At 63.0% G+C, this 57,671-nt stretch carries 47 protein-coding genes (1 of these 47 running past the window's edge); 28 read left to right on the top strand and 19 right to left on the bottom strand.

Annotation, left to right across the window (positions count from 1 at the left end):
* Positions 1–2,350, top strand: partial view of an aminotransferase class I/II-fold pyridoxal phosphate-dependent enzyme gene (locus ACIQTZ_RS21140; RefSeq protein ID WP_402983729.1) — the 3' portion only. Its footprint begins 371 nt before the window's first position; only the last 2,350 of its 2,721 coding nucleotides appear in the window; its start codon lies beyond the left edge, outside the window; it ends in the stop codon at positions 2,348–2,350.
* Positions 2,351–2,428: 78 nt separating this feature from the next.
* On the opposite strand, the gene ACIQTZ_RS21135 is transcribed toward ACIQTZ_RS21140, so the two are convergent.
* The 3 genes from ACIQTZ_RS21135 to ACIQTZ_RS21125 form a co-directional block, all read right to left on the bottom strand.
* Positions 2,429–3,772, bottom strand: coding sequence for an MFS transporter (locus ACIQTZ_RS21135; RefSeq protein WP_402983726.1), 1,344 nt, complete (start codon positions 3,770–3,772; stop codon positions 2,429–2,431).
* Between the two features lie 327 nt (positions 3,773–4,099).
* Entirely contained in the window at positions 4,100–5,242 is a 1,143-nt protein-coding gene (locus tag ACIQTZ_RS21130) for a proline racemase family protein (RefSeq protein WP_402950684.1), read from the bottom strand.
* Between the two features lie 37 nt (positions 5,243–5,279).
* Positions 5,280–6,296 carry an Ldh family oxidoreductase gene (locus ACIQTZ_RS21125; RefSeq protein WP_402983723.1) on the bottom strand — a complete coding sequence of 339 codons (1,017 nt, stop codon included), beginning with the start codon at positions 6,294–6,296 and terminating at the stop codon, positions 5,280–5,282.
* Between the two features lie 244 nt (positions 6,297–6,540).
* Between ACIQTZ_RS21125 and ACIQTZ_RS21120 the strand changes: the two genes are divergently transcribed.
* From ACIQTZ_RS21120 to ACIQTZ_RS21090, 7 genes are all read left to right on the top strand, one after another.
* Entirely contained in the window at positions 6,541–7,191 is a 651-nt protein-coding gene (locus ACIQTZ_RS21120) for a HutD family protein (protein ID WP_402983721.1), read from the top strand.
* Positions 7,192–7,467: 276 nt separating this feature from the next.
* A complete protein-coding gene (locus ACIQTZ_RS21115) occupies positions 7,468–8,379 on the top strand; it encodes a proline dehydrogenase family protein (RefSeq protein WP_402983718.1) in 912 nt (303 codons plus the stop codon).
* A 74-nt stretch (positions 8,380–8,453) separates the two neighbouring features.
* Positions 8,454–9,128, top strand: a complete 675-nt coding sequence (locus ACIQTZ_RS21110) for a GntR family transcriptional regulator (RefSeq protein ID WP_400336526.1) — start codon at positions 8,454–8,456, stop codon at positions 9,126–9,128.
* A 52-nt stretch (positions 9,129–9,180) separates the two neighbouring features.
* Positions 9,181–10,827: an L-glutamate gamma-semialdehyde dehydrogenase gene (gene pruA, locus ACIQTZ_RS21105; RefSeq protein ID WP_402983715.1), complete on the top strand. Its 1,647-nt coding sequence runs from the start codon at positions 9,181–9,183 to the stop codon at positions 10,825–10,827.
* A gap of 167 nt (positions 10,828–10,994) precedes the next feature.
* Positions 10,995–11,786 (top strand): IclR family transcriptional regulator, encoded by a 792-nt coding sequence (locus tag ACIQTZ_RS21100; RefSeq protein ID WP_402983712.1) that lies wholly within the window; start codon positions 10,995–10,997, stop codon positions 11,784–11,786.
* A 226-nt stretch (positions 11,787–12,012) separates the two neighbouring features.
* Positions 12,013–12,741, top strand: coding sequence for a GntR family transcriptional regulator (locus ACIQTZ_RS21095; RefSeq protein ID WP_400336523.1), 729 nt, complete (start codon positions 12,013–12,015; stop codon positions 12,739–12,741).
* 115 nt (positions 12,742–12,856) lie between these two features.
* Positions 12,857–14,008, top strand: coding sequence for a diguanylate cyclase (locus ACIQTZ_RS21090; protein ID WP_400336522.1), 1,152 nt, complete (start codon positions 12,857–12,859; stop codon positions 14,006–14,008).
* Between the two features lie 202 nt (positions 14,009–14,210).
* Here the strand turns inward: ACIQTZ_RS21090 and ACIQTZ_RS21085 are convergent, their stop codons facing one another.
* Positions 14,211–14,468, bottom strand: coding sequence for a helix-turn-helix domain-containing protein (locus tag ACIQTZ_RS21085; RefSeq protein WP_402950697.1), 258 nt, complete (start codon positions 14,466–14,468; stop codon positions 14,211–14,213).
* 350 nt (positions 14,469–14,818) lie between these two features.
* On the opposite strand from ACIQTZ_RS21085, the gene ACIQTZ_RS21080 reads away from it, so the two are divergent.
* The 10 genes from ACIQTZ_RS21080 to ACIQTZ_RS21035 are packed head-to-tail and all read left to right on the top strand — an operon-like array spanning position 14,819 to position 32,527.
* The gene (locus ACIQTZ_RS21080; protein WP_402983709.1) at positions 14,819–15,610 is read left to right on the top strand and encodes an SDR family oxidoreductase; all 792 of its coding nucleotides are present in this window, start codon (positions 14,819–14,821) and stop codon (positions 15,608–15,610) included.
* Positions 15,611–15,637: 27 nt separating this feature from the next.
* Entirely contained in the window at positions 15,638–16,786 is a 1,149-nt protein-coding gene (locus ACIQTZ_RS21075) for an isochorismate synthase MenF (RefSeq protein ID WP_402983706.1), read from the top strand.
* Positions 16,783–18,447, top strand: coding sequence for a (2,3-dihydroxybenzoyl)adenylate synthase (locus ACIQTZ_RS21070; RefSeq protein ID WP_402983703.1), 1,665 nt, complete (start codon positions 16,783–16,785; stop codon positions 18,445–18,447). Before ACIQTZ_RS21075 ends, ACIQTZ_RS21070 begins: the two co-directional genes overlap by 4 nt.
* Before the next feature lie 36 nt (positions 18,448–18,483).
* Positions 18,484–19,437, top strand: a complete 954-nt coding sequence (locus ACIQTZ_RS21065) for an isochorismatase family protein (protein ID WP_400336517.1) — start codon at positions 18,484–18,486, stop codon at positions 19,435–19,437.
* Positions 19,438–19,439: 2 nt separating this feature from the next.
* Positions 19,440–19,655 (top strand): MbtH family protein, encoded by a 216-nt coding sequence (locus ACIQTZ_RS21060; protein ID WP_400336516.1) that lies wholly within the window; start codon positions 19,440–19,442, stop codon positions 19,653–19,655.
* A gap of 60 nt (positions 19,656–19,715) precedes the next feature.
* The gene (locus tag ACIQTZ_RS21055; protein ID WP_402983700.1) at positions 19,716–28,367 is read left to right on the top strand and encodes an amino acid adenylation domain-containing protein; all 8,652 of its coding nucleotides are present in this window, start codon (positions 19,716–19,718) and stop codon (positions 28,365–28,367) included.
* The gene (locus ACIQTZ_RS21050; RefSeq protein ID WP_402983697.1) at positions 28,364–29,230 is read left to right on the top strand and encodes a siderophore-interacting protein; all 867 of its coding nucleotides are present in this window, start codon (positions 28,364–28,366) and stop codon (positions 29,228–29,230) included. The genes ACIQTZ_RS21055 and ACIQTZ_RS21050 overlap by 4 nt, the downstream gene beginning before the upstream one ends.
* Positions 29,223–30,542, top strand: a complete 1,320-nt coding sequence (entS, locus tag ACIQTZ_RS21045) for an enterobactin transporter EntS (RefSeq protein ID WP_402950714.1) — start codon at positions 29,223–29,225, stop codon at positions 30,540–30,542. Before ACIQTZ_RS21050 ends, entS begins: the two co-directional genes overlap by 8 nt.
* A gap of 12 nt (positions 30,543–30,554) precedes the next feature.
* Complete coding sequence (gene fes / locus ACIQTZ_RS21040; RefSeq protein ID WP_402983695.1) at positions 30,555–31,847, top strand: enterochelin esterase; 1,293 nt, start codon at positions 30,555–30,557, stop codon at positions 31,845–31,847.
* Entirely contained in the window at positions 31,844–32,527 is a 684-nt protein-coding gene (locus tag ACIQTZ_RS21035; RefSeq protein ID WP_402983693.1) for a 4'-phosphopantetheinyl transferase family protein, read from the top strand. The genes fes and ACIQTZ_RS21035 overlap by 4 nt, the downstream gene beginning before the upstream one ends.
* Here the strand turns inward: ACIQTZ_RS21035 and ACIQTZ_RS21030 are convergent.
* The 5 genes from ACIQTZ_RS21030 to ACIQTZ_RS21010 form a co-directional block, all read right to left on the bottom strand.
* A complete protein-coding gene (locus ACIQTZ_RS21030; protein WP_402983691.1) occupies positions 32,499–33,305 on the bottom strand; it encodes an ABC transporter ATP-binding protein in 807 nt (268 codons plus the stop codon). The two genes, ACIQTZ_RS21035 and ACIQTZ_RS21030, sit on opposite strands and share 29 nt — an antisense overlap.
* A 17-nt stretch (positions 33,306–33,322) precedes the next feature.
* Positions 33,323–34,411 carry a FecCD family ABC transporter permease gene (locus ACIQTZ_RS21025; RefSeq protein WP_402983689.1) on the bottom strand — a complete coding sequence of 363 codons (1,089 nt, stop codon included), beginning with the start codon at positions 34,409–34,411 and terminating at the stop codon, positions 33,323–33,325.
* On the bottom strand, positions 34,408–35,469 hold the full coding sequence (locus ACIQTZ_RS21020) for a FecCD family ABC transporter permease (protein WP_402983687.1): 1,062 nt from the start codon (positions 35,467–35,469) through the stop codon (positions 34,408–34,410). Before ACIQTZ_RS21020 ends, ACIQTZ_RS21025 begins: the two co-directional genes overlap by 4 nt.
* 9 nt (positions 35,470–35,478) lie before the next feature.
* Positions 35,479–36,480, bottom strand: coding sequence for a Fe2+-enterobactin ABC transporter substrate-binding protein (gene fepB, locus ACIQTZ_RS21015; RefSeq protein ID WP_402983685.1), 1,002 nt, complete (start codon positions 36,478–36,480; stop codon positions 35,479–35,481).
* Between the two features lie 211 nt (positions 36,481–36,691).
* Positions 36,692–37,306 carry a TetR/AcrR family transcriptional regulator gene (locus ACIQTZ_RS21010; RefSeq protein ID WP_400336506.1) on the bottom strand — a complete coding sequence of 205 codons (615 nt, stop codon included), beginning with the start codon at positions 37,304–37,306 and terminating at the stop codon, positions 36,692–36,694.
* 174 nt (positions 37,307–37,480) lie between these two features.
* On the opposite strand from ACIQTZ_RS21010, the gene ACIQTZ_RS21005 reads away from it, so the two are divergent.
* The 3 genes from ACIQTZ_RS21005 to ACIQTZ_RS20995 all read left to right on the top strand — a co-directional run bounded on the left by ACIQTZ_RS21005 (position 37,481) and on the right by ACIQTZ_RS20995 (position 39,444).
* Positions 37,481–38,362: a siderophore-interacting protein gene (locus ACIQTZ_RS21005; protein WP_402983682.1), complete on the top strand. Its 882-nt coding sequence runs from the start codon at positions 37,481–37,483 to the stop codon at positions 38,360–38,362.
* A 63-nt stretch (positions 38,363–38,425) separates the two neighbouring features.
* The gene (locus ACIQTZ_RS21000; RefSeq protein ID WP_402983679.1) at positions 38,426–38,608 is read left to right on the top strand and encodes a hypothetical protein; all 183 of its coding nucleotides are present in this window, start codon (positions 38,426–38,428) and stop codon (positions 38,606–38,608) included.
* A gap of 107 nt (positions 38,609–38,715) precedes the next feature.
* Entirely contained in the window at positions 38,716–39,444 is a 729-nt protein-coding gene (locus tag ACIQTZ_RS20995; RefSeq protein WP_402983676.1) for a hypothetical protein, read from the top strand.
* A 485-nt stretch (positions 39,445–39,929) separates the two neighbouring features.
* Here the strand turns inward: ACIQTZ_RS20995 and ACIQTZ_RS20990 are convergent, their stop codons facing one another.
* On the bottom strand, positions 39,930–41,192 hold the full coding sequence (locus ACIQTZ_RS20990; protein ID WP_402983674.1) for an IS110 family transposase: 1,263 nt from the start codon (positions 41,190–41,192) through the stop codon (positions 39,930–39,932).
* 468 nt (positions 41,193–41,660) lie between these two features.
* Between ACIQTZ_RS20990 and ACIQTZ_RS20985 the strand changes: the two genes are divergently transcribed.
* The 4 genes from ACIQTZ_RS20985 (at position 41,661) to ACIQTZ_RS20970 (ending at position 44,482) form a co-directional block, all read left to right on the top strand.
* Positions 41,661–41,867, top strand: a complete 207-nt coding sequence (locus ACIQTZ_RS20985; protein WP_223941739.1) for a ribbon-helix-helix protein, CopG family — start codon at positions 41,661–41,663, stop codon at positions 41,865–41,867.
* Positions 41,864–42,232: a type II toxin-antitoxin system death-on-curing family toxin gene (locus ACIQTZ_RS20980; RefSeq protein WP_402983670.1), complete on the top strand. Its 369-nt coding sequence runs from the start codon at positions 41,864–41,866 to the stop codon at positions 42,230–42,232. The genes ACIQTZ_RS20985 and ACIQTZ_RS20980 overlap by 4 nt, the downstream gene beginning before the upstream one ends.
* A 731-nt stretch (positions 42,233–42,963) precedes the next feature.
* Positions 42,964–43,803 (top strand): NADPH-dependent oxidoreductase, encoded by an 840-nt coding sequence (locus ACIQTZ_RS20975; RefSeq protein ID WP_402983667.1) that lies wholly within the window; start codon positions 42,964–42,966, stop codon positions 43,801–43,803.
* Positions 43,804–43,825: 22 nt separating this feature from the next.
* Positions 43,826–44,482 (top strand): TetR/AcrR family transcriptional regulator, encoded by a 657-nt coding sequence (locus tag ACIQTZ_RS20970; RefSeq protein ID WP_402983664.1) that lies wholly within the window; start codon positions 43,826–43,828, stop codon positions 44,480–44,482.
* Positions 44,483–45,306: 824 nt separating this feature from the next.
* Here the strand turns inward: ACIQTZ_RS20970 and ACIQTZ_RS20965 are convergent.
* From ACIQTZ_RS20965 to ACIQTZ_RS20955, 3 genes are all read right to left on the bottom strand, one after another.
* Entirely contained in the window at positions 45,307–46,272 is a 966-nt protein-coding gene (locus ACIQTZ_RS20965) for an Ldh family oxidoreductase (protein ID WP_402983661.1), read from the bottom strand.
* A gap of 340 nt (positions 46,273–46,612) precedes the next feature.
* Positions 46,613–47,731, bottom strand: coding sequence for a Gfo/Idh/MocA family protein (locus ACIQTZ_RS20960; protein WP_402983658.1), 1,119 nt, complete (start codon positions 47,729–47,731; stop codon positions 46,613–46,615).
* Between the two features lie 213 nt (positions 47,732–47,944).
* Entirely contained in the window at positions 47,945–48,856 is a 912-nt protein-coding gene (locus ACIQTZ_RS20955) for a LysR family transcriptional regulator (RefSeq protein WP_402983655.1), read from the bottom strand.
* A gap of 273 nt (positions 48,857–49,129) precedes the next feature.
* Here ACIQTZ_RS20955 and ACIQTZ_RS20950 point away from each other — a divergent pair, with 273 nt between their 5' ends.
* Together ACIQTZ_RS20950 and ACIQTZ_RS20945 are read left to right on the top strand one after the other, a co-directional pair.
* The gene (locus ACIQTZ_RS20950; RefSeq protein ID WP_402983652.1) at positions 49,130–50,440 is read left to right on the top strand and encodes a flavin-containing monooxygenase; all 1,311 of its coding nucleotides are present in this window, start codon (positions 49,130–49,132) and stop codon (positions 50,438–50,440) included.
* Between the two features lie 19 nt (positions 50,441–50,459).
* Positions 50,460–51,215 carry an SDR family NAD(P)-dependent oxidoreductase gene (locus tag ACIQTZ_RS20945; protein WP_402983649.1) on the top strand — a complete coding sequence of 252 codons (756 nt, stop codon included), beginning with the start codon at positions 50,460–50,462 and terminating at the stop codon, positions 51,213–51,215.
* 367 nt (positions 51,216–51,582) lie between these two features.
* Here ACIQTZ_RS20945 and ACIQTZ_RS20940 read toward each other — a convergent pair whose 3' ends face one another.
* Positions 51,583–52,359 (bottom strand): SDR family NAD(P)-dependent oxidoreductase, encoded by a 777-nt coding sequence (locus tag ACIQTZ_RS20940; protein ID WP_402983646.1) that lies wholly within the window; start codon positions 52,357–52,359, stop codon positions 51,583–51,585.
* A gap of 332 nt (positions 52,360–52,691) precedes the next feature.
* On the bottom strand, positions 52,692–53,297 hold the full coding sequence (locus ACIQTZ_RS20935; RefSeq protein ID WP_402983644.1) for a short chain dehydrogenase: 606 nt from the start codon (positions 53,295–53,297) through the stop codon (positions 52,692–52,694).
* A 357-nt stretch (positions 53,298–53,654) separates the two neighbouring features.
* Here ACIQTZ_RS20935 and ACIQTZ_RS20930 point away from each other — a divergent pair, with 357 nt between their 5' ends.
* Complete coding sequence (locus tag ACIQTZ_RS20930; RefSeq protein WP_402983641.1) at positions 53,655–54,035, top strand: RidA family protein; 381 nt, start codon at positions 53,655–53,657, stop codon at positions 54,033–54,035.
* 187 nt (positions 54,036–54,222) lie between these two features.
* Here the strand turns inward: ACIQTZ_RS20930 and ACIQTZ_RS20925 are convergent, their stop codons facing one another.
* From ACIQTZ_RS20925 to ACIQTZ_RS20910, 4 genes are all read right to left on the bottom strand, one after another.
* A complete protein-coding gene (locus tag ACIQTZ_RS20925; protein WP_402983638.1) occupies positions 54,223–55,107 on the bottom strand; it encodes a shikimate dehydrogenase in 885 nt (294 codons plus the stop codon).
* A 221-nt stretch (positions 55,108–55,328) separates the two neighbouring features.
* Complete coding sequence (locus ACIQTZ_RS20920; protein ID WP_402983635.1) at positions 55,329–56,195, bottom strand: substrate-binding periplasmic protein; 867 nt, start codon at positions 56,193–56,195, stop codon at positions 55,329–55,331.
* Between the two features lie 69 nt (positions 56,196–56,264).
* The gene (locus ACIQTZ_RS20915) at positions 56,265–56,927 is read right to left on the bottom strand and encodes an amino acid ABC transporter permease (protein ID WP_402983633.1); all 663 of its coding nucleotides are present in this window, start codon (positions 56,925–56,927) and stop codon (positions 56,265–56,267) included.
* Positions 56,927–57,574: an amino acid ABC transporter permease gene (locus tag ACIQTZ_RS20910; protein WP_402983629.1), complete on the bottom strand. Its 648-nt coding sequence runs from the start codon at positions 57,572–57,574 to the stop codon at positions 56,927–56,929. Before ACIQTZ_RS20910 ends, ACIQTZ_RS20915 begins: the two co-directional genes overlap by 1 nt.
* Positions 57,575–57,671: the final 97 nt, after the last annotated feature.

Genomic DNA, 57,671 nt, shown 5'->3' with positions numbered 1-57,671 from the left:
TGACGGGCGTCCCCGTTTCGAAGTGCTGCTCGTGGATGACTGCACGCTCGAGGACGGGGCCGGGTTTGTCCAGCAGATGCTTGCCCAACGCCGGCCCCAAGACCCATTTGTCTACGAGATCAACATTGTTCCAAGCTACGAAGATGCCGTAGCAGCCTTGCTGTTGAACACCGACATCCAAGCATGCATTATCCGGCCAGGCTTCAAGACCCGTTCCCGAAGGCCGCTGGAGCAGGACATCAAGGACTTCGTGGCCGCCAACGGTCCAAACGATCTGGACCCGGCCCGCCCCATCCAGAGGATCCTCGCGTTGGCCGAGAAGGCTGCAGAACTCCGGCCTAGCCTGGACCTTTACCTGGTGGCCGGAGTTTCCATCGAAAAACTCGGCGGTTCCCTCACCAGCCGCTTCAGCAGAATCTTCCTGCGCGCAGACAGCCTCGAACTCCACCTCTCCATCCTTAAAGGAGTGGGCGAACGCTACGAAACCCCCTTCTTCACAGCCATCCAGAACCACAGCCGCCGACCCGGTGGAGTGTTCCATGCACTGCCCGTCTCCAGGGGCGGTTCAGTCTCCAACTCCAAATGGATCAAGGACATGGAAGAGTTCTACGGCTTGAACCTCCTGCTCGCCGAAACATCGGCCACCTCTGGTGGCCTTGATTCGTTGCTGGACCCTCACGGATCCATCAGGGACGCGCAACGCCTGGCCGCCCGCGCTTTTGGCGCCCGGCAAACGTTCTTCGTCACGAACGGCACTTCGACGGCGAACAAGATTGTCCATCAAGCCATCCTGGCCCCGGGTGACGTGGTCCTCGTTGACCGGAATTGCCACAAATCCCACCACTACGCCATGGTCCTGGCCGGTGCCAAGGTTGCCTACCTTGAGGCATACCCGATGGATGAGTTCTCGCTGTATGGGGGCGTCCCCACGTCCTCCATCAAGAAGATGCTTCTGGACTACCGAGCCTCGGGCCGGCTGGACGAAGTGAAAATGATCGCCCTCACCAACTGCACCTTCGATGGGATCGTGTATGACGTAGAGCGCGTCATGGAGGAGTGCCTGGCCATCAAACCAGACCTCGTCTTCCTCTGGGACGAAGCCTGGTTCGCGTTCGCCGGGTTCCATCCCATCTACCGCCGCCGCACGGCCATGGCGGCCAGCCAAGCCCTCGAGCAACGCTTCCAGGCTCCGGCGGCCCGCGAAAAGTATGCCGCCCAGGCCGCCGAGTTGTTCGATCCCGTGACCGGGGAACCCCACAACGACGATCTCTGGTTGAACACCCGCCTTGTCCCGGACCCGGACAGAGCCCGGATCCGGGTCTACGCAACCCAGTCGACGCACAAAACCCTCACGTCCCTGCGCCAGGGATCGATGATCCATGTCCATGACCAGGACTTCGCACACCTTACGGAGGAGGCCTTCCGGGAGGCCTACATGACCCACACCTCCACCTCACCCAATTACCAGATCCTGGCCTCCCTGGATATCGGGCGCCGGCAGGCAGAACTTGAAGGCTGCGAACTGGTACAGAAGCAGGCCGACCTCGCTGCCAGCGTGGCGACCGCGATCGAACAGCACCCGCTGCTCAGAAAGTATTTCCGCATCCTCAGCACGTTGGATCTCATTCCAGAAGAGTTCCGCACCAGCACATCGCCCATGCCACTGGTGGATGGCCTCGCCAGAATGGCCCAGGCCTGGAAGAACGATGAGTTCGTGGTGGACCCGAGCCGGCTCACCATGTATATCGGCGCCACAGGGGTCGATGGAGACACCTTCAGGCATGAGTACCTCATGGACGGCCACGGTATCCAGGTCAATAAGACCTCTCGCAACAGTGTGTTGTTCATGACCAACATCGGCACGTCCCGCAGCTCGGTGGCGTACCTGATCGAAGTCCTCGTCAAACTGGCCGAGTCTTTCGAAGCAGCTGCATCCTCGCGAAGCCCGAGGTCCCGGGCCGCCCACAACCGCATGGTCACCCGGCTTACCAAGGGTGCCCCGCCGCTGCCGGACTTCAGCAGCTTCGCCTCCAGATTCCGCACCGACGAGGCGCTGCCGGATGGTTGTATCCGCACGGCGTACTTTGAAACCTACAAGCCCGATTCCTGCGAGTACCTCACCGATTCAGGCGTCCGCAAGCGGCTCGCCGCAGGAGAGGAAGTGATCTCCGCGGCCTTTGTGACTCCGTACCCGCCAGGTTTCCCCGTACTGGTCCCAGGCCAGCTCCTCGACACCAACGTGCTCGACTTCATGGCAGCCCTGGACACCAAGGAAATCCATGGCTATGACAAACACCACGGGTACCGGGTGCTGCGGATACAACCGGAAGCCCTGACAGGCCAGCTCTAGGAATACGAACAGGGCGGCTGGATCCAAGAGGATCCAGCCGCCCTGTTCGTTTTCTTCGGGTCTGGTTAGTGGGCCTGGTTAGTGGGAGAAGCCAGCCGCGGTTTCGCTCAGGTTCTTGCCCTTGGTTTCAGGTGCCAGCCACTGCGAGAGGATGGCACCGAGCAGCGTGAGGCCTGCCGCCACCAGCATGGTGACCTGGGGTCCGTAGTTCGCCACCGACCACGGGAGCAAGAAGGTGCCTGCACCCGCGCCAATGCGGCTGACAGCGGTGGCAAAGCCGGTGCCGATCCCCCGGATCTCCGTCGGGAAGACTTCACCGGGGTAGATGCCCGTCAGGGTGTTGTAACCGGCGTTGAAGAACGAAAAGAGCAGGAAGCACACAAGGACCACCCATGCCGGGGCACCTGCCCACAGTCCAATGACCAAGAGCAGCGCGAAGCAAAGCCACTGTGGCGGGACCGTGAGGAACCGGCGTCCGGCACGGTCGATCAGGATGACCGTCAGGATCACCCCTGCCGTAGCGACCGCCGACAGACCGACTCCTCCGGCCAGCCCCTGGCTCAGCCCGTAACCCTTCAGGACGCCTTCAGCGAAGGTGGCAATGGCGAAGTAGGGCGTGACGGCGCATAGCCAGAACATCGAGCAGAACAGCGTGGCACGCCAATAGCGGCGGGAGAAGAGCATCTTGAAGCTGCCTTGAGGGCGCGCCTGCTCGTGTTCGAAGTCGTCTGCGCCGCCGCCTGTCTCCATGTACTTCTGCGCAACGGCACGGGCCTCATCCCTTCGGCCTTTGTTCCATAGCCATCGGGGAGATTCCGGGAGGCCAATCCGGGCAAGGAGGAGGATCACCGCGGGGATCGTGCTTGATCCGAGGATGATGCGCCAGTCGACGGAGGTGGTGGTGGTCAGTGCGTACCCCACAATGAACGCGACCATAAAACCGACATAGAACGCCACCAGCGTCAGTCCCATGAGCCGGCCACGGAGCCGTGCAGGGGCAAATTCGGACATGAGGGGCCAGCCCACAGAGTACTCAACGCCCACGGCAACCCCCATCAAGAGCCGGACCAGGAACAACTGCCAGGGTTCGTGGACAACGAATTGAAGCGCTGAGCCGACCACAAAGATGCCCATGTCGATCATGAACAACGGCTTGCGGCCGAATTTATCCCCGAGCCAGCCGCCGATGGGCGAGCCCACCAGAATCCCCACGAGGGAGGAGGCGACGATCAGGCCTTCCCACAGAGGCGTGAAGTGCAGCTCAGTGGTAATGGAACCGATCACCGTTCCGATGATTCCCAGGATGTATCCATCGAGGAACATGCCTCCCACGAGGACTGCCGTGAGCCGGGTGAGGAAACGCTTCTTATAGGCGGCCGTCGCCGGACTGTCAGGCAGGACCGTTTTGTTGATTACAGACACACATCGCTCCTAGCGCTAAGAGTGGAAGACATTATTTCTCCTTCGTCGTTGAGGGATTGTGTTCGGTAGGGGGCTGCCGCGCCCCGGCCACAGTGGGAGCCGCCCGGCTGCGCCTGGGCGTGTGGCTATCATCACACACTAATGTAATCTGTGATCACATATCGCGTCAATGGTTGGGTGTAACACTCAGGTAAATTCGAGGTCACCATTCCGCCAAAAAGCGAGTGGACCCGAGGAGAACTTTCTCCTCGGGTCCACTCGACTGCTTCAGTTATGTTCCCCCGTTGCGCAGGACAACAGTTCAGCGCAGGACCACCGTTATGGGCCCTAGGACAGAGCGGCCGCCTTGGCCGCGTGAAGCTCAGCAATACCCTTTGCGTCACTCGGCCGCATACTGGTGTTTTCCTCCTGCTCCTGGGGTGCCCAGATATCCCCAACAGTGAACCCATAAGGGAAGGGATCATCGTGGTCCAGAACCCAGGTGCTGAAACCTGTAATCCACGCCTGCCCACTGATGGTGGGTACTACGCCCTGACGGTCGTTGATGGTGACTTCTTCAACCAACTCCCCCGTGTACACGTTGCCCAGGATTCCCTCGTGGCGGAATGGCTCGTTCAATGCCAGCTCGCCCTTTGCGTGGAGCGCGGCCATCTTTGCGCACGTTCCGGTACCACACGGGCAACGATCCACTCCACCGGTCCAGGTTGCCGGATTGTCGAACTCGACGGGTCCGCTGGCAACCGTCACGGCGTTCTTACGGTCCGCATTGGGATTGTCCGTGAGACCTGACAGCTGCGAGATGGTGATGCCGATGCCCGGATAGTCCGGGTGGGCCACGGGCAGCTGGTCCTGCGCCGCCCGGAGGATCAGGGAAGAGATACGGGTAATGTCCCGTCCGCGTTCCGGGACCAGGTCCAGGCCCTCGAACTGGCGGACGTCGGCGATGACATAGAACATGCCTCCCCATGCCACGTCAACGGTTACCTTACCCAGCTCGGGGACGTCAATGACGGCGTCGAGGTACACCGCATAAGCGGGCACGTTCTTAAACTTCACCTGCTTGACCTTGCCATTGCTGCACTCGGCTTCGATGGCAATGAGGCCGGCAGGCGCCTCCAAATTGAATTTCGTGACGGGCTCCTCCATGGGAATCATGCCGGTTTCCAGGAGGACGGTCGCGACGGCGATGGTGTTGCCGCCGCTCATGACCGGGTACTCAACCTGCTCCATGATGATGAAGCCCGCCACAGCGTCGGGGTGCTTGGGAGGCACGACGAGGTTGCAGCACAGCGGCGGGTATCCCCGTGGTTCCCTGAGCATGAGCTTGCGGATCTGGTCATCGTTCTCTTCGAGCCATTTCATTTGCTCATATACCGTGTTGCCGGGAATGTGCGGCACGCCGCCGGTGATCACGCGCATGGGCTCGCCGGAGTGGGTCTCCACGGCGTGGATCATTCGTTTGAAAGACATGTCAGTTTCGCCTTGTTCGTTGAGGTGTGTGGGGAGGTTAGCCGGCAGTGGAACCGGGCTCCGACGCTTGTTCGGCCGCCGGCTCGGCAGCTTTGCGGAGCCTGTCGAGGAGTGCAGGGTCGATGCCAACCTGCTCGGGAAGCTCCGTGTTTTCAAGAGCCGGAAGCCGGACCTGGTGCTCGTTCTGCAGGTGCTCCAGTTGCTTGTTGAGCCGCTCCACCGATCCCACGAAGCTCGCCGGGTCGATGGCCAGCAGGAAGACACCAATACCAGGGGATGTATCGCCGTGGTCGAAGGGGGCGGCGTCCATGGAGAACTTGGCTCCGGAGAGCGTGGCCAGTACCTCAACCAGCAGGGCGATGTTGCCGCCGCGATGTCCGCCAAAGGGAAGGAGGGTTCCGCGCAGGGCTTCATCGGCGACGGTCGTGGGTTGCCCCTGGGAGTCCAGCGCCCAGCCCGTAGGAATGGGGTCGCCTGCCTCGGCGGCACGTCGAATATTGACAAAGGCAGTGGACGATGAGGCCTGGTCGATGACTATAGGCAACTTCCCGGCGCGCGGAATTCCGTAGGCCAAGGGGTTCGTGCCCAGGATGGGCTTAGGGGCTCCGCCGAGCGACATGAGTGAAGGGCTGTTGGCGGTGGCAACGGCGATGAAGCCCCGCTGCGCCAGGTGCCTTGCGTAGTAGCCCAGTTCACCACAGGTGTAGGACCCGCGAATCCACATTGCCGCGAGGCCCGCTTCCCGGGCGGCGACGTCAAACGCCGGCACCGCTTCCTCGAAGGCGACCTGCGCCAGTCCGCCGCGGGCATCCGCATCGATGACGGCTGAGGCCAGCCGTCGGATGTCGGGCTCGTCTGTTGCAGCGATCCGACCGGTTCCATATCCGTCGATGTAGTCGAAAAGGTGACCCACACCGACCGCCCGGTTGCCTACTTGTTCAGCCTCGACCGTGGCTCGGGCCAGGACGCGGGCCGCCCGGTCCCCTGCGCCCTGAGCCAGGAGTGCCCGCTCGCAAAGGGCAGCGAGTTCCTCGCTTGGAATAGTGGTGTTCAAGGATGGGTCCTTTCAGGGTTTGTGCCACATGTGCCCGTCGGGGACGTCAATGTCAGGTAGCCGTCGACCTGAGGCCGCCGGGTCAGCACCTGTCTTGCCGCGGTGCGCCATCTGGCCGTCCGCGGTCTGAGACCATGTGGCTGGTGTCATACTCAGAATGTAATCTGTGATCACATCTCAGTCAATGCTTCATTGAATTGGGTTTGACGAAGGCCCAATCATCGGGTCGGAAATGAGGGAACGCATGACTCAAAGCTCGTCTTCGAAAGCCCGGATCGTCCGCCCCGACAACGTCCCGCGCATTCCGTGGATCAACGGGGCCGGATACACGCGCCAAATCGGAAGTAGACGCGACCCGGCACTGGGCGATGGGTTCATGTGGCGCCTGAGCCTGGCCGACCTCAACGAGGACTCAGCCTTTTCCTGCCTGCCTGGGATTGACCGGATCTTTACGCTTGCCAGCACAGGAAACGTCGAGCTCAGCATCAACGGACAGGCGCACCGACTTGGTCTTGGAAAGACCGCAGAATTCCCAGGAGAAGCCGACGTCCACCTCCGCATGGCGGACCAAAGCCCCCAACTGGGTTTGAACCTCATGACGAATCGCAACGCTGCCATGGGCTCCGTCTCCACCAAGAGACTTGACGGCCCGGTCCTGCTCGACCCCCGATCAGGAGTCGTAGCCGTCACAGTACTGGATGGCTCCGCCTCACTGAGCAGCCGGCGCAGACTCGATCCCCTGGCGACGCTGATTCTGGATACTGGCGCCGAGGAACTCTTTGCGCGCAATTGCCTTCTGGCGATCGTCACGGTTCGGAGCGCGACAAAGGGAATCAGCGGACAGCATGGCCGAGCCATCAGCGTTCGCCTGCGCCATGCCGCGGGTGTGAATTAGTCCGCCTGCGGCCCGCTGCAGTGAAGCAGTCAAAGGCAGCCTGTCCCTCGAGGCATGTGACGAAAGAAAGCACGGCATGAATCCATCCGAGCCTCAAGCCAGTGGCTGCTGGAGCGGACATTCGAAAATCAGACTCTTGTGTGATTTGTGATCACAAGCTAATGTGGTTTGCACAACACTCGAAAGAGGTTGGGCCAGTAGAAACGAATACACGCCGCCGCAACCAGGAACGGTCGGTCCCCATCCGCGGCTCCGCGGCGAACCAGGAAGTGATTCATGCCGAACAAACTTCTTCTGCAGGTCGCAGAAAACAAGAAACTCGAAGCCATTGCCACGCGCAACCGCTTCACCCGCCCCATTGTTGACCGCTACGTCGCAGGACGCGGCGTGGACGAGGCATGGACTGCCACGAAGGCGCTCAACAAGGCCGGCATTGACGTCAGCCTCGACCTCTTGGGCGAATCAGTCCATGACCTGGAACAGTCCAAGCAGGCCACCAAGGAATACCAGGGCGCCATCGAGAACATCCGGAACCGGGCCCCTGGATCCACCGTCTCGGTCAAGCTGTCCCAACTGGGAATCATGATCGATCCCCAGGAGTGTGCCAATAACCTGAAGGCGCTCCTGAATGCGGCAGCCACCAACGAAGCAACGGTCGAAGTCGACATGGAGCACAGTTCGGTGGGCCGCGACACCCTCGCGATCTTCAAAAGCATCCTCCCGGACCACCCCACCACCCGGGTAGCGATCCAGGCAAATATGCGGCAGACTCCCGAAGACCTGCTGTCCTTCACGGACATCAAGCCACGGATCCGACTGGTCAAGGGTGCTTTCGATGAAACGTCGGCCGCAGCACTGAACAGCGCGGAAGAAGTCACCGAGCAGTACAAGTATCTGGCGCGGTGGGCGCTGGAACACCTGCCGGACCCGGCGTTCGGAACCCACGACGACAAATGCATCGACGTCATTAAGAAACGGGCGGCCGAACTCGGCCTGGGAAAGCAGGACTTCGAATTCCAGATGCTGTACGGCGTTCGCCGCAAGCTCCAGGACGAACTGGTCCGCGAGGGGTACAGGGTCCGGGTATACCTCCCCTACGGCACCCAGTGGTATCCGTACCTCATGCGTCGCATGGCCGAGAAGCCCGCGAACCTGCTCCTGTTCCTCCGCTCCCTCATCGGAGGGTAAACAGCATTTTCGCGTAGGCTGGTATGTGATCAAATATCACCATCGATCTTGATGCGGCAGTCAGAGGAGTAACCATGAGCGTCCAAACAACCAGTCCCGTCACCCCCACCTTGGTGGCGGACCAGGTTTATGAGGTTCTGGAAAACGCCATCCTGACCGGCTCGCTCGAAGCGGGGTCTCCCCTGAGGGTTCGTGACCTGGCGGGCATGGTCGGCACCAGCGTCATGCCAGTCCGCGAAGCGATCCGCCGCCTCGAAGAAGCGGGCCTTGCAACGCGCACCCCTCACAAAGGAGCCGTCGTCAAGACCTTTACAGCCACGGAACTGATCCACATCTACGATGTCCGAACCATCCTTGAGGTCCAAGCGGCTACGCAGGGTGCGCCCAATGTCACCGAGCGGGATGTGCGGGCCATGGAAGTGGCCTGCAGTCACATGCTGCAGGCGGTTGCCGAAGGCCGCATCGTGGATGCCTTGGATTTCGATGAAGAAGTCCTCAGGACCCTCTACCAGGCCTCGGGAAATCCTGTCCTGGTCAGCACGATCGAACAATTGTGGCTTCAGTGCCGGCCCTACAAGGTGATTGGCGCAACCGAGGCCGTAGCTAAAAACGACAACACCCTCTGGACACCGCAACCGGCGCTGGTCCAGGCGTTGCTCGACGGAGACACCGCCGCAGCAACCACCATCACCGCAGACTCCCTCGCCAGCGCCCTGCGCAGGCTGGAGCTGCGGCTGGAAACCCACTAACCAACCCGCGACTGCACGGTCCGGGAAACACTCAAAAGGAGACACCCAGAAAATGTCATCTCAGTCCATCGCCGTTTCTGGCAACTTCAAGGTTCCCACGCCCTACAACGAACCCTCCCGTGAATTCCGTCCGGGATCACCGGAAGCCGCCTCGGTGAAAAAGGTCATTGCGGACGTAACCTCCAACGTCCGCGATATCCCCCACGTGATCAACGGCGAACGGTCCATGACCGGCGAACTTCGCGACATCACCGCACCCCACCGCCACTCACAGGTACTGGGCCGCATCCCCACCGCCGATGAAACGGTCATCCAGGCAGCCATCGACTCCGCCCTTGCAGCCCAGCAGGGCTGGTCCCGCACTCCGTGGTGGGAGCGCGCAGCCATCTTCCTCCGCGCCGGCGAGCTTGCCGCGGGAAAGTACCGGGATGAACTGGTAGCGACCACCATTCTCGGCCAGTCCAAGACCTTCCACCAGGCTGAAATCGACGCCGCGAGCGAAGTGGCCGACTTCTTCCGCTACAACGCCCACCTCGCCCAGCAGATCTTCGCCGATCAGCCGGCATCGCTGCAGGGTGAAGGCAACACGCTGGATCAGCGGGGTCTTGAAGGCTTCGTCCTAGCCATTACCCCGTTCAACTTCACCGCGATCGGCAGCAACCTGCCCACCACCCCTGCCCTCATGGGCAACACCGTGGTGTGGAAGCCGTCCGAGAAGTCGGCGCTCAGCAATGACGTCCTGATGCGCATGTTCGAAGAAGCCGGCCTTCCGCCGGGCGTCATCAACCTGGTCCACGGCTCCGGCCGGCTTATTTCCGACTACGCCATGGCACACCCCGACTTCGCCGGCCTTAACTTCACCGGCTCAACCGATGTATTCCGCAGCCTTTGGAAGAAGGCCGGAGACAACATCGAAAAGTACCGCTCCTTCCCCCGCCTCGTCGGCGAGACCGGCGGCAAGAACGCAGTTGTTGCCCACCCCTCCGCCGATCCCGGCGCCCTCCGCGCAGCCCTGATCCGCAGCTCCTTCGAATACTCCGGACAGAAGTGCTCCGCATCCTCGCGCGCCTATATCCCGAACAGCATTTGGGCGCAGATCAAGGACGAACTGGTCGAAACCACCAAGTCCCTGCGCCTTGGCGACCCTGCCGAACACGAGACCTTCACCGGCGCCGTCATCGACGAAGTCTCCTTCCGCAAGCTGGAGGATGCCATCGATAAAGCCAAGGCCCTCCCGAGCCACACCCTGCTGGCCGGCGGCAACGTTCACGGCGAAGAAGGCTGGTTCGTTGAACCCACCATCTTCGAGACCACCGACCCCCACGCCTTCACCATGAGCGAGGAGTTCTTCGGCCCGATCCTCACGGTCTACGTCTACGAGGACCAGGAATGGGAGTCCGTACTTGACCTGGTGGACCAGACCAGCAACTACGCCCTCACCCAGTCCATCTTTGCCAACGACCGCCGCGCCGTCTCGCACGCACTGGACAGGCTCCGCAACTCCTCGGGCATGACGTACATCAACGACAAGCCCACCGGCGCCCTGATGGGCCAAGTGTCCTTCGGCGGTGGCCGCGCTTCGGGCACCAACGACAAGACCGGTTCGCGCCTTGCCTTGCAGCGCTGGCTCAGTGGCCGGTTCATCCACGAGAACTTCTCCCCGTCCTCCGAATGGCGCCAGCCCTACTTGGCCCAGTAGGCGGGAGCCACCAGCCGGCTGGGTGCGCGCCTGCGCACCCAGCCCACCAACCGCCGTCGGACTCCCTCGCAACGACCCGTACGGCAACCGCAGCCGTCGCCCGATTCTCCCGGGCGGCGGCTGTTGCCCTCTCTTTGGCCTTCCACCCCCCTTACGGAAGTACTCCCATGAAGAAGCGAATCCTCAACTACAAGCCAACGGCGCCGGGTCAGCCCGCGCAGTCCAGGAAACGCGACGAACGCGGCACTGCCATGTCCATCCTGCTGCTCTTCGCCCGACACCGGAGCCTGAGCAGCGCACAAATTGCCAGCCTCCTCCGGATACCGACATCCACCGTGTACCGGCATCTGCAAACTCTCCTTCAGGCGGGCTTCGTCGTCGAAAGCACGGCTGTCGGGCGCTACTCAGCCGGGCCGGAAGTCGTCCGGCTGGCGGACAACTACCGCCAGGAATCACTGGCACAAGGCACCATCCGCAACAGGTTGGAGAAACTCTCACGGGACACGGGCGAGCTGGCCGCCTTTCTGGTCCAAAGCGGTGACGAAGCCCTCTGTGTGGAGTCGGTGGAAAGCCAACACATACTCAGCTGCAGCTACGCTGCGGGACGTTCCCGGCCCCTGTTGAACGGTGCAAGCGCGCGAACCATCCTTGCCTTCCTGCCAGAAGATGAGGCCGCAGAAGCCCTTGCCGGGCGTTTCCTGACCCGGGACGAGCACGCGGGTCTCGAGGCCGACCTCTCCAGCATCAGGGAACATGGGTACGCGACGAGCTCCGGGGCCTTGGCTCCAGGAGTCTGGGGAGTCAGCGCGCCCGTCTTCAGCGACACCGGGATCCTGGCCGGTGTGGTCACCACCATGGTGCCGCAGGAGCGCGCAGACGACGGACCCAGCCGGGAACGCTTTACAAGCTTGACTTGTGCGGCCGCTTCGGAGCTGAGCGACACCGCAGTGCGGGGATGATCCGATAGAAGTACGACGGCGGGACTCACCATTTGGTCCTTTGGTGAGTTCCGCCGTCGCATGTCCAGCCGGACGCCCTGGTCCGCGTCCGCGACGGTGTGCCAGCACAAGGGGAGTACATCCTCAAGCGATCACACATCAGAAAAGCCTGAATCTCAGATTTCAAAACTCGCCAGACCCGCGTGTGGAGTCGCCGCTGGCGTCAGGCAGCCATAGGATCAGCAGTATGGCTGACAAGAAATCGGGCGAGGCTGCGCCCTCTGCCCCTGGCGTAACCCGGATCAACGCTGCCGTGCTTTCGGTTACTCCGACGCTCGTAGCGGACCAGGTCTACGAAGCCTTGCGATCAGCCATCCTCACCGGCGAACTGGCCGGCGGGTCTCCCCTCCGCGTGCGCGACGTCGCCGACATGGTCGGCACCAGCGTCATGCCGGTCCGGGAAGCCATCCGTCGACTTGAAGAGAGCGGGCTCGCGACCCGCGTGGCCGCCCACCGCGGAGCCGTGGTCAAGGAATTCACCGTTGGGGAACTCATCCACATCTACGAAGTCCGCGCAACGCTGGAAACGGAAGCCGCCCGTCGGGGAGCCGCCAACGTCACCGATGCCGACGTCGAACGCATGGCGGCCGCCTGCACCCGCATGAAAAAGGCCGTGGCCGAACGACGGGTCTGGGATGCCTTGGATGATGACGAAGACCTTTTGAGGACGCTGTATAAGGCCGGGGGCAACCCCGTCTTGATGGACGTCATTGAGAACCTTTGGCTGCAATGCCGCCCCTACAAAGTCATCGGTGCAACCGAAGCAATCGACCACAACGACCAAAGTCTGTGGACCCCGCAACCCGACCTTCTCGAAGCTGCCCGGTCCCGTGACGCGAAGGCAGCAACCCGACTCACCAAGCTGTCGCTGGCCAGCGCACGGAAGCGCCTCGAGAAAAGGCTTGAAGGGCAGTAGACCGGTCACCGCCAGACGCGCCCGGAATCAGTCTGCCCTTGCCGACGACCGTTTTTGGAGGGACGCGGTGCGATACTGAGGCTGATCCCACCGGCCGGAAGGAACAACTCAAGCGATGATCCTGGATACGACAACCCTCCGGATCGCGTTCGGCCTTCTCACGCTGGTCCTGGCGGCATTGTTCTACTTTTCCGCCTACCGACCCACCCGCTCCGCTTACAGCGGCTGGTGGTGCGTTGCGCTGCTGTCCTTCCTTACCGGCGCGGGGTGCTTCCTCTTGGATGGCAGCGCACACCAGGTGTGGGCCAATCCCCTGGGCAACACGCTGCTGGCCTATGGAGCAGTGGCTGTCTGGGCAGGTGCCAGGTCGCTGCGGTCGTTGACGCTTTCCGCGTGGGCTGCGGCGGCGCTGCCCGTCCTGACTCTGGTCAGTTCACTGCTGGATAACCCGGCGATCAACGCGTGGTCCGGTGGGCCGGTGTTCCTGGCGTCCATGAGCCTTGGCCTAGGGCTGTCATCGTACGAACTCTGGCGTCTTGAACCAGGGTATTCCCGGGTCCGGATACCCATGGCGGTGGCTTCCGGAGTGCTGGCAGTTTTCTACTGCCTGCGCTGGATCGCGTTCCTTGCGGTTGGCCAGACGGGCCTGGTCTTCGTCACGGTTTTCGGATCAGCCGTGACCACCATGGTGACCATGGTTCTGCTGGTTGTGGTGTCCTTCAGCATGTCCGCGCTGAGCAGCGAGCAGCAAACCCGTGCCCTGCGCGTGGTGGCTTCCCGGGACGACCTGACGAACCTGCTCAACCGCAAGGCCTTCATGGACCTCGCGGCGGAGCATCTGGCGGACCGAACCGTCACTCCCAACACGGGGGCACTCATCCTGGCGGATTTGGACCATTTCAAAGCCATCAATGACACCCATGGCCATGCCGCCGGCGACAGTGCCCTGCGGTCCTTCGCCGATGCCTGCACCGCTTCAGTTCGCCCGACCGACCTGGTGGCGCGCTACGGCGGGGAAGAATTTGTCCTCCTGCTTCCCGGCGCTGGTCCGGAACGTGCCGAAGCGATCGCGCGCGAGATCAGCAAACATCTGGCATCCGTCCCCGCACCGGACGGCGTCCTGATGCCGACCGTCAGTTACGGGATCGCCCAGTACCACGTAGGAACGTCCCAGTTGGCGGACCTCATCGAGGCCGCGGATCGAGCAATGTATCAGGCCAAGGCACTCGGCAGAAACCGCGTCGCGCACAGCCAGCCAGCAAAGTAGATCGTCCGCCGGATCATCTGCAGTTCCCGGAAAGGGCACGTCCACTTTTCTGTTGTGCCGTCAGTGGACGGGTACGGAGATCGTGAGCGAGCCGGCTGTCCGGGAGCCGGGCCACGACGAACTGCCACAAGATCATCCTTCTGGCATCCAGCGGTACCTTGGTGTGCCCTCGCGGGGGCCGCGGCATCTGCCAGCTGACCCTTCAGACGCCCTGAACGGCGCTCTGCCGTGCCCGGACGACTCCGGTTGGACCGTTCTTGATGACCTTGGCTACCGCCGCTTCCGTGATTCCCATCGCCCTGGCCATCGCAGCGATGGTTACCCCGTCATCGAAGTGTTGGACCATCGCAAGCCGGCGCTTCTCTGCGAGCAAGGCGCGCTGCATCGAGCAGTCCCTCATCTGCGCGGTGTATCTGGCGATGTCCCGCAGGTCGGACGGATGGTTGTACGCAGTCCCCAAGGTGGCGTCCTTTTCAGTGTGATGTTCGCAAGTTATGGAACGACAGTCTTACGCACAACCTGTCAACTGTCTGTCATATCGGCTTCTTCAGGCGTCACATTCTGTTAGTGCCGCAAATCACAGCCGCGGTTTCCCCGCCTCGCCGGGGCACGGGCGGAGCATGCGTCAGAAAGCGTTTCACCCTTGCCACTCCGCAGAAAACGCACTCCCTGACTCAGTCAAGGATGCGCCACCAGGGTGCGTGGCGCCGACCTCCCAGCTGGGCCATACCTAGGTATGCCGAATTAGGTAACACTTTCATGTTGTAAATAACTTAGGTAAGCCTTAGCTAACTCATGGAAGGAATTTTGATGCGGAACGTATCACGGGCGGTGCTCGTTACGGGCGCCGGCGGTGGCATTGGCAGGGCCGTGGCCCATCGCCTTGCCAGCAGGAGCACGTCCCGGGATGTTCTGGTGCTGACAGACAGCGACGAAGCAGCTCTGAAAGACACCACCGAGGCGTTGACGGGCGTTAAGGTCCTGGCCGTTCCCACTGATGTCTCCGACGCCGGTCAGGTCGCGGCGTTGTTTGCCGCGATCCGCGATACCGGCGCGGCCTTGAACCAACTGGTCCACGCGGCCGGAATCCACAGTGTGGGCTCGGCACTGGATACAAGTGTTGATGAATGGAACCGCGTTCTCGCCGTCAACGCCACCGGCACGTTCCTGGTGGTCACTGCCGCTGCCAGGCAGATGCTGGAGACCGAGAGTGATAACAGGGCGATGGTGGTCATCGGTTCGAATGCGGCCGGTGTCCCACGAAGCGCAATGCCGGTCTATGCCGCGTCCAAGGCCGCTGCCGCGGCGCTGACCCGTTCCCTGGGCTTGGAGCTGGCGCCACGCGGCATCCGTTGCAACACCGTGTGTCCGGGATCAACCGACACCGGCATGCAGCGGGCGTTCTGGGGAAATGACCCGGAGCGGGGGCTCGAATCGGTACTTCAGGGCGACCTTGCCCAGTTCCGGGTGGGAATTCCCCTGGGAAAGATCGCTTCCCCGGACGACATCGCTGCCACCGCGGCGTTCCTGCTCTCCGAGGACGCCGGCCACATCACCATGCAGGACATTTACGTTGACGGCGGCGCGACTCTTCGCGCCTGAGCTACACCCACCACCGAAAGGTTTATCGTGACGCTTCAACTTGCCCCCGAAATTCCCGAGACATCCAGTTGGGTTCGTGACCCGCTGGAAGAATACCGGTCGGGTGATTTTCTGATCACCGGCCGTTCAGGCACCATCCTCGGCAGGGGCACCCAACGCTTCCAAGGCGGTCTCCAAGACGCTGCAACGCTGCACAAGGTCCTTGAAGGAGGGACCGCCCTACTCGGTGGCGTACTGCCCTTCACCCCCGGTCATCCCGGGGAGTTCCTGCTGATGGAGTCGACGCTCCGGGGACCACAGCTCACGGGCCGGACCGCTTCACCGGCAGCGCCTGTGCCTGCAGCGGCAATTCTGGAACGAGAGACACCTGCAACGCACTATAAGGAAGCCGTCGCAGAGGCCCTGCGGCGGTTCACTCCCGAAGGCCTCCGGAAAGTGGTGTTGGCACGATCCCAGAAGGCAGCCCTCACCCAACCGGTGGACGTCGCCGGGCTGCTCTTGCGACTGCTCCGCCAGAATCCGACCGCTTATACCTTCGCGGCCCCCCTTCCCGGCGGACGCACTCTCGTGGGCGCCAGCCCTGAGTTGTTGATCCGCCGTTCAGGGACCACCGCTTTGAGCAATCCCCTGGCGGGTTCGGTACCTCTGACTGGCGATGCAGGCATCGACCGTGAAAACGCCGAACAGCTGATCCGTTCGGCCAAGGACCTCCGCGAACACGCCATCGTGGTGGACATGGTGGCCGAGGTCATGAGCGGATACTGCAAGGACCTCGATGTTCCACCCGTCCCTGAACTGATCAGGACAGGATCCATGCTGCATTTGTCCACCAAGATCCAAGGCCACTTGCGCGATACCAACACCAGCGCCCTGGACCTGGCCTTCGCCCTGCACCCGACTCCCGCTGTCTGCGGATGGCCCACCACCACAGCGTGCGATCTGATCCAGGAGCTCGAGGACGTAGACCGCGGTTTCTACGCCGGCGCCGCCGGCTGGGTGGATGCCTCCGGAGACGGCGAATGGGTGGTCAGCATCCGGTGCGCCGAAATAGGCGATGACGAACTCCGTGTGCACGCCGGTGCGGGTATCGTCCCCGGCAGCGACCCTGAACTCGAATTCGCCGAAACCGAAGCGAAGTTCCGCACCATCCTGCGCGGAATGGGGTTCACCGAATGACGCTCGAAGGGACCATCTCCTGGCCCGCGGAAACTGCTGCCCGCTACCGCGCGGCAGGCTACTGGACCGGCGAACGCCTCGACCGGGTCGCAGCGACGCACGCAGAACGCACCCCGGACGCTATCGCCGTCGTCGACGAGGCCGGACGCCTCACCTACGCTGCCTTCGAACAAAAGGTCGCGCAAATGGCTGGTGGATTTATCTCCTTGGGAATACGCCCTCGGGACCGTGTCCTGCTGCAGCTGCCCAACCGCACGTCCTTCCTGGTCACGGCACTGGCCCTGATGCGCGTCGGCGCCATCCCGGTGTACCTGCTCCCGGCACACCGGCACAGCGAACTCGTGGCCATCGCCGCGCAAGCGGACCCCGTGGCCTACATCGGCCCATCCGTGCACGACAGCTTCGACTACCGGCCCATGGCAGCCGAAGTCGCTGCCACCCAGGCAGCCGCGCTCAACCGGAACCGGCTGACGGTCATCATTGACGGAGAAACATTTGAAGGACAGACAGGCCTGGACGAAGTCCTTGAAGCGGGGCTTGGCAAAGAATGTTCGGAAGGTGTCCCCACCGACACCGGGGATGTCGCCTTCCTGCAACTCTCAGGCGGAACCACCGGCACACCGAAACTGATCCCCCGGACCCACGACGACTACCACTACTCGGTGCGCCAGAGCGTCAAAGTCTGCGGTCTGGATGCCAGAGCCGTCATGTTGCTGGTCCTGCCCGCGGCACACAACTTCCCTATGAGTTCTCCCGGGTTCCTGGGTGTGCTGCTCGCCGGTGGCCGCGTCGTCCTGGGATCATCACCAGCACCTGATGCAGCCTTCCCTGTCATAGAACGCGAAGCCGTCACCATCGTTCCGTTGGTCCCGCCCCTGGCCTTGGCCTGGATGCGGGCCGCAGCCACCACATCCGCTGATCTTCGCAGCCTCCGCACCATCCAGGTTGGAGGAGCCAAGTTCCTGCCCGAATCCGCACGCCGCATCAGGGCCGACCTGGGGGCGAGCCTGCAGCAGGTTTTTGGCATGGCCGAGGGGCTGGTGTGCTACACCCGGCAGGAGGACCCGGAAGACCTCGTCTGCACCAGCCAGGGCCGCCCCATGAGTGAGGCCGATGAAGTCATGATCGTTGACGACGACGATCACCCGGTCGCCGACGGCACACCAGGGCACCTGCTCACCCGGGGGCCGTACACCATCCGGGGGTACTACAAGGCCGAAGGGCATAACGCGACGGCGTTCACCGCAGATGGTTTTTACCGGACTGGTGACATCGTGCGCCGGTTGCCCGGCGGCTACCTGAGCGTCGAAGGCCGGTCCAAGGACCAGATCAACCGTGGTGGCGAGAAAATCTCCGCCGAGGAAGTCGAAGACCATCTGCTCGCCCATCCCTTGGTCCATGACGCCGCCGTCGTCGCGATCCCGGACCAATACCTGGGAGAGCGAAGCTGCGCGGTCATTGTGCCCGCAGGGCAAGCACCCACCCGCAAAGAGATCCTGCAGTTCATCCGCACCAGGGGCGTGGCGGCGCACAAGATCCCGGACCGCGTCGAGTTCGTCACCGAGTTTCCCACAACAGGGGTTGGTAAAAACAGCCGGGCCCAACTGCGCCGTACTTTGGCCGGTCAGTTCCAACCCCAGCCAACACAACCCCAGCACTGACCACCTACGAAAGCCCCTATACCCAGGAGATTTGCCATGAGCCAGCGACTTCCCGCCAGCATCAGCTATCCGTTGCCCACCCCGGGCGAACTGCCCGCGCCGTCCCTTGCCTGGGCGGCCGAACCGGACCGCTCAGCCTTGTTGATCCACGACATGCAACGCCACTTCCTGCGGCCCTTCGATGCTGGCACTGAACCCATCAACGCCGTCACCGCCAACATCCAGGCGTTGCGGAACCAGGCCCGGGAACTGGGCATCCCAGTGTTCTATACGGCGCAGCCCTCCCACCAGGACCCGCAGGACCGCGCCCTGCTGACCGATTTGTGGGGGCAAGGCATCGGAACCAACGAAGACGGGGCACGGATCATCGATGCGCTGACACCCGAAGAAGGCGATACGGTCCTGACCAAATGGCGCTACTCCGCCTACCAGCGAAGCGACTTCGCTGAGCAGTTGGCCGCCGCCGGCCGGACCCAACTGGCGATCACCGGCGTTTACGCGCATATCGGCTGCCAGGTCACGGCCACCGATGCTTTCATGCAGGACGTCCAACCGTTCTTCGTGGCCGATGCCGTGGCCGATTTCTCCCAAGCCCACCACCAGCAGGCGCTGGAATGGGTGGCCGGCCGCTGCGGTGTGGTCACCACCACCGCCGACCTGCACCAAGCGTGGGGGGCAACCGCGCCAACCGCCGGCGCGGCAGTAAACACAGCAGGCCTGTCCGCGATTACGGCCATGCTGCGGGGCAAAGTTGCCGAACTGGCCTACCTTGACCCCGAAGAAATCGACCCGGCGGAGAACCTGGGCGACCTCGGCGTGGACTCCATCCGCATGATGGAACTCGTGGAATTCCTGCGCACCGCGGGATATCAGGTGGCCTACGAACAGCTCGCCGAAGAACCCACCATCAAACATTGGGCGTTCACACTCGACGCAGCCACCGCCGGCGCGACGGCAGGAACATTTGAGCTTGCAGGAGCAGTGAAATAACCATGAGCGAGATCCAGAACCCCTTCGACGAGGAAACCGGAACGTTCCTGGTCCTGACCAACAGCGAAGAACAACACAGCCTGTGGCCTGGCTTCGCGGCGGTACCCGCGGGGTGGACAACCGTTCACGGCCCCGATTCCCGGCAAGGCTGCGTCGAGCACATCGAACGCAGCTGGACCGACCTCCGGCCGCTGAGCCTCCGCGCCCACATCAGCTAGCCCTCCACGACTCCGCGCCCAGAGCACCACAGAACTGCGCCTTCCCGAACAGGACCTCCGATGACCATCACCCCTGACCTCAGCAACACGGTTGAGCTGCAGGACAACCCCGCCACCCCCACCTTCCAAGGCCGGCTACCCCTTGCCGCTGCCCAACCGGGCATCTGGTACGCCCATCACTTGGAGGGCGAGAGCACGGCCATCTTCAACGTGGCCCGTTATCTGGACATCCAAGGGTCACTGGACGAAACCTTGTTCACGGAGGCAGTAGCACTCGGGCTCGCGGACGCAGATACGATCCACAGCACGTTCGACGACGACGGCACCCCGGGCCAGCACCCCGGAGCCGCGGCGTCGGCGCCGCTTGAGGTCGTGGATTTCCGGGCGGATGGCGCCGATGAGGCCCGGACCCGGATGCACCAGGACCTTGCAACACCGGTCTCACTGACGGACGGTTCAGCCCTGTACCGTCAGACGCTGTTCCGTGTGGGTGAGAACCGGTGGTTCTGGTACCAGCGTTTCCACCACATCCTGCTCGATGGCTACAGTTTCACCGCTATCACCGAGCACATCAGCGCCATCTACCGGGCACTGGTCTCGGGTACGGAAATCCCGGCCTCACCCTTCACGGCGTTCTCCCTGGTAGTCGACCAGGAGTCCGCCTACCGTGGTTCGGCCGACGAAGAGCAGGACGCGGCCTTCTGGCGGGACTACTGCAGCGAACTGCCGACGCCGGTGTCGCTCGCCGGAGCGGCGCGGGCGCTGGAAACCGCGCCGGCCACCTGGGCACCGGTGCGCCGGCACGAACTGCGCCTTGATGGAGCGCAAATGGCCGCGGTGACCGAGCTGTCCCGCACCCACCACGTCACCTGGGCCGATGTATTGACTGCTGCGGTAGGCAGCTACATCGGCAGGATGGGCTCCGCCCGCAACGTGGTTCTCGGTGTCCCGTTCATGGGCCGGACCAAGAGCGCCTTGCGAACGTCCGGCCCGGTGGTCACCGTACTTCCCGTCACCGTACCGCTGGCTCGGAACGCCGGGCTGGGTGAGGTGGCGCGCCTGACCGCCCGCAACATCGCGCAGGCGCGGCGTCATTACCGCTACGGTGCCGAGCAGATCATGCGCGACGCCAACTTGGTTGGCGCGGAAACGGGACTGTATGGGCACGTAGTCAACATCAAGATCTTCGACTACACCACCGATTTGGCCGGGGCATCGGTCACAACCCGCCACCTCTCGGCCGGGCCCGTGGACGATCTGGAATTCTCCGTGCTCCGGGACGGCGAAGAGACCGTCATCGAAATCGAAGCCCATCCGGGCCGATACAGCGACGAAGACCTGGCCGGCCATGCCAGGCGCCTCCAGGCCTGGATACTGTCCACGACCGACCCTGGCGCCGGCGCCGTCGATGGCCTTCCGATAGCGACAGCCGACGAACAGGACCTCATCCTTCACGCCTGGGGTGCCGGTACAACTGTCCCCCACAGCGCCGCGCCGGTCGGGGAACTCCTCGACGCCAGGGCGGCCGAAACACCCACCGAAACGGCGGTTGTCTGTGGACACCTGTCACTGACCTTTGCCGAACTCACCGGACGGGCGAACTCGTTGGCACGGTACCTGATCTCCCAGGGCGTTGGCCCGGATACCGTCGTCGCGATCGCCCTCCCCCGCTCGCTCGAATCCGTGGTTTCGATCGCCGCCGTCGTAGCTTCCGGAGCTGCGTACCTGCCGCTGGACCTCGACTACCCCCAGGACCGACTCGCCTACATGGTGGAGGACGCCGCCCCAGTCATCCTGCTCACGAACAGCAAGGTGGACACCACCTTCGCTGGCGACGATGTCCGCGTGCTCGGCCTCGATGACCCGGACATCGTCTCCGCCGCCAGCCGACTGCCGGGAACTCCGGTCTCCGACGCAGACCGGACCCGTCAGCTGCATCCGAAGGATCTGGCCTACGTGATCTACACCTCGGGATCCACGGGCCGGCCCAAGGGCGTGCAGAGCACGCACGAGGGCCTGCGCAACCTTCTCGAAAACCATGCAGCCGATGTTTTCGGTTCCACTATCGCAACCCTGGCGCCCCGCCGGGTCCGGGCAGCACACACGGCATCCTTCTCCTTTGATTCATCTTGGGAGCAGCTGATCTGGCTTTACCTGGGCCACGAACTGCACGTCTTTGACGACGACACCCGCCGCGATCCGCAGGCTGTGGTCGAGGCAGTCCGGGCTGCACGCATCGACGCCCTCGATGTCACCCCGTCCTTCGGCGCCCAGCTCCTCGAAAGCGGTCTCCTCGCCCCGGCCGAACATCATCCCGCGCTCTTCCTCATCGGTGGCGAGGCAGCATCGCCGGCCTTGTGGAAGACGCTTCGGGAGACTCCGGGAACGCACAGCCACAACTTCTACGGCCCCACCGAATACAGCGTCGACACCCTCGGCGCCAACGTCCTGGACGCTGAGGTCCCCGTGGTCGGAAGGCCCATCGGCAACACCAGCGTCTATGTCCTCGATGCTGCCCTGCGGCCGCTGCCCGCAGGTGTGCCCGGCGAACTGTATATCTCGGGTCCGGGCCTGGCCCGCGGATATTTGGGCCGGCCGGATCTCACCGCGGCACGGTTCGTGGCGGATCCCCACCGTGATGGCGAACGGATGTACCGCACTGGGGACCTGGTGCAGTGGCGCCCGGACGGCACCATCGATTACCTCTCCAGGGTTGATGACCAGGTCAAGGTCCGAGGCTTCCGCGTGGAACTGGGCGAGGTCGAGGACGCCCTGACCGGCGTTGAATCGGTTGTGGCCGCTGCTGTCATCGCCGAACCATTGGGCCATACCAACCGTCTGATCGGCTACTTCGTGACCGGGGCCGGCACAGCCCTGCGGAGGGATCAGGATCCGCCAGCCCGGGTCCGGGAGATTCTCTCCGCAACCCTGCCCGACTATCTGGTACCGGCCATTTTGATCCACCTGGATGAACTGCCGCTGACCGTCAACGGAAAGCTGGACCGCGCCGCGCTCCCGGCTCCGGCAGCAGTCGCCAGTGCCCCGGGAAGGACACCAACCACCGCTGAGGAAGAACTGCTGTGCTCAGCCATCGCTACGGTCGTGGGCATGCCGCTGGTCAGTGTCGACGACGACTTCTTCTCCCTCGGCGGCGACAGCATCTCCGCCATGGCCGTCTGCGGCGCCGCCCGCCGGGGCGGCTACCAACTCCGTCCCCGCGACGTTTTCGCGCTTCGCACCCCAGCTGCGATGGCCACGGCTCTTACCTCCCTCGCTACCTCACAGATCGTTGCGCCGCCCAGTCCTGAAGGGCCGGTCCCGCCTCTACCCATCATGAAATGGTTCGCTGAAACAGCCTCCGGGGCCGGCGCACGCTACGCCCAGGGTGTCTGCGTCACCGTACCGGCCGCGTTGTCCCGCCAGGACCTGGCCCGGTCCCTGGGTGCGCTGGCCGCAGCCCACCCTGCCTTGCGGGCACGGCTGAACGGCCAGGAGCTGCACATCCCCTCCGCCGCTGACAGCCCGGTGCCGGACGTCCGGGAAATCAATCTGCCCGCAGGTGCCACAGAATCAGCACTGAACGACGCCGCAGACCGCGCTTTCCGTGAAGGTGCCGCAGACCTCGACCCCGTCGGCGGCGGCATGGTCTACGCTGCGATCATCGCCGTGGCCGGGCAGTCCCGCCGCCTGGTGCTCGTACTGCACCATCTGATCGTCGACGGCGTATCCTGGCGCACGCTGCTCCCCGAACTCGGCCAGGTTGTCGATGCAGTCCTCACCTGGCACGCACCCGAGCTGCCCGCGGAGGAGACCTCACTGCGGCAGTGGACCCAGAGTCTTCACGCGCAAATCCCTGCCCGGCGCGACGAACTTGCGTACTGGACAGGGCAGCTCGCTGCGGGGACCGGCAGGATCGCCGCCGGACTGGACCCCGCCCTGGACACCCACGGCACGGCCGGGACCGCCCGACTGCTCCTTGGCCAGGCGACAACCACCGCCCTGCTGGAGCAACTCCCTGACGCGTACCGGGCCACCATTGACGAGGTGCTGCTGGCCACGGTCATGCTGGCCGCAGCCGAGCTGGTCGGCACACAGTCGCTGGGCATCGCCCGCGAAACCCACGGACGCGAAAGCGACGGGCTCGACCTTGACCTGGAACGGACCGTCGGCTGGCTGACCGCCGAATACCCGTTGCGACTTGACCTCGGTGCCATCGACGCCGCAGACGCCCTCGCCGGGGGCACCGGGCTGTTCGATGTTGTCCGCAGCATCAAACAAGCCGTGCGGGAGGTCCCCGACCATGGCCTGGGCTTTGGCATCCTCCGCTACCTGGACGAACAAACCGGCCCGGAACTCGACCGGCTCTTCCGGGCCTGCCCGCCGTCGTTGCTGGTCAACTACCTCGGCCGCTTCGCCAACGATGAAGGGCACTTCACCCCCATCAGCGGAACCGGCGTCTTCGTGGACTCCTTCGCCGTGGACATCGACCCGGCCATACCGTTGTCCCACCCCCTGGAACTGAACATGTTCCTGGACGGAAAGCAGCTCGCACTGAGCTGGACCTGGGCGCAACGGCTGCTTCACCTCCACGATGTCGAAGCCCTGACCGAAGCGATGGAACGCGCCGCCATGGCACTGCTGCGGCAGGCAAAGGCCGCACCCGTGCAAGCGTTGGCGACCTCCGTTCCCGCCGATGTCCCCGGCACCGGACTGACCCTCGCGGAGGTCCACCGCCTGGAACAAGTCCATGGACCGCTGGAGGCAGCCCTGCCCCTGGGGCCACTGCACGAAGGCCTGTTGTTCCATGCCCAGCTCGGTGAGTCCGCGAGCTACAGCTCCGTCACCGTCCTTGACTTCGAGGGTCCCCTCGACAGCGGCCGGATGCGGCAGGCTGTTGGCCTTCTACTGGACAAGCACCCCCAGCTCGGGGCCGGCTTCGACAGCGGCACCGGTTCCCGGCCGGTGCAGGTCATCCCCCACGCTGCGCATCGGCGGGAGATCATCTGGGAAGAAACAAGCTGCGCCGGCACCAGCTCCGAGACAGTGGAAACAACCGCCAAAGACATTGAACAAGCCGAAGCCAACCGGCACTTCGATGTGGCAAGGGGACCACTGCTGGCCGCCCATCTCCTGCGGGTCAGCGGCACCTCCGCACGCCTATACCTCTCCGCCCACCACTTGGTGGTGGACGGATGGTCCACCCCGCTGATCATCCGTGACCTGCTCACCGCATACGAAGACCGGATCCTGCCCGGGCCGACTGCTCTCTCCGCCTACCGGGACGCCGTGCGAAGAATGGAAACTTCCGACGAGGATCGCGCCGTCTGGGCGCGGGCCATGGCCGGGTGCACTCCGACGATGCTCGCCCCCACGTTCCCGTCAGGCAACTCCTCCGCCGGTCAGTCTCCCCTGTTCGAGATCTCCACCGTCCTGGAGGAAAGCCTGGCCCAGCAGATCGCGGCCGTGGCCCGGCGCGTGGGTGCCACGCCGAACACCGTTTTCCAAATGGCATATGCCGAGACCCTTGCCCAGCTCACCGGACGACATGACGTCATCTTCGGCAGCACGGTCTCCGGCCGGGACAACCAGCACGACCAGGACATCATCGGCTTGTTCACCAACACACTCCCGGTGCGGATCACCGTGGATCGTGCCAAGCCGCTGGCCCTGCAACTCACCGATGTGCAGCAGGCACAGTCGGAGCTGCGCGAGCACTCCCACATCGGATTGGCCGAAGTCCAACAGCTCGCCGGTGCCGGCACCCTCTTTGACACCCTCTTCGTCATGGAGAACTACCCGGCCGAGTCCTCCCTGTATGACGCCGGTGCCTCCGGCCTGCGTCTGACCACCTTGAACAACCGCGGTTACACCCATTACCCGGTGACGATGTTGGTGCTGCCCGAACCGGCAGGCTACCGGCTGGTGCTCGAACACCGGCTGGATCAGGCGGATGGAAGGCTCTTGCTGGAGCGGTACCGTGCCGCGCTGGCCTCGGTGGTCTCTGACGCCCAGGAAGCCCCGTCCCGTCTTGGGGTCCTGCTGCCCGCTGAACGGGACCTGGTCGAAGCCGCCAACACGACCAGTCACGTCGTGCCTGCAGCGACGCTGCGTTCCTTGCTCCAGGACCAGGGCAGTATGGCTCCCGGAAATCTGGCCATCACCAGTGATGAAGGAGATCTCAGTTACGCCCAGGTGCGACTGCGCGTCGTCCGGCTGGCAAGGCGGCTGCGGCAGGCAGGTGTCCGCACTGGCGACATCGTCGCCGTCGCGCTCCCCCGTTCAACCAACCTGACTGTTTCCATCCTGGCCGTCATCGAAGCGGGGGCCGCGTACCTGCCGCTCGATACCAGCTACCCGGCAGAACGGTTGCAGTTCATGGTGGACGATGCCAAACCGCGGCTGCTGCTGACCTCGGCCTTGGCCGGGGACCTCATCACGGCCAACGTGCCGTCTCTGGTGGTAGACCGTACCGAAGCCGACGTCGAGGACGACCCCGTGTCCAGCGGCTCGAGTCTGGGCTGGCGGGAGGATGTGGAAGCTGAACTCACCCCCGGCCACCCTGCCTATGTCATCTACACTTCGGGGTCAACGGGACGGCCCAAGGGCGTCCAGGTCCCGCATGGGGCCATCGTGAACCGGCTGTTGTGGATGCAGCACGAGTATCCGCTGACAGCAGCCGATGTCGTCATGCAAAAGACCCCGTCCAGTTTCGATGTGTCAGTGTGGGAGTTCTTCTGGCCATTCATGGTCGGCGCTGGGCAGCTCATCGCACCGCCCCAGGCCCACAGGGATCCGTCGGCGCTGTGCCAGCTGATCCGCGACGGTGGAGTGAGCATCATTCACTTTGTTCCCTCCATGCTTGCAGCATTCCTCCAGGAACCCTCGCTGCAGGCACAAACTGGCCATGGTTCGGCTCTGCCCAGCCTCCGGCACGTTTTCTGCAGCGGCGAAGCGCTCTCCGCAGAGCTCGCCGCATCCTTCAGCGATGTGGTCGGCGCGGAACTGCATAACCTTTACGGCCCCACTGAGGCGGCCGTGGACGTCACGGCCCACTGCTGGGCCGGTCCGGTCCCGGGGGCCCTCACCGGTAGTGTCCCGATCGGATCGCCGGTATGGAACACCCAACTGCACGTGCTGGATCCGCTGCTGCGGCCTGCCCCGTTGGGAGTGGCCGGCGAGCTGTACCTTGCCGGGGCGCAACTGGCCACGGCTTACCTGGGCAGGCCTGCCCTCACCGCAGAACGCTACGTGGCTGACCCGTTTGCCGAAGGTCAACGGATGTACCGCACCGGTGACATGGTCCGTCGGCTTCCTGACGGCTCCATCGAATACCTGGGCAGAACCGATGACCAGGTCAAGATCCGGGGACAACGCATCGAACCCGGCGAAATTGAAACCGTGCTCGCCGCCGTGCCCGGCGTCCGCACCGCCGTCGTCATCGCCAGAAGCTCCACCGCGGGCACCGGCTTGACGGGAGCGGACCACCGCATCCTGGTCGGCTACCTGGTCCCCGACGATCCCGGGACGGACCACACGGAGCTGCTAAGGGCCGTGAACGCTGCGGCTTTGTCCTCCCTTCCGACCCACATGGTGCCCGCCGCCATGGTGGTGCTCCCGGAACTGCCCCTGAGTTCCAACGGCAAGCTGGACCGCCGGGCGCTGCCCGCTCCGGATATGGCCTCCGGCACCGGCCGCGCGCCGGCCGCCGGACTCGAAACCACGGTTGCCGAGGCCTTCGGCTCCGTGCTGGGTGTGGACGGCGTCCAAGCCACGGACGACTTCTTCGCACTCGGCGGGCACTCACTGTTGGCGATGCGCCTGGCAGCAGAGTTGGGGCGGACACTGGACCGTCGTGTCCACGTTGGCAGCATCATGGCCAGCTCCAGCGTCGAAGCCCTGGCTGCCCAGCTGGGCACGGGAACCGACACCAACGCAGCCTTCGACCAGCTCCTGCAGATCCGGCCCGGAAACGCAGAACCCTTGGTCTGCATCCACCCGGCCTCGGGTTTCGCCTGGCAGTACAAGGCACTGGCAAGCCACCTCGACGACGGCCACGGAGTTGTTGGGTTGCAGTCACCACGACCGGACGGTCCCCTCGCCCACGCCACGGGCCTCACCGATGTGGTGGACAGCCACTACCGGAACCTTCGAGCCGCCCAACCTCACGGGCCCTACCGTCTGCTGGGATACTCACTCGGCGGAACCATCGCCCACGCCCTCGCGGCGCGGTTGCAGGCCGAAGGAGAAACCATCGCGTTCCTTGGACTGCTGGATACCTATCCACCAGAAGGCCAGGACTGGGACGCCGACACGGCAGCCGAGGCGGAAGCAGAAGCCGACCGCGAACGGGCCGGGTTCCTCGAGGCGGTCCCCGACCAGGAACCCGACGCCGAACGTGAGGCCATGTTTACCGACATCGTCGCCAACTACGCCGATGCGGTCCGGTTGCTGAAAACCGCTACCAGCCCCGTGTTCCACGGAGCAGCGGAACTGTTCGTGGCCGAGCGGACCCTCCCGGACGGCTTCGACCCGGAAGAGGCGTGGGGGCAGCGGGTCGACGGGCTGCGGATCCACCGGCTCGATTGCTCCCACGAGGACATCGTGTCCCCGGAGATGCTTCCATCGCTTGCACCGGCACTGTCAGCTGCCCTTGCTGCCAGCCGCCGAATCGAGCGCCACACCGCCACATCAACCCAGGAGACCACCCCATGACAGAGACCTCCACAACCACCGGAACCCCGGCGGCCACCGCGGAGCCCTCCCGGGCCATCGAACTGCACATCCACGAGGTCACTCCCCGCCTGCTTACAGTGCTGAAGGTCATTGACCTGAGCCCGGTAATGAGGCGTGTCATCTTCGGCGGGGACGACATGACCAAAGCCGTCTTTCCGTTCCGTCCCATGGCCGTTTCGGACCACGTCAAGCTGGTCTTTCCGGAGCTTGCCACCGGCGAACTGCACCTGCCCGAAGCTGGGCCCGACCGGCTCATCATGCCCGAAGGGCGGCCCAGGCCGTTGTTCAGGGACTACACAGTCAGGGCGTTCGATCCGGACACCCTGGAAGTCTCCATTGATTTCGTGCTCCACGACCATGGGGTGGCCGGGAGGTGGGCCATCGCGGCCTCACCCGGTCAGCAACTGGGTGTCCTGGGGCCGCGAGGGTCCCACCTGTACCCGACCGGCTTCGGCCACTACCTTCTGGCAGCGGATGAAACAGGGTTGCCCGCCCTCGCCCGCTGGCTGGAGGAACTCCCGGCAAACCTGAGCTGCGACGTGTTCATCAGCGTGGACTCGGCAGCGGGTGAAATCGACCTGCCACACCATCCCGGAGCCGTGGTCCGTTACCTGCACCGCAACGTCCTTGGCGTCACGGCCCTCGAAGACGCCGTCCTGTCCTGGCGCCCCGCGGGCGATGACCTGTTCGTGTGGGCAGCGGGCGAGGCAACGGCCATGAAGACCATCCGCCGCCACGTCCGCGATGTCCTCGGCGTGCCCAAGGGGCACACCGACATTGACGGCTACTGGAAGAACGGCGTTGAAGGGTTGGACCATCACGCAGCGGACGACGATGACTGAACCGGCAAAGGCGAGGGCGCGCTTCGTCCTGGACACCAGCCCCTTGCGGGTCAGTCCCGCGTTCCGCCGCATCTTCATCGCCCGGACCATCTCCATTTTTGGGTTGGGCATGCTGGCCGTCGCCATCCCCGTGCAGGTCTTCGACCTGACCGACTCCACGCTCCATGTGGGCTTGGCTGCCAGCATCGAGGGAATCTGTGCCTTCCTGGGACTGTTGTTTGGCGGCGAGGCCGCGGACAGGTTCGACCGGCGGAAGATCATTATTGGCTCGCGCATACTGGGGGGCCTTGGTTTCGCCGCCTTGGCCCTCAACGCCTGGCTGCCAGAATCGTCCCTGACGGCTGTCTACGTCGTGGGAGCGATTGACGGCTTCTTCGGCGGATTCTCCGTCACGGCTTTGATGGCCGCCACGCCCTCCCTGATCCCCCGGGACAAACTCCCGGCCGCCGGCGCCTTGAACATGCTCTCCGTGCGGCTCGGGACCATGATCTCACCGGCAATCGGCGGTGTGGTCATCGCCGCCGGAGGCGTCGGGTGGAACTACGCCAGCGCGGCAGCAACCACCCTGGTGACAGTGGTCCTGCTCTTTGGATTGCCGCCCATGCTGCCTGACCGTACCGGAGAACCACAGCACCCGCTCAGGAGCGCCCTGGAAGGCGCAGCATTCGTCTACCGCAACACGATCGTCCGATCCGTGGTGCTCCTTGGCACCCTGGAAACAGCCGCCTCAGGCGTCCGCGTCCTGATCCCGGCCCTGGCCGTGGCCACTTTCAACGTCGGGCCCGAAGGAACCGGCCTGCTGTACTCGGCGGTACCCCTCGGCGCCGTGGCTGCGACACTCTTGAGCGGCTGGGTAGGACACCTCCAGCGCCCGGGGAGGGCAATGATCCTGCTTGCCACGGCGTCTTTCGCTGCGTTGGCTGCGCTGGGTCTCTGCCGTGACCTGGTCCCGGCGCTGGCCGCGATGGCCCTGTTCGGCGCGTTCAGCTCCTTGAGCAGCATCCTGCAGTACGCCCTGGTGCAACAAAACACGCCCGACCGGTTGCTGGGCCGGGTCAACGCCTTGTGGATGGCGCAGGAAGTTGGTGCTGACTCCGGCGGTGCCCTGGCCCTCGGCGGCCTGGGCAAGCTGGTACCGGCATCACTTGCGCTGACGGTGTTCGGCACGTCCGCAGTTGTTGCCGGACTCGGCGGCTTGCTGGGGTTCCGGGCGCTGGTGAATACTGGCTCCGCCATCGAACCCGGTGAGAATGAAGGATCGACCGCTGCAGCGGCCACCACCCCCCAGCCCGCGCACACGCCCGGAACCTAAGGAGAAGCAGTCATGCTTGAAAACGTTCGGCCGCAACTCTTGGCTGCCTTGGCCGACGACGGGTCCGAGGAGGCCTTCTGGGCACGCGTGGGCCGTACCGGCACCCCGACCGTCGAAGCGATCCCCGGGGGACGCTGCCGTGTGACCTTCCTGTGGAGGGAGACCGGCTCCGACGCCGAGGGAGGCATTGAACGGGTCTACATGGACGTCAACTCCGTTACCAATCATCACGCTGCGGTGCTTCCGGTCATGGAAAGGCTTCCAGGAACCGGCATCTGGTTCTGGGCTGTGGAGGTCTCCGGGGAGTGGCGGGGAAGCTACTCCTACATACCTGCCACAGCTGACCTCGTCCGGGAAGTGGATCCGCCGGAGGCCGGGTTGCAGGACACGAGTCGCCGGGCACGTTGGATCGCACTGCTCCAACACGCCCGGCACGACCCCTTCAACCCCGTACGGGCAGGCCTGAAATCGGGCTTGGCGATGCCCGGGGCGCCCCTGCAGCGTTGGTGGGATGATCCTGCCCCGACGTCCGTCACCGCCGGCAACACCCATGAACTGCCATGGGACAGCGGCCTGCTGGGCAGAACACGAACCGTCTGGGTCCACGAAACCCCCCACGACGCCGACACTGACAAGGCGGATCGTCCCTTGGTGATCCTGCTCGATGGCCAGCACTGGGTCCACCAAATGCCGGCCGCGCGCGTGTTTGACGCGGCTGTTGCAGAGGGTGAACTGCCGGCAGCGGTCATAGTGGCCATCGATGTGCTCAACGGTGCTGTCCGCTCCGAAGAACTTCCCTGCAACAGCACGTTCTGGGACGCCATCCTGACCGAACTGCTCCCCCTCGTAGAAACCGTCGCGGCCTTCACGAAGAATCCGCGCCGGACCGTCGTGGCCGGGCAAAGCTTCGGCGGACTGGCAGCCCTGTTCGCCGCACTGGAACACCCGGAACGGTTCGGTCTGGTGGCCAGCCAGTCCGGGTCTTTCTGGTGGCCCGTTCCCTACACGTCCCCGGTCCCAGGCAGCCCCGGCGGTGACATCGCCGAACGGATCGCCCGCACAACGTTTGAGCATCCGCCCGTCGTCCGGCTTCAGGCTGGTCTGCACGAAGGTGACATGGTCCTGCACAGCCGCACCGTCCATGAGCGCCTCATCGCCGCTGGAGTCGAGTCGAGCTTCGAAGTGTTCGACGGCGGCCACGACTGGTTGTGCTGGCGCGGCGGACTCGTGGATTCCACGATCGACCTGCTGAACACAGCCAGCGTTCCGACCGGTACGCCCCGGCCGGAGCCGGTCAGAGCGTGACGTCGGGGACGGCGGCCCAGGCCTGGATCAGCTGGGCGGCCCCGCTCGAGGACGCAGCGGAATCCGCGTACCTCAGCACCGCTGAACGCGGACAAGTGGCAACGAAACGGCGCCATGAGGACCGCGTCCGGTCCGCAAGTGCGAGGTTGATCCTCAAGGCAGTACTCAAGGGACAGTTCGGCATCGACCCCGCAGGGGTGGAGTTGGTGGCATCGTCCAGGGCCGCCAAACCCGTGCTGCACGTTGGCGGCGCCCCGTCGCGGCTGCGCGCCAACATCTCCCATGCAGGTGATGTGGTCATGGTCGCCGTGACCGAGGGGATTGACGTTGGCGTGGACGTTGAACACGAAGAAGCCACCGCATTTCCCGATTTCGATGCGGTGGCTCTTAGCGATGCCGAGCGAGCTGCCCTGCATGCCCTGCCCCGGGAACGGTGGCCGGGGACCCGCGCCGGGTACTGGGTCCGGAAGGAAGCATTGGTCAAAGCAACCGGCACCGGCCTTTCAGTGGATCCGCGCACCATCTGTTTCGAAAGCCCGGGTCCTGTCATGCCCCCAAGCATTGTCCGGCTGGAGCTTGGACGGGGATACGCTGCCGCGCTCTGTATTCCCGGCGCCTCATGCATCGACTTGCGCCACGTGGCGGTGGACCTCAACCTTCCTCCAAGGGAACGACCATAGGTTTGCCCGTCACTGGGTCAGGTATCACCAACGACTCCAGGCCGAACACTTCCCGGACCAGGTCCGCAGTGACAATGTCCGAGGGGCTTCCCTCTGCCACTTTCACGCCGTCCTTCATGGCGATCAAGTGGTCAGCGTAGCGGAATGCCAGATTCAAATCGTGCAGGACGGCCACCAGGGTGTACCGTCCGCTGCGGTGCAGCTCCCGGCACAAATTGAGGATCTCCAACTGATGGCTGATGTCCAGGTAGGTGGTTGGTTCGTCCAGCAACATGATGGGGCTCTCCTGGGCCAGGACCAGTGCCAGCCATACCCGCTGCCGTTGCCCGCCGGATAATTCGTTGATGTGCCGGTCAGCCAAATGCCTGATGTCCGTGGCGTCCATGGCCTTGGTCACGGCGGCCTCGTCCTCAGGTGACCACTGCTTCAACATGCTTTGATGCGGGAAACGTCCACGGGCCACCAAGTCCATGACGGTGATGCCATCCGGTGCCGTCGACGTCTGCGGCAGCAGCCCAAGCTGCCTGGCCACCTCGCGAGTGGAATACTTTTGAATCTGCTTTCCGTCCAGCATCACACGCCCCGAGGTTGGCGTCAGCAGCCGCGACAGGGCACGCAACAAGGTGGACTTGCCGCAAGCGTTGGGGCCGATGATGGCGGTGAACGAAAGCGGCGGGATGCTCACATCCAGGTTTTCTGAAATGATCCGGCCGTCATAGCCCAGAGTCAGCCCGGCGGCGGAGAGCGTTGCCGGTGTGGCAGGTGGTGCGATGGTCATGTTCGTCTTTCCAGGAATCAGAGCTGGCGGGAGCGGGTCAAAAGCCAGAGCAGGTATACCCCACCCACGAGCCCGGTCATGAGCCCGATGGGGATGGCAGCCTTCACGGGCAGGTAGAGGGACAGCAGGTCCGAGCCGACCAGCAGCGCGGCTCCCATCACGGCGCTGGACAGCAACGGGACCCTTGTTCCGCGAGTGAGCCGCAACACCAGCTGCGGCGCCGCCAAGGCGATGAAGGCAATCGGCCCGGCTGCCGCCGTCGCCAATGCTGTCAGTGCGACGGCGGCACCCATCATGACCAGCCGGGTCCGTTCCACCCTGACGCCAAGCTGGCGGGCGGAGTCGTCGCCGAGTTCCATCAGGTTCAGGTTCCGGCCGTACCAGCCAATGAGTGGCAGCAGCACCAGGAACCCGACAGCCACCGGTGCCGCTTGTTCCCAAGTACGGGCGTTCAAGGAACCGCTGAGCCACAGGTAGGCGGATTGGGCGAGCTCCAGGGAGCCCTTGGCCAGCAGGAGGGTGTTGAGGGCGCCGAGAATCGAGCCGACGCCGATTCCGATCAGGACCAGCCGGTACCCACCGGTCACGCCGCCCTTAATGGAGAGAAGGTAGACGATCCCGGCCGTGAGCAGTCCACCGACTACGGCGGCGGCAGCGGTGGCCGCAGCGCCGGCGTTGAACACAATGATCTGCAGGACAGCCCCGGTAGCGGAGCCGGTGGTGAATCCGATGATGTCCGGTGATCCCAGGGCGTTGCGTGAAATCGATTGGAACACGGCACCAGCCATGCCCAGGGAGGCTCCCACGAACACGGCTGTCACCAGCCGCGGAAGCCGGATTCCGGTCACGACCTTGGTGATACCGGCGTTCTGGTTCTGCCCCAGCAAGGTACCCACGACGTCGCCAAAGGAGAGCCGGATGGTCCCGGTGCCCATGGAAACGATGCCGAGGAGAAGAACAAGAAGTACAAGGGCAATGACCACGACGACAGTCCGCGGATGCCACAGGAACGAGTAGCTCCCCACCGTTGTCAGACGACCGACCGGAACCCGGGATCGTGAGGCCTGCGCCGGCAACGGGTTGCTGGTGTTTTGGACTGGGTTCATAGTCGTGCCATCTTTCTGCGGCGAACAAGGGCGAGGAAGACGGGCCCGCCGATGAGGGCGGTCATGATTCCAGCGCCGATTTCGCCTGGGAAGAGTACCAGCCGGCCCAAAATGTCGGCGGCAAGCAGCACGATGGCCGAGGTCACCATCGAATAGGGCAACAGCCATTGGTGGCCGGGCCCGACCAACAGGCGGGCCATGTGCGGGGCGGCCAGTCCAACGAAAGCGATGGGGCCCGCGGCTGCCGTGGCAGCGCCAGAGAGCAGCAGTACGGCGAGAGCGGAGATGATCATGGTTCGTCGGGGCGATATTCCCAACGCCCGGCTCAGGTCCCCGCCCAGGGCGAGGGAATCCAAGGACCGGGACATGCTGAACGCCAGGACGAAGCCCACCAGGCACACGAGGGCAACTACGGGCAGAACATCGAAACCGCGGCCCTGCAGCGAACCTGTCGCCCACTGGCGGAAGTCATCGTATGTATCGGGATCGCTGTTGATCAGTACGATCGACGTCAGGGCTCCCAGCACTACCGAAAGCCCGGCACCGGCCAGGACCAGACGGACCGGGTTCGTCCCGGCGTCATGAGCCCTGCCCAGCACGTAGACGATCACGCTGGCGATCCCCGCTCCGAGGAAACCGAACCAGACATATCCGGCCACCGCGCTTACGCCGAAGCTGGCAATCCCCACGGCAACCGCTGCCGCGGCACCGGAGTTGATGCCCAGGATGCCCGGCTCGGCCAACGGGTTGCGGGTCAACGCCTGCATCAGAGCACCGGCGAGGCCCAAAGCAGCGCCAACCAGGACCGCAAGGATCGTCCGCGGCAGACGCAGTTGGATTACCAACAGATGCAGGTCATTGCCCGGGTTGAAGTTCAGCAGGGCGTCAAGAGTCGTGTCCACGGGCACCGGGCGGGAACCCACCGCCAAGCTGACGACGCACAACGCGGCAACTACAACCAACCCGGTTAGCACGCCGGTACTCCGCTGCGCACGGCGGCGCAACGGAGTATCGGGCTTCGTGCCCGCACCGGGCTGGGCACGGGAAAGCAGGCTCATCGGCTGTGGTTAGCTGAATGTCTTGGTGAGAAGCTCAACCAACTGCTTGCCGCTGTAGTAATCCAGCCGGAACGACGTCTTACCCAGCGTGTGGACCGACTTGGCCTTCACGGCCGGCAGGTTGGCCAGTACCGGCTCGTCAAGAATGGCCTTGACATCCGCTTCTTCACCGCTGAGGACGAACAGGTTGTCCGCAGCTGCCGCCTTTGGAAGGTTTTCCAGGGACACGAACGCGAAGTCCGAGCGCGGGGTTTTGCTCGAATCCAAGCCCGCAGGGGCTTCAGCTACGTTGAAGCCCAGCGCCGTCAGAAGCTTGGCGTGGGTGCCGCTGAGCTTGCCTACGGCACTGTCATTTCCTGCGCCGTTGAAGTTCATGATGGTGGAGGTTCCGGCCGGATGCTTGATCTTCCCGGCCGCTTCCTTCACGGTGCCATCGAATTCAGAAATGGCCTTCTTTGCATCGTCTTCGTGGCCGGTGGCTTCGCCGAGTTCGGTCGCCAGGTCCTGCCACGTCTTGTCCGCGTAGTTCACCACAATGGTCGGAGCGATGTCGCTCAGTTCCTTGTAGTGGTCGGCGGCGCTGTCGGCGCCACTGGTGGAGACCACGATCAGGTCCGGGTCCGCCGCGATGACAGCTTCGAGATCCAGTTCAAGGTTCGGGTACAGCACACCGACGCCACGCTCATCAGCGACCGAAGCCCACTGGGAGAAGAATCCCTTGCTGTCGGTGATGTCGCCCGGGTTCGTTGCCGCGGTCTTCTTCACCGGTGCGTTGATCGCGAGCAATGAGCCGGTAGCGGTAATGGAGGTCGAGACGATGTTCTCCGGCTTGGCGGAGATGACCGTTTCACCGTTCTCGTGCTTGACCGTCCGGGGCCAGGAGCTGGCTGCCGCGCTCTCCGAGGTCTTCGGCTCCTGGGCAGCGGTGGATGCGCCCGAGCACCCCGTGAGGGCGATTGCAGCAGCCGCCAAAGCAGCGGCTGCCGGGATGAGTCTGTTGCGGAATTTCATGGTGTTCTCTCTTGGAAGATGCGAATGGAGAGCTGGAACGCAACCTGCGCACCCGGACATACCGGGGAGGAATCAGTCCAACCTCGAAGGAACTTAGCATAGGCTTACCTAAGAAATAAAAAGAGAACAGTTTCGTGACGTATTTATCCCGGAGCAGTCGCGGCGGGCTCCCGCTGCGCACGTGATGCCGCTCGGAAACAGGTGACTTTCATCACTCTGCAAGGGCTGGTCGCCGTTGGCTTTGCTCAGACGACAAGGCTTCGGCGGTGAGCAGCACGGTGCGCACAACTGCGGCCCGGCGCTGCCCTGCACGACCGGGGACGACGCCGGCCATCAGTCCATCAAGGGCCGGAAGGACCGGCGCGGCATCACAGAGGGTCACGATAGTGATCAGCAGATCGCCGGCGGCTTCTCGCGAAATGCCAGGAAGTGCGGTGAGTGTGCTGTCGACCTTCGCGGCGCAGTTGGCCAGGCGTGCAGGGAGGCCCACAACATCGTGTCCCCGCTCGAGCCCCTCCCAGAACAACAGCCTGGGAACGGTCGCGTCGTTCTGATGGTGATCAAACAATCGGCCGGCGTAGTCAGCCATGGCTTCGGGACCGCGGCCCTGGATGGGGACCTCGTCCATGACGGTACTCAAAGCTGCCACGATGACAGCGTCAAAAAGGGCGTTCTTGCTGCCGAAGTACTGGTAGATCCGCTCTTTGTTGACCCCCGCCTCCGCAGCAATCCGATCCACCCTCGCCCCAGCAAGGCCCCGGGCGCAGAATTCACCCATGGCCGCGTGGAGCAATTGTCTCTTTGTTCGTTCCGTATCCCATGCCATGCGACAACCTACCCTTCAACCCGGAAGCGGAGTTAGCTTAGGCTAAGCTAACTGGAAAACACTAATTGAGGCGGTACGGCGAGCATGGATTCGCTCGGGACGGCCGCTGGCTTTGCAGGATGGTCCCCCGTCTTGACGGCCCCTCTGGACGCACGAAGGAAACCAGCGACCCACATGCAACACAAGAACACCGCACCCACCAATGCAGGAGCCCCGGTCGGCGGACTCCCTCAGGCTTATTTGCGGGGCTTCCCCATCAGGATCCGCGAAGTGCTGGTGCTGCGTCGCGTGCAGTTGACACCGCGCATGATCCGGCTGACGCTGGGCGGCCAGAACATGGTCCGCTTCGAAAGCCACATTGCCGATGAGCACGTCAAGCTCATCTTCCCCGATCCGGACACTGGCGAACTTCGCGTTCCCGAGCAGGACGATGACCACCTTCATTGGCCCAGGCCGATGCCCGTCACCCGCGATTACACCGTTCGCAGATACGATGCCGCTGCCGGCGAATTCGACCTGGACTTCGTTGTCCATGACCATGGAACGGCCTCCGACTGGGCGCGCACAACGCCGTTGGGCGCACCCATCTGGGTCGCGGGTCCGCCCCGAGGAGTCGTCATCCCGGACGAATTCCGGTGGCAAGCCTACTTTGGAGACGAGACAGCACTTCCTGCGATAGCACGCCGCTTGGAAGAGCTCCCTTCAGCGATCATTGGGTACGCGGTGATCGAGGTGGGCTCAGCCGATGACGAACTCCCGCTGGTGGCCCCGCCTGGCATGGAAATCCGGTGGCTGCACCGCAACGGAGCCGAGCCCGGCACCACGAGGCTGCTCGCAGAAGCCGCCGAAACGATTGAGATCCCCCAAGATGGTCACAGTTACGTTTGGGCCGCAGGCGAAGCAGGTTCCCTGAAACCTCTCCGGAAATGGATCAAGGCCGCAGGGCTGGGCAAGCACTCGTCCGACGTCGACGGCTACTGGAAGCGCGGGGAGAAATCCAACCAGGAACCCGGCGTCGTGGGCACCATCATCAACAGGCTCGCACACGGGCACTGACGCCCGCGTCCAGACGACGCAGTGGGAAGGCTTTCCGCCTGGCTCTGCTGCACAATAGGGACCATGACCGAAAGTATCTTCACACCCGGAGCCGAAGTCACCACTGCTACCCGTGGACGCGGAACCGTTGTGGACGTCCGGGCAACTCCTGCAGGTAAATTCATCATCGGCGTGGAGGACCCTAGCGGTGAAGTGACCTATTTCACCGAGAAGGCAGTCCGGCCGAGCACGCGTATCCCCACATAACTCCGATCAATGCGGGCACTCTATTAGCCTTTAGGAGTGCCCGCCTCGGTGTACCGGGTCACGGTCGCGTCAGCCCTACGCACTGCCCTACGTGTGAGGATGAGGCCATGTCAGGCGAGATCGCGGTCCCCCTTCTGCCCTGCCGATCCATCGATGAGATCGCTGACTTCTACCAGATGCTCGGGTTCGAACGCACTTACTGGCAGACCAAGCCCTACCCTTGCGTCGGTCTCCGGCGCGAAGACCTCCAGCTGCAGTTCTTCGGACTGGACGGCTTCGACCCGGAGACGTCGTACGGATCATGCGTAGTCCTGGTCGAGGACACCATGGCGCTCTACGCGGCCTTCGCCGCCAGCATGCGCCGTACGCACGGCAAGGTACTGGTCTCCGGCATCCCGCGGATGACCAGGCCACGCAAGCGGAAGAACACCGGCAACGCCTCCGGCTTCTCGGTCGTCGACCCCGGCGGCAACTGGATCCGGTTCTTCCACAACACTGAAGCCGCTGACGACAGCGTCAACGAACCGTCCAGCCAACTTGCGAAGGCCACGCAGAATGCGGTCGTACTGGGCGACTCCAAGGGTGACACGCGGCAGGCCGCCCGAATCCTGGACAGCACGCTGACCAGGCACCGCGCGACGGCCCCGGTCACCGACTTGGTCGAGGCGCTGGTCTACCGCGCCGAGCTCGCACTGCGGCTCGGCGACAGCCCACAGGCCGGCGCACTGCTTGAGGAGGTCGCAACCGCCGAACTCACCGGCGAGCAGCGCAAGAGCCTGAGTGAAGTGCTGGCGAACGCAGCCGATCTGGAGCAGGCGCGGAACGCGGAAAACTGAGCGGACTATCCGCAAGCCGACCTCGTCTCAGCGGTCAGGAAACTCTTCCAGGCCGTCGACCCGAGGATTTCCGAAGCCAACAAAATGGAAAGCACCCACGTTTATCCATCGAGGCAATATTGGGGCCGTACGCTTACTGGCCGCTCACCGGTGCAGTCCCGAGCCCATAGCGAGGCTGATTTTCCGGCCAGCCTCTTTCAGTGCCGCCACGAGCCCAGCCACTTCGCTCGGGTTGAAACCTGAACGAGGGGCCGGAAAGCAAAGACCTCTCTGACGAGGGGTTATGCCGTGCCCGAGGTGGGACTCGAACGCGATTCCCGGCCTTGTTATTGCTGGGATCCCGCGGAAACCTGCGGAATCCGGGCCGGTCCGGCTGCTGTACGGGCCAGTCCGGGGCGGGAAGTGTGGACATTGATGCTCCTATTGTTGTCAACGGTTGTTGAGCCACGTGGACGCCCTTGACCCCGGGGCTTGCGCGGCCATGGTCAGGCAGGCAGCACGCGGGCCAACCCGGGATCCGGTATGTGCACGGTTGCAGGGGACTGGCAGTTGAGCCAGGTTTCGTAGCGTTGGTGGAAGTCGTTGTCGTGGGTGAGTCCGCGTTCGAGGCGGGACAGTGCGGTGGGCCAGACGTGGAGGGCGTCGGCGGCTTGCTGAAGGGTGAGCTGCTTGGTCGTGCGTACCGTCCGGAGTGTTCCGGCGTTGGGTCCCGGTTGGGGGTGGAGGAGTTGGTCGTAGATTTCGCGGGCGACGTAGCGCTTGAGGCAGCGCATGATTTCCTTGGTGCTCTTGCCTTCCTGGCGTCGTCTGACCACGTAGGCCCTGGTCCTGCGGTCGTACCTCATCCGCACGAGGACCACGCGGTGGATGGCTTTATTGGCCTGCCGGTCGCCGCCGCGGCTGAGCCGGTGCCGGGAGGTCTTTCCCGATGATGCGGGGATCGGGGCGACGCCGACCAGTGCGGCGAACTTCGCTTCGGAGCTCACGCGTTCGGGGTTGTCTCCCACCGTTACGAGGAGCTGGCTGGCGACGTCGGTGCCCACGCCCTGTAGATCGCGGAGCATCGGTGCGTGGAGGGCGAGGATGGCGTCGAGTTCGGCGTCGATCAGTGCCAGTTCCTGGTGCAGGTGCCGGTAGCGGACGGCGAGGCGTTTGAGCACTGTCGCGGTGCTGGTGAGTGGATCGGAGGCCGGTCCGGCGGGCCGGGTCTTTTCCAGCGCGGCCATCAAAGCGGGACTGGTCATGGCCCGGTATCTGGCGCGGATCGTTTCCGGTGCAGTCACCAGGATCGCCTTGACCTGGGCCATCACGGCGACCCGGGCGCGCATTGCGGTGGCGCGCTCGGCGCGCAGTACCCTCAACGATTCCACGGCTCCGTCCCGGGATTTCGGGGTGGCGCCGGCGCGGCCGGACAATACCGATTCGGCAGCCTGATAGGCGTCGAGCGGGTCGGATTTTCCCTGCAGCCGGCGGGCCTGCCGGTTCGGGCGCATCACTTCCACGACGTGAATGCCCTCGCCGACGAGTACGCGTGAGAGTTCGGCACCATAGCTGCCGGTCCCTTCCACGCCCGCGGCGAGGACCGGACCGAACTCTGCGATGAACTCGATGATGCCCTGGTAGCCGGACCCCGCGGCAGGGAACTCCCTATCGGCCAGATGCCTGCCGGTGTCGGTGATGAGGGCGACGTGGTGAGTACCGGCGTGGGTGTCGATCCCGGCGATGACTTTCAGATGTTCCTTTGCCATGATGAAACTGCCCTGACCTTTGCATGCAATGAGAAAAGGGCACGCCGGCCCGGTGGGCAGACAAGACAGTAACGGGACTCTTCCGAACAGGCTCCTATAAGGTCATGTCCACCTGGCCGCCGCGTTTACTGCGAGTCGTGTCGCGGCGGACAGATCAATGTCAAGACAAACCCCTCACAGGGCGTCAACCACACGTAGAGCCACGCCGCGACACAACCAATTCCATCATTACTGTCCACACTTCCTTTTTGCCCGTCGACCAAGGCCGCTCGGTCGCCCCTGATGACGCACTAGACATCCCGCCGAAGCCTGAACGGGGAGTATGGCGGACTGGAACTTCGCAGCCCATATGCGGACAAGAAGCCTTCATCGTTTCACCTCCTTTCGCCCTTTCATGGATGACCAGAACCCTTGCCACATGACTTTCCCCCGAAACCCCAAGGGGTACCGCTTTGGTACCATTGGGTCATGGCTATGAATCTTCGTGTTCCCGAGGACCTCGATCGGCGTTTGGAGAAACTGGCTGCCGAGGAGCACACGTCCAAGTCCGCCTTACTGTTGCAGGGCGCTGAACTGGTCCTCCAACGCCATGCGCGTCGCCGTGAAATCAGCGAGGGCCTCGATTTCGTCATGAGCCACGACGCTGAGCTGCTGACGCGTCTTGAAGACGCGTGACCGCCTACCTTGACATCGAGGACGCCCTCCAGGTTGTTGACCGGTACGGCTTCCACATCCGTGACGTAGGCCTCCTCGCATCTGCATTGGCACGGCCTGCAACAGCCGTCATGGGCACTGAAGCCTATCCGGAACTCCCTCTCAAGGCAGCCGCTCTGTTGGAATCTGTCGCGAGGTTTCACCCACTCGTCGATGGGAACAAGCGCACAGCGTGGACGCTCATGGTGCTGCTGCTCTGGATCAACGGCTACAGACACGACTTCACCACCTATGAGGGCTTCGAGCTCGTCGTCGGAGTCGCCAAAGGCACCATCCCGCTGAAGGACTCAGCCACCGAAATAACCCGGCATCTGCTGCAACGCTAGCTGTTCCGTCCCGGGGCACGCAGCAGAGCCCATTGGACAAGGGACTCTTCAGCGGCCACTCCCGTGCCAATCCCGGCCTTGCCGGCAATCACACACTGAGTTGAAGCCGCGCGATCGTAATCTCACTTTGAGCTGGATTCGGCATTGGATCTCCGGAAATCTGTCAGAGGCGCCCAGCAGACTCCCGACCATTCGCCCGCGGCGGAACCCCGCGACAACCTCGCCACTTGGCGCTTCGGCCGCATGCACCCCGCCCGCCGTATCAACAGCACGCGTGACTTCAACGCCGAAGAAGCACTGGACGTGTCAGATGACTGAGTCGGCACGATTCTCAGTTAAGTTGCCAGTCCAAGATTGCCTGGCTCTGGCTAGCGGGTGCTTCAGCGAGGCGTTCTTACGAGCGCCCCGCTGATCTACGGAGATGCTCCAATCTGTCAGTTCCCACGTGGTGCTGGAGAACCGCATTGAGAACGGATATCCCACCCTCGGACGAATATGTCAGTTGCGCTTTGCGCGATTCGGCCGACCCCTGAAGCAGCGGTTTGCCGCCCGCCGGTGCTCCGCGTTTGACGGCTTCATGGTTGTTGTGAGCGTCTTTCGCCTTTCGTGCCGCGGATGCTGTTGGATCCGCCCGTCTCTGGATCCGCGCCCCCAGTAAAACCGGGAATACAAACGGGACAGCCTTCGTTCCGTTAACCGAATCTAATTCGGTATAGAAAAGGGCAGTACACATGAGCATCAATCGCAATGAGCTTCTTCAGGCTCGATACGGACGTCAGAGCACGCCGGAGAACATCATCTGGAACGAACAGATCGAAGCGCTGATCTCGCATCGCTCGGTTCGCTCCTTCCTCGACGAGCCACTGCCCGATGGCGCCCTCGAGACGATCGTCGCCGCGGCGCAGTCGGCTTCGACATCCTCAAACCTGCACCAGTGGAGCGTCGTGGCCATCTCCGATCCAACAATGAAAGCCGAGCTGGCTCGCCTGACCCACAGTGCAAGCATGCGCGGAGGTGGATACGACTTCGTGAGCGAGGCTCCAACTATCCTTCTGTGGGTGGCAGACATGTCCAGGAACCACGACCTCGTCACCTCGAAGGGTGCAGTGCCCGAAGTGGTCGAGTACGTCGATGCGTTCCTCATGGCTTCCCTCGACGCGGCCCTGGCCGGGCAGAACGGGCTGGTCGCCGCTGAAGCGATAGGTCTCGGAGGCGTCTACCTCGGATCGCTCCGAAACCATTCCCAGGAACTTGCTGACCTCATCGGCCTGCCAGCCTACGCCTACGTCGTGTTCGGTATGGCCGTGGGAAAGCCTGACCCTCACCGTCCGGCTGCCCTGCGCCCCCGACCCGCCCAAAGTGTTGTCCTGCACCATGAAAAGTACCAGCCGCAGCCTTCACACGAATGGGTCGAGGAGTACGAAGAGGTATTCAAGGACTTCCGCGCCGAGTACGGGCTCCGCGACAAAACCTGGGCGGACGCTGTTGTCGTCGGAACAGGGCTGCCCTATATGGACGGCCGCGAGAATCTCCGCCAAACACTGCAAGAACGCGGCTACCAGCTCCGCTGAACCGATAGGAGAAGATAAGGGCATGCCACGACCCAAAAACCCACTGCTATCATCCACGGCGATCGCAAACGCCGCTTTGCAACTCGTCGAAGACACCGGTGACATCCAAATGGTTCAGCTCGCCCGACACCTGGGCGTGGCACCCTCATCGCTTTACACCCACGTCAGCGGGCGCAGCGAGGTTATCGACCTCGCGCGGCTGCAAATGCTCAAGCAGATGACTCCGGCCGAGCCGGGCCAGAACTGGCAGGTGGCCGTCGAGGCGCTACTGCGACAGCTCACCATGCTCTACGCGCGCCACCGGAAAATCCTCCCGCTGATCTTTGCCACCACCGTCACAGACGAGCGATCAATCTCGGTCTACGAACCAGTCTTCGCCGCGCTGCTCACCGGCGGATTCCGCGCGGAACAGCTGCGCCTGGTGATTGCACTCGTGGAGTTCCAGGCAATGGGCATCGCGCAGGGGCTTCCGGTGCCGGCAATGTCCGCCGGCATCCGCGAAACACTGCCAGCCTACACAGCATCGATCGTTCACTCCCGCTACAGCCAAGCATCCGCAACCGACTTCGCCGTCAACACCATCATCCGCGGGCTCGAATCAACTCTCGCCGACGACCAGCACCACGAACTGACACAACCAAGCCGCAATGTCATGCTGCGACCCTCTCCCCCAGCTTGACGGAATCGCGGATATCGGACTTCCGGACGAGGCGGCATTAGACGAGAGAATCGCGCATTAAACGATGGTTAGCTTGTCAGAAGAACATGGATCTGGCTGATCGCGTCATCAAGTCGGTCGACGCTTACTGGACTGCAGATGTCCGTATCCTCGGCGCCCCTGCAAGATGGAACAGCCGACTTGGTTTTTCCATCGAAGAAGCCCCGACCCTATGCCGACGGCGCCCTTGAGGGTTACGCCCGGGATGCTGGCTACACCTTGCCCGAGCCGGTCGGCACCCACGTCTTCAGAACTCGCCCGGATCGGCACGGCATGGCATGGGGTAGCATTTCCCGAAGGCCAGCCGACCCCTGAGGCGCCCAGGAAGTGCTGCTCCAGCTAGATCATGTTAATCGCAGGCTTGAGCGGCCTGCGGCGACCTTGACGCTTCTCCACCATCGAAGGCACCGATGCCAAGCGGCCGGTCTATTCCTCTTACCCCTTGAGGCTGGCCAAACTAGCTTGACGTCATGGGCCGTGGTGCGGAGTTGGTCGATCAAGCCCCGATCAGTGCTGATGTCCATAAATTGCTCAAGGGTTGGGAAGACTTCAACCGTAGCGAGACTTGGCGTGAAATCTCGGCCGCCAGAAGTGTCAGTCGCTAGGGTCCGGCACACTACTGGCGGATGTTTGCGGCCATGCGGATGTCGTTGACAAACGGAGAAGCTCATCCCGCACACAGCAGGAGCCGGGGGCATCCCGTGATCTTGCCGCGCGGACTATGCCAGCAGCTGGTGGGGCGGTCTGGGGCTCCGGGGGCGAGATGCTCACGGTGGTCGCGATGATCATCCTCTGGGTTCCGCGCAGAGGCTGCCCAAGAGAGCAGGAGAAATATTCGGAATGTCGCGCCAGGCCTGTCTACGTCCGAAGTCGTGCCCGATCGTTGGTCTGAGCTCACTGAAGTGAGCGTCGACCCGGCGAACAAAGTCAGGATCGAATACCGACGGGTCGAGCACCATGAGCCATAGGCCAACGCGTGGCGAGTGATAGCCGCTGTGAGCCTGTGGCGCGTCAGTCGAGAAGTTTGCGCCGCTGAGAACCGAGAGCATTTCCACCATCAATGCGATGTTGGCGCCTTTGATGCCGCCCGACGGCGACATGGTCCCCTTCAGCGCCTGGTGAGGATCCTGGGTCGGGTGGCCATGGGCATCGTTGGCCCAGTGCAAGGGGATGCTGTCTCCGCGTTGGGCGGCTTCCCGGACTTGCACCCAGGCGACCTCGCTAGCTGCCTGATCGAATACCCGTGGCCGAGGCAGCCCGGGCAGCGCGAAAGATAGCGGGTTGGTGCCGGTTGCTGCCGTGCTGCTTCCATACAGGCTCATCAGCGCAGGCGAGTTGGACGCGGCCAGTGCAACGAAGCCTTCCTCTGCCATCGCGTTGGTGTAGAACGCCAACCCTCCTGCTGTGTAACCATCCCTCACCGAGAGCACTGCGATGCCGAAGTCACGTGCTGCCTTGGCGAGCTGGCGCCGTGCCATCGCGAACGTGACCTGCATAGCGCCGGCGTCCGCGCTTGCAACGAGGGACATCGGCGTGCGGGTCTCGATGATGGGGCGTGGGCTGGGGTTGAGGCGTCCCGCCCGGATGCTGTCCAGGTGGTCGATCAGATGGGCAATGCCGACGGAAGATTGATTGTTGCGCTCAGCGAAGATGGCGGCATCCACCAGGGCAGATACCGTCGCCTCGTTACCTCCCGCGCCTCGGATCGCGGATTCGCAGATCCGCCGCAAATCGTCCCATGTTTCAGTCAAGGCCTGACGCCCATCAAGGGGAGAAGAGCCAGATGGCATGTCATACCTCTCAAATATCACGGTGGAATCGTCGCGTTGCGACCACGGATTCGATGCAGCTGATCACGTCGTTAAGTCTCGATTAGGACGTGAAAAGTCTCCGCCACGACGAGCGGCGGAGGGTACTGCCACTTTGGCCCCACGACGGGGACATGGCATGGCGTTCCTGGGCCAGGCCGGCAACCGGGGCCTCGCTCTTCATCAGCCGGATTCGACGCCGCATGTACGAGCCGTCATCGTGCCCCTTCGTTACTCTGGCAACAAAGGGACACGATTACATCTAATCGTTGATAAATTGCCTTTATCGAGCGAGTTCAGCCCTCTCGAGGTGGCTGAAACCAATGGGTTCGTCACTCGCGCTGGCAATTCGCACAGGGAGGCCGGTCCGCGCGGACTCATAAATGGCGGTGATAATTTGCAGTGATTTCATCGCTTCACGTCCGCTGACGCTGGGCGCGCGTCCCTCACGTATTGCCCCAACGAAATCTTCCACCTGTAGCTTGTGAAGCGGCGCGAGCCTGGCGTTGATATCGGCTACGGGTATGTCGTCCTGGACTCCATTCGGGAAGAGATCAATGGTGCGCTCTTCTCCCCGGATGGCCCACAGGTCGTTGACGGCGTCGGCGCCCTCGGGGTATTCAGTGACGTTGACAGTGGCTCCATTATCGCCGGTGATCGTGATCCGCCCGCCGAGGCTCGGTGATGCTGTCACTGTTGCGGCGAGGGTGGCGACGGCGCCGGAAGCAAAGGTTATGAGGGCAGCGGCGGTATCTTCGACCTCAATGGTTTCTGTGTACACAAAGGTGCCCGCTTTCGCGCTGACCTCAACGGGCTCCCCCATGTACCACTGCAGCAGGTCGATGTAGTGGATGGCTTGCGTCATGAGAACCCCTCCGCCGTCCGCCGCCCAGGTACCCCGCCAGGATGCACTGTTGTAGTAGTCGAGTCCGCGATGCAGGAGGACGTGGCAGTGTCCGAGCATGGGCCGGCCCAGGCGTCCGTCGTCAATGGCTGTCCGCAGCGCTTGGGCGCCGGGCCAGTACCGGCGTTGATAGACGACGCCGAAAATGACCCCAGCGCTCTCGGCGGCCTCCACCATTCGTTCGGCGGCGTCGAGGTCAGTAGCTATGGGTTTCTCACAGAGAATATGGACGCCAGCCTGGGCGGCCTCGGTAACCACAGCCTCATGGGTGGGGTGCGGCGTACAGACGCTGATCGCATCAACCCCCAGTCCAATGAGGGCGCCCAGGGAATCGACTGCATGGGCGATGGCGCGTTCAGCTGCAAAGCTTTCGGCCCGGGCCAGGTCGACGTCGACGACGCCCACCACCTGGACGCCGGGGATGTCGGAGTACGACTTGAAGTGGTTGTCTGCGATGTTGCCGCAACCCACAATCCCTACACGGATCGGTTGGCTCATAAGTGGTCTCCTAAACGGGTCGAAGAATGCTGGGGCGCCGGAGTCGGTCCCCGGCTAGTTACCTGAACTGTCACGAGCGACCCCAAGGAGGTCACCAGCAACAGTAGATATATGTCCCACATCTTCTCACGTATGACAACAACTTGGAAGCCATCATGGCACATCGATGCGTACAAGATAGGCACAGCGACCAATAGTCGAAAGTCGGGGCGCCTAGGGCACGTGCTCGCTGTGCAGCTTGCCCATGTGTTCCTGGACGCAGGCAATCATTGCTCGCGTGCCGGGAGACAGAGCCTCGGGATCGCGGGTCACGATTGCGAACGTCTCGATCAGTGGCGGGTCAAGGCTCACTGAGTGCAGCGTCCTGGAGTAACCCAAAGCTTGGGCCACTGGTGCCGATACGATGGCCCCCGCCATTCCCGCAGCGGCGACCTCAAGGGCAGCGGATGGCGCCTCGACTTCAATTTCAGGAGTCAGGGTCACGCCGAGCTTCTGCGCCCGATCGTTGAGCTGCCGCCGGGTAGGATCCAACTCAGCCCAGCCGGACTCGGCCAGAACCAAGGGCCGGCAAGCCAACTCCTCCACCGAAACCGGAGTCGCTGTGAACGCGGGCTCTGCATGGAAGTACGTCGCCTCACAGGACCACAAAACCTCCCCGATGCTCAGGCCCCGTGCATCAATCGGCAAAGCAACGACACCGGCCTCCAGTTCGGAATTTCGCACCATCTTTGCAACCTGCGCCGAGTTCGCCCCGATCACGCGAACGTTGAGGTTCGGATACAGCCTTCGGAAGGCCGGGACCAACCCGGAAAGAACATACTGGCCACTGTTGAACATGCCGAAAGACACAGTGCCTTCAGTTCCATCCCTTATTCCGGACATCGACGCCATGGCCTCCCCGTACTCCTTCACCACCCGCCTCGCATGCGGTAGAAACCGCTGACCCGCCTCAGTCAATGTCAGGCCCTGCTTCGCCCGCGTGAACAACGAAACTCCAAGCGTATGTTCCAGCTTGCGGATCTGTTCCGAAACCGTCGGCTGCGCGACGCCCAAATCTTCGGCCGCCTGCGTCAAGGACCCCGCAGCAGTGGCTGCCAGGAAGTAGTTCATCTGAAGGATCGTCACCAAGCGCCTCCCTTGCTTCCGCGAAACGCACCCATCCGCGATGGGCGCACAACTCATGACAACAATTCATACAACTTAGCAAAAAGGGCTTGTACAACTCAAGGGTGATTTGTTTAGATGATCTCATTCTGAAGAGCCCGCCTATGGATACGGCGAGAGGATCCGGGCCTAGACCCGGATCAACGACGGCTTTGTCATCACAGTAAGCAGGGCGTGGAACCCGCCCTGCTCCAAACACGCGACAAAACACTCACTATCGAAAGGACGTGCTGTATGAGCCGCTATTGTGTCATTGGTGCCGGTGCTGCCGGTATCTCCGCTCTTGAGCAGCTGCGCATGGCTGGCTACGAGGTGGATTGCTTTGAGAAGTCCGGCCGTGTGGGCGGGCATTGGCACACCGATTACGACGCCCTGCATCTGATCACCGCACGGGACATGACCGGCATCGAGAACTTCCCGATGCCCGCCGATTACCCCCACTTCCCCCGCCGGGACCAGGTCCGGGCCTACCTGGAGTCCTACGCCCGCGCCAAGGGCCACTACGAGATCATCCGGTTCAACACCGCCGTCGAATCCGTGACCCCGATCCCCACCCCCGGTGCCGTCGGTTCCGCCGGCTGGACCGTGACCCTGGACACCGGCGAAAGCATCGACTACGACGGCGTGCTGGTCGCCAACGGCCACCTCTGGGACCAGAAAATCCCCACCTTCCCCGGAACCTACACCGGCAAACAAATCCACTCCGGCTCCTACCGGAACACGAAAGACCTTGACGGGGACCGCGTCCTGGTGGTCGGCGCCGGGAACTCCGGCTGCGACCTCGCCGTAGACGTCGCCCAAAACCGCATCGACGCGGACATCGTCATCCGCGAAGGCACCCTCTTCCAACCCAAAACCTACTTCGGCAAACCACGCCAGCAACTGGACTTCCTGGCCCAGTTCCGCCCCGAAGAACAAGACCTCATCAACCGGCTCATGGGCAAACTCTCCCTCGGCGAATGGCACAACTACCCCGGCATGCCCGAACCCAAATACCGGGCCCTCGCCGAAGGCCGCGTCGTCGTCAACGACCTGCTCTTCTACTGGATCCACCACGGCCGCATCCGCATCGTCCCCGGCATCGAACGCTTCAACGGCAAAACCGTCCACTTCACCGACGGCACCACCAAGGACTACGACACCATCCTCTGGGCCACCGGCTTCCACGCCTCCCTGCCCTTCCTCAACGAAAACCTCATCACCCGCAGCCGCAATACACCGCTGCGCTACGGCGGCGGCATCGTCCCCGTCGGCCTGGACAAGCTCTACCTCATCGGCCTCTGCGCACCCCGCGGACCACAAATCCCCGTCTACGCCGTCCAAACCAAACTCGCCATCAAAATGATCGAACTCCACGAACAAGCAGGAGAAACCGGGGCAGGCATCGAAGCCTACCTCGCCGCCTTCCAGGAACCCGACGACCGCATCGACATCGTCCGCGTCGAATGGGAAACCCAAATGAACGACACCCAACGCATCCTCACCTCATGGGGCAAGCTACCCGCCCGCACCCAAGAAACCACCACACACACCATCAACGCCTGACAAAAAGAAAAGGAACACCATGACCACCACAGACCTCACCCAGCGCCTTACCGGAAAAGTAGCCCTCGTTACCGGCGGCTCACGCGGACAAGGCGCAGCCCACGTCCGCCGCCTGGCCTCCGAAGGCGCCCGCGTCATCGCAGCGGACATCCTCGACGTCGAAGGCAAGGAACTCGCAGCAACCCTGGAAAACGAGGGCCACACCGTCCGCTACACCCGCCTCGACGTAGGCGACGCAGAAAACTGGACCCGCGTGATCGGCGAAATCGAGCAGGAGTTCGGACAGCTCGACATCCTCGTCAACAACGCCGGCATCATCCACGAAGTCCCCCTGGAAGAAGAAACCCAGGAACGCTGGCAGCGGATCCTGCAGGTCAACCTCACCGGCCCTCTCCTGGGTATGCAGGCCGCATTGCCCCTGCTCCGCCGGCAGAAAGGCGCATCGATCATTAACACCGCCTCGATCTTCGGACCGGTCGGAGCCATCAACAACGGCGCCTACTGCGCCAGCAAAGCCGGCCTCATCGGCCTGACCAAAACCGCCGCCCTCGAATTCGCCCCCTACGGCATCCGCGTCAACTCCCTCTGCCCCGGCGGGGTGAACTCACCCATGACCGAAGCCGACCCCGAAGGCGGAGTAGTCCCCGATACCCCGTTCCGCCGTCGCGCCAACCTCGAAGAAATCTCCGGCGTCGTCGCCTTCCTCGCCTCCAACGACGCCAGCTTCATCACCGGCACTGAAATCACCGTCGACGGCGGATACACCGCCCGCTAGCTGTCATGAGCGATACTGCTGGCCCGCCGCTCGTTGGCGGCGGGCCAGCAGTACCCACCGGCTAGTACCAAGGCAAGCGGCGCCCATCGCACTCATGGTCTTCTTTGGCAGTTTTCGCCTGGTAGGTCACGAAGGCTGCTGAAATCCCTGCAGAACCGAGAATCGCAAGGCAGAGTCCAATCGTTAGCAGGAGCACGCTAGTCGACAGAACCGAGCAGACGACTCCTCCAGTGAAGAGAAGCGACATCGCGACATAGTACTTCTTGGACATTGGAGTTCTTTCTGTGCCTGTCCTAGTGGATTTCATCTGGAGGGTGCTTGGCGAAGTCCGGGACCCGCGCCGCACACGCCACGCCCCTGAGCGCCCTCAGCGGACGTAGTCGGCACCGGTGACGTCTATGGTTGCACCGGTGCTGTGCCGGGAACGGCCAGAGGCGAGGAACGCGATGACTTCGGCTACATCCTCTGGCGGTGTGATTTCGCCCAGTGGGAGGCTTTCAAGCAAAACGGGGTCGATGGCAAGATCACCCGCCATGTCGGTGGCCACCCATCCTGGTGACACGGCGTAGGCGAGAACGTTCTCAGACGCATAACCACGGGCAATCCCTTTGGTGAGAGCCAGTAGCCCACCCTTCGCGGCCCCATAGGCGAGGTGGTCGGCGTCGTCTCCTTGGTGTGCTGAACGGGCCGTGACATTCACAATCACACCGCCGCCGCGCTTGCGGAAGGCGAGGATGGCCGAGCGGCAAAGATCGGCCGGGGCCAAGAGATTCAGCTCGTAATTGTCAGCCCAGCTTTGTGTCCATGCGCCAGCGTGGGTGATATCGGACCTGAGCCACGCTCCCGCGTTGTTCACAAGGACGTCCACCCGGTTGCGCCATCCCGCCGCCTCAGCCCAGACCCGCGCACGGTCCGCAGCGTCGCGAAGGTCGCCTTGAACGACGGACACTCGCTTACCAAGCTCAACTGCAGTGGCGTTTACGGATTCCTCGTCGTTTCCGTAATGTAGGACAACATGAGCCCCTTCGCGATGCAGGACTTTGGCGGTGGCTCTGCCGATGCCACGTGATGCCCCCGTCACCAGCACTGTTTTACCGGCCAGCATTCCTTGCCATTCCTGGGTATCGGGCCGCTGGTTGGTCATGGTCAAAATGTCTGAGCGCATCGTCAATGCTTGGCAAAGTCTCTCGAAACACTGACGGTGCTGTGGTCTACTGCCCATGCTTCGAAAAGTTCAGCCTTCTCAAAGAGCCTTCGGTCTCTGTTCCCGCTGCGCTGCAGCCATAGAATGCTCCCGTCGTCAGTCACTGTGTCGACGCGACCAAAGACGATGGCCCGGCCAGCGCGTCTCATCTCGACGAGCACTCCCGGCAGAGTGGTCCAGTCGTCTATCATCCGAAGCTCCATGAGTCTTATCTCTCTAAAAGTGATGGGGTTTTGCCCTTGCCGAAGGATGGCTCGATTAAGCTCGGTTCCTTAGATTCCATCCAGCGCGTAAATCTGACCAGTCTGCACACCATCAACCGATTTCAGGAAGGCCCGGCCTACGGCGGCGGGAGAAATGTGATTGAAGCCTGGGAATGCGTCGTAGAACTCCTCGCTGCCTTCAAGGACAGTCGGCGAGACGATGTTGATCCGAATGCCACGCGGTAGCTCCGTGGCTGCAGAAATCACGAACGATTCCAAAGCACCATTGGCGAGCGCCGCCGCAGCACCGTGTGGGACTGGCTCGCGGGCCGTGATTCCGCTTGTAAGCGTGAAAGACCCCCCGTCCTTTACAAAGGCGACCCCAATCCGCACAACATCGAGCTGTGACAACACCTTTCCTTCGAATGCCTCACGGTAGTCATCTGCGGTGAGTTCAGTGACCGGCCGAAACGGGAGCGTTCCGGCCGCTGTCGCAACGACGACGGCGTCGACCTGCCCCACAGTCTCGAAGAGAGCGCGTATCGAGTCGGAATCAGTTGTGTCCACTGCCGGGTTGGTGTTCCTCCCGACGCCGACGATTTCATGATGACTCCCGAGTGCCACCTCGGCGGCCGAACCTATCTGCCCGCCTGCGCCGATGATCAATACAGTCATTCTGTTTCCTCAATCCGTCCTGCCCCCCGGGAATGCGACGGAGGTTATCGCCGTATCAGACATCTCATACTTTATTAGACATCTTATCCGAGATAGTGGCGATCATCTAGGGATAATTGACGGCCCCGAGGCGAGCCGGAAACCACTCGCCGTAGCCCTCAGTGATAGTTATGTCAGCGTTCTCGATCAAACCTTGACACCCCTCGCGTGTATTCCCTAGTCTTTGATGGGTTCTGCTATGTTGTCATACAACTCCGTTGTTATCCAACAATATAGTTGGATACCCGCCCATGGTGTTGGGCCCGGAGCGACCATGATGACACCCAGACACACATCCAGATAATCAGGAAGAAGACAATGACCGTCCAAACCCTCTTTACCCCCCACGCCTCTCAGGCTTCCGGTCCCTACTCTCACGGCAGACGCGGTGGCGACATCATTTTCACGTCAGGGCAAATCGCCTTGCATCCCGAGACAAACGAACTGCTGACCGGTGTTCGGGAGAGCACCAGACTTGTACTCGACAATCTGCTCGCGATCGTCGAAGCAGGAGGCGGGAGCAAGGAAACAGTCGCAAAGGTGGACATCTTCGTCAGGTCGCTGGACGACTACGACGAGATCAACAAAGAGTATGCGGCGTTCTTTGGGGATGTGCGGCCCGCGCGGGTTCTGGTGCAGGCAGTCTTGGCTCCGGGCGCCGTGCTGGAGGCATCCATGGTCGCTTTCGCCAAAGACTGAGCCAAGGAGCGCATTCCTGCCAGAACGCCGCCGGTAAACTCTGAACGAGTTGCCCGGCGGCGTTTCTCGCGTCTGAGGACGGCGTACTCGACGGAGAATCTGCTGTTGACCGTTCAAGTTTTGGCCGCGGATGCCAAACCCGCTCTTTGGGCTCAGGCAACAGTCTCGTGCCCCGTATCAGCTTCGCTTAGCTGGCTACGCTGTTTTCAGCCGCAATCAACTCAAGGAAGTGTTCCCGCATACGGGAGGCGTCGGCGTCGCGCCCCGTAAAGAGGCTGAATGCGTCTGCCGCCTGACGTACGGCCATTCGACCGCCATCGAGCACACGGCAGCCTTTGGCGCGCGCTTCCTGTACCAGCTGCGTTTCGAGCGGGCGATAGACGATGTCTGCTACCCAGTGGCTGGGTTGGACAAGGGAAATGTCCAGCGGAACGCCTGGATGAGCGGCCATGCCGACCGGTGTCGTGTTCACCAGGCCATCGGCAAGGGGCATCACGTCACAGAGGTCTTCCATCGACCGGGCCGTAACAGCTGCATCTGGGAACAGTTCCGACAACTGGCTAACGAGTTCACTGAAACGGGCCGGGTTCCTTCCCATCAAGTCCAGCCTTTTGACCCCAGCGGCCAGCAGAGCAAACGCGACGGCGGATCCCGCACCGCCGGCACCCAACTGCACGACGTGCTCCAAGCGTGCCCCTGGGAGGCCTTCTGCCAAGGCTGCGGTGAATCCGGAAAAATCGGTGTTGTGCCCGATGTATCGACCATCCTGGATAAGTACGGTGTTTACGGCACCAAATTGACGGGCATCGTCGGAGACCTGGTCCAGGTACTGCAGCACCTGCTGTTTACAGGGATGCGTCACAGCCACCCCGTTGAAGCCCATCTGGCGCGCCGCTGTCAGGAGATCGCCGACTGCAGCGCCGGGCAACCCAAGTTCATGCAAGTCGATAGGTCGGTAAAGGTAGCGCAAACCCAGATGGTCCGCCTCCCGCTCGTGCATGGCGGGTGACAGGGACGGCATGACGCCCTCGCCTATCACACCAATCAAAAAAGACTCGTCCTTTGTACTCATAGTTGTTCCCCTCCTGGCAGTAACTTGGGTAGTTCGGTCAGCGGACGGTTACCGCCTCCAGCGCTTCTGCTCGTGAGACCGCCAGATTACGTGCCGTTGCTGCTTCATTGCTTGGTCCACTGGCGTCGGCTCCCGCAGGGGTGGTTCCTTTGTCCGCTCGCGCCGCAGGGCGACGATGGACGTGTCGTCCAGCGTCGCCCTGCAGTAGGACCAGGTTCTGGTTAGAGCTCGGTGGGTGCGCCGGGCTCGCCGACGGAGGGGTCGATTCCGTACTTCTCGAGAATCTTCTTGATGGTTCCGTTCTCGCGGAGCTTCTTGATGTCTTCGTCGATGGCTTTGCCAAAAGCGTCGTTATTAAGGCTGGAGGGCAGCATGACCTGTCCGACGGCGGCGAACTCCGGGACGTTGGCGTTCGGCGTCACGTTGATGACAGTTGCTCCCTCAATGGGTGCGCTCTTGAACCGGTAGTTTGCCGATGCTGCGGATGCCACCAAGGCGTCAATGCGGCCGGCTTTAAGATCAGCGTAGACGGATTCTTCGTCCTGGTAGATCTTGAAATCGTCCCCAAGCCACTTCTGCAGGCTGTCGTTGTAGAGGTTGCCGGCAACTGAAGCGACCTTCTTGCCCTGCAGTTGGTCGCTGGTGAGACCCTTGGTCGAGACGATGGCGTTCGGATCGGACCACAGCGGGGTGCTCATGTAGACAACCTTCATTCGGGCCTTGGTACGCAGCCAGTTACCTGAACCGATGTCAGCCCGGCCTGACTGAACCGATGAGATGACAGCCCCGGCACCGCCGGAGGTGCTCACGTTCAGCTTGAGGCATTCCAGCTTGGCAATTTCGGTGATCAGCTCACCCTCAATGCCAGTGAAACTATCGCCCTGGGGAACGGTGATCGGCGCGAAGTCGTAGCTCGCCACCGTGAGCTCACCTTCGGTGACGGTCTTGATGTCTTGATGTGCGGGCGTGCAGTCGGATGAGCCGGTCGCGGATGAACCTCCACCACAGGCGGCGAGGCTGAGTGCGACCAGGCCGGCGGCGGTGCCAGCGGAAAGGGCGCGCACGAGATTGCGGGGAATTCGCGACATGATTTCTCTTTCTTTATGGGAGTGATGGGCAAGACGCCCAGGGATGAACGGATAACAACAGGGGGTTGATCAGTTGCGTTGCAGGTGGCGGCCGAGCCGCCATTCCACGATCTTGACGAGTCCGAGGAAGACCAGAGTGATGGATCCATAGATCACTGCCGTGAGTACGTAGACGGAGAGGTACTGGAAAGTGATGGAGCCGATTTCGAAGGCTTTGGACATCAGTTCAGGGACGGCGATGACGAACGCGAGGGCGCTGCCCTGGAACATCATGACGGCGAGCCCAGCCAAAGGCGGTGTGGAGATCCGGAGGGCTTGGGGAAGAATAATGAGCCGGAACCCGGTCCAGCCCCGCAGCCCGGAGGTCAGTGCGGCCTCCTTTTGTCCGAGGGGTACCGAGGCGATGCCTGCGCGGAAGTATTCGGAGGCGTAAGCACCCGCGTTCCAGGACAAGGCGATGACCGCGGTGGTCAGGGAGGTCAGGGTGATCCCGGCGTCGGGGAGGGAGAAGTAGAGCAGGTAGAGCAGGACCAGGGCGGGCAGGCCGCGGCCGACCTCAACGAAGAGGAAGCTGATCCATTGCAGTGGCGCAAGTTTCGCTTCGGCCATGACGGCCAGTAGGAGCCCGAAGGGGAAACCGAAAAGGAGCGAGAGTCCGGTGAGTTGCAGGCTGACTCCGAGTCCTGGGGTGAGGTTGGGCATCCAGGAGAGCCATTGGGTGATCAGGTCCATCACGCTACTCCGATCTTTCTGCGCAGTTTCAGGTCCACCCTGCGGGCGATGAGCGCAACGACGAGGCTGATGATGATGTACAGGGCGCCGGCGACGACGAAGGAGAGCAGCCCTTCGTGGGTCTGTTTGGCACCTTGTTGGGCGTAATAGGTGATTTCCCGGACACCGATGGTGGAGGCCAGGGCCGAGTCTTTCAGCAGGCCGATGCCGTAGGTCGCGATCGCGGGCAACGCGACCCGGAACGCTTGCGGGGTTATGACATGGGCGACAGTGGTGACGCTGCTCATGCCAAGGGCGTGAGCCGCTTCCCGTTGCCCGTCCGGGATGGACAACAGCCCGGAACGGTAGATTTCCGCCATGAACGCCGAAGCGATGATGGAGAACCCGATGATCGCTGCCTGGATCGTCGACAAGCGCAGCGCGAACTGCGGGAGGCCAAAGTAGATCAGGAACAGCCAGGTGATCGGAGGGATGACCCGGACGATATTGATGTACAGGGACGCAATGGTGCGGATGATCCCGAACGGGGAACGGGCCGCTCCGACCAGGACGAGGCCGATGAGCCCGCCGAAGAGCAGGGAAGCGCCGGTGACGTAGAGCGTGAGCCCGACGCCCTGGGAGATCTGGGCCAACAGTTGCATGATCATGGGGTTACCGGTCCAGGACGGCTTTGAGGAACTGCCGGGTCCGCTCGTTCTGCGGGGCGGACATGACTTGTTCGCTGGGCCCGATTTCCAGGACCCC

Origin of the sequence: Paenarthrobacter sp. NPDC090520 (assembly GCF_044769205.1) — a bacterium.
Taxonomy (GTDB): Bacteria; Actinomycetota; Actinomycetes; order Actinomycetales; family Micrococcaceae; genus Arthrobacter.
Note: the sequence above shows the minus strand (reverse complement) of the source record. Positions and strands in the feature narration are given on the sequence as shown.

What these genes read in the sequence shown, in the direction of transcription:
- ACIQTZ_RS21010 (WP_400336506.1), bottom strand. Translation starts at nt 37,306, where the DNA reads ATGGCATGGGATACGGAACGAACAAAGAGACAATTGCTCCACGCGGCC.
- ACIQTZ_RS21065 (WP_400336517.1), top strand. Translation starts at nt 18,484, where the DNA reads ATGAGCCAGCGACTTCCCGCCAGCATCAGCTATCCGTTGCCCACCCCG.
- ACIQTZ_RS21055 (WP_402983700.1), top strand. Translation starts at nt 19,716, where the DNA reads ATGACCATCACCCCTGACCTCAGCAACACGGTTGAGCTGCAGGACAAC.
- ACIQTZ_RS20995 (WP_402983676.1), top strand. Translation starts at nt 38,716, where the DNA reads ATGTCAGGCGAGATCGCGGTCCCCCTTCTGCCCTGCCGATCCATCGAT.
- ACIQTZ_RS21050 (WP_402983697.1), top strand. Translation starts at nt 28,364, where the DNA reads ATGACAGAGACCTCCACAACCACCGGAACCCCGGCGGCCACCGCGGAG.
- ACIQTZ_RS20930 (WP_402983641.1), top strand. Translation starts at nt 53,655, where the DNA reads ATGACCGTCCAAACCCTCTTTACCCCCCACGCCTCTCAGGCTTCCGGT.
- ACIQTZ_RS20975 (WP_402983667.1), top strand. Translation starts at nt 42,964, where the DNA reads ATGAGCATCAATCGCAATGAGCTTCTTCAGGCTCGATACGGACGTCAG.
- ACIQTZ_RS21120 (WP_402983721.1), top strand. Translation starts at nt 6,541, where the DNA reads ATGACTCAAAGCTCGTCTTCGAAAGCCCGGATCGTCCGCCCCGACAAC.
- pruA (WP_402983715.1), top strand. Translation starts at nt 9,181, where the DNA reads ATGTCATCTCAGTCCATCGCCGTTTCTGGCAACTTCAAGGTTCCCACG.
- ACIQTZ_RS20985 (WP_223941739.1), top strand. Translation starts at nt 41,661, where the DNA reads ATGGCTATGAATCTTCGTGTTCCCGAGGACCTCGATCGGCGTTTGGAG.
- ACIQTZ_RS21130 (WP_402950684.1), bottom strand. Translation starts at nt 5,242, where the DNA reads ATGTCTTTCAAACGAATGATCCACGCCGTGGAGACCCACTCCGGCGAG.
- ACIQTZ_RS20970 (WP_402983664.1), top strand. Translation starts at nt 43,826, where the DNA reads ATGCCACGACCCAAAAACCCACTGCTATCATCCACGGCGATCGCAAAC.
- ACIQTZ_RS20910 (WP_402983629.1), bottom strand. Translation starts at nt 57,574, where the DNA reads ATGATCATGCAACTGTTGGCCCAGATCTCCCAGGGCGTCGGGCTCACG.
- ACIQTZ_RS20920 (WP_402983635.1), bottom strand. Translation starts at nt 56,195, where the DNA reads ATGTCGCGAATTCCCCGCAATCTCGTGCGCGCCCTTTCCGCTGGCACC.
- fes (WP_402983695.1), top strand. Translation starts at nt 30,555, where the DNA reads ATGCTTGAAAACGTTCGGCCGCAACTCTTGGCTGCCTTGGCCGACGAC.
- ACIQTZ_RS21100 (WP_402983712.1), top strand. Translation starts at nt 10,995, where the DNA reads ATGAAGAAGCGAATCCTCAACTACAAGCCAACGGCGCCGGGTCAGCCC.
- ACIQTZ_RS21025 (WP_402983689.1), bottom strand. Translation starts at nt 34,411, where the DNA reads ATGAACCCAGTCCAAAACACCAGCAACCCGTTGCCGGCGCAGGCCTCA.
- entS (WP_402950714.1), top strand. Translation starts at nt 29,223, where the DNA reads ATGACTGAACCGGCAAAGGCGAGGGCGCGCTTCGTCCTGGACACCAGC.
- ACIQTZ_RS21115 (WP_402983718.1), top strand. Translation starts at nt 7,468, where the DNA reads ATGCCGAACAAACTTCTTCTGCAGGTCGCAGAAAACAAGAAACTCGAA.
- ACIQTZ_RS21110 (WP_400336526.1), top strand. Translation starts at nt 8,454, where the DNA reads ATGAGCGTCCAAACAACCAGTCCCGTCACCCCCACCTTGGTGGCGGAC.
- ACIQTZ_RS20940 (WP_402983646.1), bottom strand. Translation starts at nt 52,359, where the DNA reads ATGACCAACCAGCGGCCCGATACCCAGGAATGGCAAGGAATGCTGGCC.
- ACIQTZ_RS20950 (WP_402983652.1), top strand. Translation starts at nt 49,130, where the DNA reads ATGAGCCGCTATTGTGTCATTGGTGCCGGTGCTGCCGGTATCTCCGCT.
- ACIQTZ_RS20915 (WP_402983633.1), bottom strand. Translation starts at nt 56,927, where the DNA reads ATGGACCTGATCACCCAATGGCTCTCCTGGATGCCCAACCTCACCCCA.
- ACIQTZ_RS21070 (WP_402983703.1), top strand. Translation starts at nt 16,783, where the DNA reads ATGACGCTCGAAGGGACCATCTCCTGGCCCGCGGAAACTGCTGCCCGC.
- ACIQTZ_RS20945 (WP_402983649.1), top strand. Translation starts at nt 50,460, where the DNA reads ATGACCACCACAGACCTCACCCAGCGCCTTACCGGAAAAGTAGCCCTC.
- ACIQTZ_RS21060 (WP_400336516.1), top strand. Translation starts at nt 19,440, where the DNA reads ATGAGCGAGATCCAGAACCCCTTCGACGAGGAAACCGGAACGTTCCTG.
- ACIQTZ_RS20990 (WP_402983674.1), bottom strand. Translation starts at nt 41,192, where the DNA reads ATGGCAAAGGAACATCTGAAAGTCATCGCCGGGATCGACACCCACGCC.
- ACIQTZ_RS21020 (WP_402983687.1), bottom strand. Translation starts at nt 35,469, where the DNA reads ATGAGCCTGCTTTCCCGTGCCCAGCCCGGTGCGGGCACGAAGCCCGAT.
- ACIQTZ_RS20925 (WP_402983638.1), bottom strand. Translation starts at nt 55,107, where the DNA reads ATGAGTACAAAGGACGAGTCTTTTTTGATTGGTGTGATAGGCGAGGGC.
- ACIQTZ_RS20935 (WP_402983644.1), bottom strand. Translation starts at nt 53,297, where the DNA reads ATGACTGTATTGATCATCGGCGCAGGCGGGCAGATAGGTTCGGCCGCC.
- ACIQTZ_RS21030 (WP_402983691.1), bottom strand. Translation starts at nt 33,305, where the DNA reads ATGACCATCGCACCACCTGCCACACCGGCAACGCTCTCCGCCGCCGGG.
- ACIQTZ_RS21080 (WP_402983709.1), top strand. Translation starts at nt 14,819, where the DNA reads ATGCGGAACGTATCACGGGCGGTGCTCGTTACGGGCGCCGGCGGTGGC.
- ACIQTZ_RS21095 (WP_400336523.1), top strand. Translation starts at nt 12,013, where the DNA reads ATGGCTGACAAGAAATCGGGCGAGGCTGCGCCCTCTGCCCCTGGCGTA.
- ACIQTZ_RS21090 (WP_400336522.1), top strand. Translation starts at nt 12,857, where the DNA reads ATGATCCTGGATACGACAACCCTCCGGATCGCGTTCGGCCTTCTCACG.
- ACIQTZ_RS20960 (WP_402983658.1), bottom strand. Translation starts at nt 47,731, where the DNA reads ATGAGCCAACCGATCCGTGTAGGGATTGTGGGTTGCGGCAACATCGCA.
- ACIQTZ_RS21000 (WP_402983679.1), top strand. Translation starts at nt 38,426, where the DNA reads ATGACCGAAAGTATCTTCACACCCGGAGCCGAAGTCACCACTGCTACC.
- fepB (WP_402983685.1), bottom strand. Translation starts at nt 36,480, where the DNA reads ATGAAATTCCGCAACAGACTCATCCCGGCAGCCGCTGCTTTGGCGGCT.
- ACIQTZ_RS21005 (WP_402983682.1), top strand. Translation starts at nt 37,481, where the DNA reads ATGCAACACAAGAACACCGCACCCACCAATGCAGGAGCCCCGGTCGGC.